The sequence below is a fragment of the Burkholderia sp. IO2 genome (genome assembly GCF_029522185.1).
Classification (GTDB): domain Bacteria; phylum Pseudomonadota; class Gammaproteobacteria; order Burkholderiales; family Burkholderiaceae; genus Burkholderia; species Burkholderia cenocepacia.
Genome location: NZ_JAKWFH010000050.1, coordinates 1 through 52170, shown reverse-complemented (window position 1 = coordinate 52170; position 52170 = coordinate 1). Strand labels below are relative to the sequence as shown.

Below are 52170 nucleotides of genomic sequence, written 5' to 3'. Positions count from 1 at the left end.
GGACGGGGTCGCGCGTGCCGCGTTCGTGCGGGCGCCATCGTCGTGCGGCGGCGCGGCCGTCGGCGTGGCGGGCGCCGGGCCCGCGCCGCGCGGCGTGCCGACCTGGCTCGGCGCGCGCAGCTCGATGCCGTCGGACAGCGTCAGGCTGCCGTCCCGGCCGGCCGTGATGCGGCCATCGGTACCATAGCGGTTGAAGCGCGTGCGCTCGAGGGTGCGCCACGAGCCGTCGACGCGTTCCGCGATCGTGATGCGGCCTTCGTGGTCGACGAACGCGGTGGTGCCGGTCTTGCCGCGTGCGCCGGTATTCACCGCATTCGCGCGGCTCAATACGCGGATCGGCACGCCTTCGTAGGTCAGCACGCGCTTGCCGACCATCAGCGTGCCGTCGCCGGCCACGGTCACGCTGCGGCCGTCGATGGTCGCGCGCGTACGGCCGAGCCGCAGCGTGTTCGTCGCCGTGTAGCGGCTCTGGCCGATGCGCACGGTCTGGTCGCCGATCTGCACGGCCTGGTTGTTCAGGTCGCGGCCGCCGAAGCCGCCGGTACGCCGCACGATGCCGGTCGTCACGGCCTTGAGCTTCTGGTGACCTTGCGCGAGGCCGAGATTCAGTATGAACGACGACGCATCGCCGGCGAGCCGGTCCGTATGACCCGTCACCGCATCGTGCACGAACTGCACGCCGGCTTCCGCCGCGCCGCCGAGACCGGTGACCGTCGTCGCGCGCCGCACGAAGGTCGCGAGCCCCTTCGAATCGTTCAGCAGCGTGGCGATCTTGCCGACGCCGCCGACGCCGGCCGGCACCAGGTTCAGGTAATCGGCGCGCGCTTCCGCATCGAGCGGGCTGATCGTGCGATCGTGCTGGATGCGATTGGCGAGGTCGTAGCCGGAGTTCGCGACGGCTGCCGCCGCCGACGTATAGATCAGCCCGGTGCCGGCCACGTTGAGCGCGACGCCGAGCGGCGCGCCGAATACCGTCGCGTCGAGCAGGCCGCCGCCGACTTCGAGCGCGATCCCGCCGAGCAGCATCCCGAGGTTCACGTCGCCGGAACCGAACGTGTGCATCACGCTTTCCCACCAGCTGTCGTCGTGCGCGGTGTTGTGCGGGTCGATCCGCGCGGTGCCGTTCGCGTCGTAGCCGGTCGCGATGTCGAGCGTGCCGTCCGACGACAGCGAGTTGTCGTCGATGAAGTTGTCGATGCTCGAGTATTTCGCGCCCTGATCGTCGACGTAGTGCGTGTCGCCGTTCTCGTTCGTGACCTTGAAGATCGCGCTCGTGACCAGGCCGGCGTCCTTCGACGCATAGACGATCGGCATCACGTTGACGCGCGTGCCTTTGCCGCCGCCCACCTTCAGCAGTTCGTCGCGAACCTTGTCGATCGATTCGAGCTTCTTGCCGTCGCTGAACTGCGCGGCGTGCGGGTCGCCGGTCGCGCGGTCCGGCGACAGGCCGATCGCGACGCCGACGAGGTTGCGCTGCTCCGTGGGGTCCAGCAGGCCGAAGTCGATCCGCGTGCCGCGCCGCGTCGCGTCGCCGGCCTTGTCGAGCAGCGACTGCGACAGCTCGCTGCGGTGCGCGCCGAAGAAGTCGGACAGCGCCTTCGCGTAGTCCTTCTGATCGGATTCGGTCTTCGGATTGCGCAGCCGCTCGTCGAGATGCGCGTCGAATTCGTTGAACAGCACCTGCTGATGGAACGTTTCGCTGCGCAGTTGCGCGTGCTGGACGTCCCGGTTCGCCTGATCGAGTTCCGCGAGCGCATCGGCAAGCGGCTTCGCGTATTGATTGACGACGAACGGCACCGGCGCCGTCAACGGGATGTTCTTCGGCGTCCCCTGCGGTGTCGCGACGGAAAACACGCTCGGCGTCGGCCCGATGCCGTGATCGCGGTTCCACTGGTCGTACTGGGCCTGCAGCCCGTCGACCTTGATCTTCAGGTCCTGCTGCTTCGCCTGTGCATCGGTGAGCGCCTGCTTCGTCGCGCGCTCGTTGACGGACGCGGTCATCCGCTCGTCTGCCTGATGCAACGCGGACGCGATCGTTTTCAGGCCCTTGATCTCGAGCGGCGTCGGATCGTTCGCGATGCACATCGTCCGGTGGTCGTACCGATTCTGCACGCCGGCGGCGATATCGTCGTAGTGGATCGCGAGCGCGTTGCCGTACGCGGCGACATAGCCGTCGTGCGCGAGGCTCGCGGCATCCTTCGCCTTCCACAGCTGCGTGGCCGCGTCTTCGACGCCGAGATCGGCGCGCGGGTCCATCAGCTTGACGCCGGGATGGTCGCGGCGCCATTGCGTCGCGCTCTTTTGCGTGGCGTCGTAGTTCTTCTGCTGTTCGTCGACCTGGCGATTCGCATACAGCATCTGCAGATACCCGCCGCTCACGCGCGCGCTGGCCTGCGCATGGTTCAGCAGGTCCTGCTGCGCGGCGACCGTCGTGCTCATCACGGTCGGCCCGTACTTGCCGGACACCGCGTTGTACGTGCCCTGGATGTCGGCGACCTTCGCCGCGTCGGTCGCCGCATTCAGGCATGCGTTCGCATAGTTCGCGTCGTCGGCGCTCTGCGTCAGTTGCGTCCGGGCCTCGTCGGGCTTCAGCGCCGGCGGCACGTCGATCACGCGATCGAGCGGCGCGAGCTGCTTGTTGATACGCGCGATGCCGGCATCCATCGCATCCGCGTAATCGCCGTTCGACCCATACGACTGCAACTGGGCGAACGCGAGGTTCGAATTCGCGATGTCGGCGTTGTGAAGCGCCTTCGCTTCGGACAGCTTCGCGTCCGCCTTCTGCCACGCGTCGTAGGCCTGCTTCTGCTGCGGCGTCCAGTCGTCCCGCGGCGACACCTTGGCCGGATCGTCGATGCCCGGGACGGCCGCCTTCAGCCGGTCGAGCGCCGCGTTCGCGTCGGCCTGCGCGGAGCCCGCCCGTTTCGGATCGAGCGCTTCGTTGTCATGATCGGCCTGCTGCGCGTACGCGATCATGTAGCCGGCGTCGGTCGTGACGTCCAGTTCCTTTTCCGCTTTCGCGGTGGCCTGGTGCGCGTTGTCGTAGGCGGTTTGCGCGCTGGCGAGCGCGTCCTTCGTCGTGGACGGATCGTTCTTCGCGTGGGTCAGCGCGGTCTGCTTGTCCTGCTCGTCCTGCAGCGCGTTGTCGTATTGCGTCTGCGCGCCCTGGATCGCGGTCTGCGCGGCTTGGGTCAGCGGATCGTCGACCGTGATGTCGGGCGGCTTGGGCCGGTACTGTTCGGCGAGGCTCCTGATCAGCGAGGTCGCGGACGCGATTTCGGCATTGGTCGGCTTCGACGGGTCCGTATCGGGCGTGACCTGCACCGTGATCGGCGGCGGCGGGGGCGTGGCGGTCTGCTGTTTCGACGGGTCGCCCGATTGCTGAGCGGCCTGGCTTGCCGCTTTCGCGCGTTCGGCTTCGAGCGTGCGCTCGAGGAACGCCATCCAGTTGGCGCCCATGCCGACGCCGTCGATATCCAGCATCAAACTCCTCCCGGTCGCGCCGCGCTCGACGGGGCGCGCATTACGATGCCATTACGGTCAAGCTTGGAGTGTAGAAAGGCATGCGCCGCGGTGACGCAGCGCGTTTCGTAGCGCGCCGCCGATGCGCGCGTGCCGCCGGGTCGTCGCTACGAACGGCGCCGACGCGAGGCGGCGGGAACGAGGGTACGGGCCTGCTTACTGATCGAGACACCGCACGCACAGCCGCTTCGCCTGGTTCGCCGGCAGCCCGCGGCACATCATCACCACCGGGCGCGCATGGCACGACGGCGCATCGGCGGACGCGGCGGGCGACGGCAGGCGGCGCGCGCGTTCGGGCGGCGTCGTGGCGGCCGCGGCCATGCGCCGCTGGCGTTCCGGCGGCGGCGTGTCGGTCACGACGGGGATCGGTTCGACGCCGCCTTCGCGCGCATTGCGCTGCGCGCTCGCGACGACGCGGCTCACGTAGCCGCTCGAGAAGCCGGTCGTGAAGTTGCCGCTGTAGTAGCACGACAGCGCCGCGCGCAACGCGGCCTGCGTCGCGCGGCCGGTGCCCGACGAGCGCGCGAAGCACTCGGTCAGGATCGCGCCGCCGGCCTGCAGGTTGCGGCACGGCTCGAACATCGTCGCTTCGTCGAGCCCGTATTTCGCGAAATTGCGTTCGTTGACCTGCGCGAGGCCGACGCTGTAGCTGAAGCCGCGCGACGACAGTTCGCGCGCGGTCGCGCGCGCCTCGTCGAGCGACGCGGGCTGGCGCGTCAGGTGCCCGCCGACCACGCCGATCGCATACGGATTGAAGCCCGACTCGGTACGCACGAGCGCGGCGAGCGTCGCGGGATCGACGTTCGGCGCGCAGGCGCGCGCCAGTTGCGCGAAACCGGCGCCGCCGGCTGCCTGCACGACGCGCGATGGCAGGCACGCGAGCGCGAGCAGGGCCAGCGCGCACAGGCACGCGGCGGCGGTGCGCAGGCGGCGCGCGTTCATCCCGCCCCCGCCACGCGGTACGACAGCACGAGCCCGTGCACGAGCAGCGACCAGCCGTCGAGCGCGACGAACAACAGCAGCTTGAACGGCACCGAGATCGTGGTCGGCGAGATCATCTGCATCCCGAGCGCCAGCAGGATGTTCGCGACCAGCAGGTCGACGACGATGAACACGATGTAGATCACGAAGCCGATCTGGAACGCCTTCGTCAGCTCGGCGAGCGTGAAGCTTGGCACCAGCACGAGCAGGTCGTCGTCCTTGATGCCGTCCGCGCGGTTCTTCGGCCAGACCGACGTCGCGGTGCGCACGAAGAATTCGCGGTCGCGCTGCCGCGTATGCGACACGAGGAAATCCTTGATCGGCGGCAGCGCGGCATCGGCGAGCGCGCCGATGTCCGAGGTCGACAACTGCCCCGACGCATCGAAGTGGCGCGCCTGCAGCGCATCGCGGATCGACATTCCGACGGGCGCCATGATGAACAGCGACAGGATCAGTGCGATGCCGTTCAGCACGAGGTTCGGCGGCACCTGCTGGATCCCGAGCGCGGAGCGCAGCAGGCCGAGCACGACCACCAGCTTCGTGTAGCTCGTCACCATCAGCGCCGCGAACGGCGCGATGCCGAGCGCGGCGATCACCGCGATCAGCGCGACCGGATTCGGCAGGTTGCCCATCGTTCAGCGCTCGCGCGGCGCGGGTTGCGTCAGCGTGACGACGCGCACGCCGAGCTTCTGGCCGACCGCGATCAGGTGGCCGGTGCCGATCAGCATCCCGTTCGCGACGAGATGGATCACGCTCTGGTTGATCCCTTGCTGCAGCTCGATCACGGCGCCCGGCTGCAGCGCGCTCAGTTCGCCCAGCGGCATCGACGTGGGCGGCAGCTCGAAGCGCAGGTCGACCGCGAGGCCGTCGAGCGAGCGTGGCGCGTCGCCGGGCGGCGCGTCGTGCGTCGTCGGCGGGGCGGAGTCGGTGCGGGTCGGTTCCAAAGGCATCTCCCTGATTCGTTCGACTGTGAGCCGGTTGCCCGACGGCCGTCCGGTGATCTCCCACGCCGGCGCGGCCGGCAGCCGCGCGACGCACAGCAGGTTCTGCTCGTGCGCCTGCCAGCGCTCGATCGCGATGATGTCGCCGCCGACGACGTCGGCCAGCTCGGCCGTCGTCAGCTCGGTGCGGCCGATTTCGAACACGAGCGGCACGGGCAGGCTCGCGTAGGCCGCGCGCGCGTCGGCGAGCGCGGCTGGCGCGGTCGCGAAGAACACGGCCAGCGCGTCCGGCGCGTCGAACAGCAGCGCGCCGTGGCAGCGCCACGCGGCGTCGGCGCGTCGCAGCTCGAACCGCAGCGCGGCCGGCGCTGCATCCCAGGCCGGTGCGCCGTCGGGCGGCAGCAACGCCACGCGCTGCCGGGTTGCTGCCTGCAGCACCGCAGCGAGCGGCGCGCACAGGTCGGCGAGCAGCGCCGCGCGGATCACGGCCGGGACCGCGGGGTCGGCCGCGTCGCCGAGCCATTCGGTTTCCGCGACCGGGTCGATCCACAGCGTGCCGGCGGCCGGGCCGACGACGAAGCGGTACGCGTGCGCATCGGCGGCCGGCTCGGCGTCGACCCGCCAGCGCACCTCGTACGCGTGCTCGCCGAGCGTGACCGGGACGGCGCCGGTCGCGCCGTACGCATGCGACAGCCCGCGCGCGGCGGCGGCGGACAGGCGCGGCAGGTAGGGCGACGCGTCGAGCGCGACCGCGGCCGGCACGGCGGCGGACGGCGGGGAAGCGGCGGGCATGGCCCGGTTCGCGGCGTCGCCGGCGTCGGCATTCGTCAGGAACAGCGCAGGCACGGCGGGATCGGGGCGGATTCGGCGTTGGTTCGACGGGTTGTTCTGATGCCGGCGGCGCCGGGGGCGCGCGGCTGCTGCGTCGATTGTAGGGACGGCGATGGCCGTGTGCCGCGCCGGAATCCGTAGTCGCGCACATCGTGCGGAGGCGGCGGGAGCGGGGCGCTACGAAGCGCGACGAAGTGCGGTGGAGCGCGCCCGAGTGCGCCGAAGTGGGCGACGCGACGGCTGGCCTCGAAAGCAACCGCCGCCCGGAGGCGGCGGTTGGGGCGCGACTGGCTGGCGGGCCGGGCGGCGTGCAGGCCGCATCCGGCTGGCAGGCCGCGAGGGGCTGCGAATCAGCGCAGCGCGGTGGGGCAAGCGTGACCGGCGTGCCGCGAACGGGCGGCGCGCGGGTGAAGCGTTACGCGTAGTCGGCGGCCATCGCGGGTTGCGGCGCGGTGCGCAGCATCGGCGCCGCGTCGTGGCGTTCGACGTGCGTCATCGCCGCACCGAACAGCACCAGCCGATAGCCGACCGCGTAGATCGGGATGATTCGCAGGTTCTTGTCGTGTTCGAGCTGCAGCTTCGAACGGATCCGCGAGATATGGGTATCGAGCGTGCGCGACGACACGCCGAGCTCGCGGCCCCATACGGCTTCCTGGATTGCCTGCCGCGGCACGATCTTGTTCATGTTGTCGAGCAGGAATTCGACGACGTCGAATTCGCGCGGCGTGACGTCAACGACCTTGTTGTCGATTTCGATCGTGCGGCGCACGAAGTTGATTTTTATGTTGTCGATGTACAGGTATTTGCAATCCATGGTGGCCCTCGCATGTCCATAAAGGAGTGTTTGCGGGGTCCTGTGCTGCAACTTCCGGGCCAGGGGGCGGTTGTCAGGGGGTAACGGCGGGCGGGAGCGGCGCGGACCGCGGAGCAGCCTTGAATTTAAAAAGAATTTTTAACGCGCAACGCCGGGCGCGTGATGACAGGGCTGGAGCAATGGTGAAGGATTGTTACGTAGCATCGGGCGGGGACGTTACGGGCGTTACGTCTGACGTAACGTGGGGGAGGGACGGATTTCGGGGGCGGCCGGATAAGGCTTCGGATGGGTAACGAACCCTACGTCGAACCCTGCCGGGCTTGCCGGGTTTTCTTTTTGAATCAAATGGTTGGCGAAGATTTTTGCCGACATCGAACCCTACATGGGCAGCCGAAAAAACGCCGGTCACAGGGCACCCCTCACCCCGCAGCCGGCGTCCCGTCACATCAAGCCTTCGCGCTATCCGCCGAATCGAACGGCAGCACGTAGTGCCGCTTGCCCGTCGCCGCGAAGATCGCGTTCGCCACGGCCGGCCCGACCGGCGCGACGCCCGGCTCGCCGACCCCGGTCGGCGCCTCGGCCGACGGCACGATATGTACCTCGACCTTCGGCATCTCGGCCATCCGCAGCACGTGGTAGCCGTCGAAGTTGCGCTGCTCGACCTGGCCGTCCTTCAGCGTGATCGCGCTGTGCATCGCCGCACCGAGGCCGAAACCGATGCCGCCCTCCATTTGCGCGGCGACGATGTCGGGATTGATCGCGATCCCGCAGTCGACCGCGCACACCACGCGCTCGACCTTCACCTTGCCGTCCGCGTCGACCGAGACCTCGGCCACCTGCGCGACATAGCTCTTGAACGCCTCGGCCACCGCGATCCCGCGCCCGCGGCCCTTCGGCAGCGGCTTGGCCGGATCCCAGCCGGCCTTCTGCGCGGCCAGCTCCAGCACCGCGCGCATGCGCGGCTCCTTCGCGAGCAGGTCGCGGCGGAACGCGTACGGGTCCTTGCCGGCCGCGTGCGCGGCTTCGTCGATGAACGCCTCGACCGCGTAGGCCGTATGCGAGCTGCCGACCACGCGCCACCACAGCACGGGCAGGCCGACCCGGGTGGTGGTGAGCTCGACCGACACGTTCGGCACCGCGTAAGGCAGGTTCGCCGCGCCCTCGACCGACGTCGCGTCGATGCCGTTCTTGACCATGAACGCCTCGAACGGCGTGCCGGCGAGGATCGACTGGCCGACGATCCGGTGGCGCCAGCCCACCAGTTTGCCGTCCGCGGTCAGGCCCGCGTCGAGCTTGTGGAAGTACATCGGCCGGTAGAAGCCGCCCTGGATGTCGTCCTCGCGGGTCCATTGCAGCTTGACGGGCTTGCCGTCCGCGCCGAGCGCCTTCGCGATCGACACGGCCTCGACGACGTAGTCCGACCACGCGTTCGCACGCCGGCCGAAGCTGCCGCCCGCATACAGCGTATGGATCTTCACCTGTTCCGGCTTCAGCCCGGCCGTTTTGGCCGCGTTGCCCTGGTCGACCGTCTGGAACTGGTCGCCGGCCCAGATCTCGCAGCTGGTCGGCGTCAGCTTGACGACCGCGTCGAGCGGCTCCATCGGCGCATGCGCGAGATACGGGAATTCATACGTCGCGCTGATCTTGCGCGCGGCGCCGGCGATCGCCGCATCGGCATCGCCGTCCTTGCGCGCGGATGCACCCGGCTTCTCGGCGAGTTGCCGGTATTCGCGCATGAGCTCGTCCGAGCCGCGCTTTTCCGCCTTCGTTTCGTCCCATTCGACCTTCAGCGCGTCGCGGCCCTGTTTCGCGGCCCAGAAGCCCGTCGCGACGACCGCGACGCCGCCCGGCACCTGCACGACCGAGACGACGCCCGGCACGGCCTTCGCGGCGGTCGCGTCGAACGATTTCACCGTCGCGCCGAAGCGCGGCGGCCGCTGCAGCAGCGCGACGCGCATGCCGGGGAACGTCGTGTCCAGCGTGAAATGCGCGGTACCGTTCGATTTCGACGACCCGTCGACACGCGGAATCCGGTGCCCGATCAGCTTGAAATCGGCCGGCTGCTTCAGCGTGACCTTGTCGGGCACGGGCAGCTTCGACGCATCGGCGACGAGCGTGCCGTACGCGGCCGTCTTGCCGCTCTTCGTGTGCGTGACGACGCCGTTGGCGGTGGTCAGTTCGCCGGCCGGCACCTTCCAGCGGGCCGCCGCGGCCGACACGAGCATCGCGCGCGCCTTGCCGCCGGCCTCGCGCAGTTGCTGCCACGAGTTCGCCATGGCCGAGCTGCCGCCCGTGCCCTGCATCGTGCCGAACGCGAGGTTCGCATAGCGCTTCGCATCGGCCGGCGCGCTTTCGACGCGCACGCTCGACCAGTCGGCGTCGAGCTCCTCGGCGACGATCGTCGCGATGCCCGTATAGGCGCCCTGGCCCATTTCCACGTGCTTCGCGATGACCGTGACGGCGCCGTCCGGCGTGATGCGCAGGAAGGCGTTCGGCGCGAAATCGCCGGCCGGCGCGGTGGCGGCGAGCGCGCGGCGGCCGAGGCCGGCCCAGTCGAAGCCGATGGTCAGGCTGACGGCGGCAGCGGCCCCCGCGGCCTTCAGGAACGTGCGGCGCGACGGACGCACCGAACCGGGGTTGTCGAGTTCGATCGTCATGGTCAGGCTCCCAGCGTCGCGGCCGCGTCGTGGATCGCGGCCCGGATGCGGGCGTAGGTCGCACAGCGGCAGAGGTTGCCGTTCATCGCGGCGTCGATGTCCGCGTCGGTCGGCTTCGGGTTCTGTTCGAGCAAGGCGGTGGCCGACATGATCTGGCCGGACTGGCAATAGCCGCATTGCGGCACCTGCAGCTTGACCCACGCGGCCTGCACGGCCTGCGCGGGCTTGCTCTGCAGGCCTTCGATCGTCGTGACGTGCTTGCCCGCGATGCCGGCGAGCGGCAGCACGCACGAGCGGACGGCCTGGCCTTCGAGATGCACCGTGCACGCGCCGCACTGCGCCATGCCGCAGCCGAATTTCGTGCCGGTCAGTCCCGCGTGTTCGCGAATCGCCCAGAGGACGGGCATCGACGGATCGGCGTCGAGCGTGACGTTCTTGCCGTTCAGGACAAACGAGGTAGGCATGTTGTTGTCTCCGTGGGGAAAACCCGGCATGCGCCGGGTTAGCCGGCAGTGTGCGCGAGGCTTCGTTTTTTGCGTCTACCCAATCCTGCAAATTTATTGAACAATCCTGCAAATTCCCCGCACGCCGCGAGCCGTTTCGCTATGCTCGCGCGACACGGGAAATCATTCGAGGAAGCGTCATGGACATGACCGATATCGTGGCGTCGCGCGAATCCGGGCGGCGCGAACTGGCGTCGCTGATCGGCCGTTTCGCGCCCGCGGACGGCTCGCACTCGACCGCCGTGCCGGGCCTGATGCTGCATCGGCACACGCGGCCGGTCGATCTCGGCTGCGGCGTATCGCGCGCCGCGCTGGTGATCGCCGCGCAGGGCGCGAAGCGCGTGATCGTGGCCGGCCAGGCTTACGAATACGACACCCACAATTGCCTGATTACGTCGATCGACTTGCCGATCCTGTCGCGCGTGACGCGTGCGTCGCCGGATGCGCCGTACCTGTGCCTGTCGCTGACGCTCGACCCGCAGCGCATCGTCGAGCTGGCGGCCGAGATGCGGCTGCCCGAGCCCGACGCGGGCCCGGAGGGCGAGGGGATCGCGCTCGCGGAACTGACGCCGCCGCTGCTCGATGCGGCGTTGCGGCTGCTGCGGCTGCTCGATACGCCGGCCGACATCGCGGTCGTCGCGCCGCTGATCGAAAAGGAAGTGCTGTACCGGCTGATGATCAGCGGGCAGGGCACGCGGCTGCGGCACATGGCGATCGCGGGCAGCCAGACGCACCGGATCGCGCGTGCGATCGAATGGATCCGCGATCACTTCGCGGAGCCGATGCGCGTCGAGTCGCTCGCGCAGGCGGTCAACATGAGCGTGTCGTCGCTGCACCATCATTTCAAGCACGTGACGACGCTGAGCCCGTTGCAGTACCAGAAGCAGCTGCGGCTGCACGAGGCGCGGCGGCTGTTGCTGCGGCAGGGCGGCGACGTCGGCTCGGTGGCGGCCGTGGTCGGCTACGAAAGCGCGTCGCAGTTCAGCCGCGAATACAGCCGGCTGTTCGGCGCGCCGCCGATGCGCGACGTCGTGCATCTGCGCAAGAAGGAACTGCTCGGCTAACGGCCGGCCGCTCGCCGATCGTCATTTCGCGACGACCGTCGTCTGCAGGTACGCCGGCGCGATCCGCCAGTCCGGCACATAGTGCGCGGGCCACGCGCCGGGCGTGTCGACCGCGTTGAAGTAGACCACCGCCTTCAACAACGGATAGCGCCACAGCGAGCGCTGGAATTCGTCGAGTTCCGCGCGCTTGCGCGCATTCGACCCGTCGACGCCGAGCTCCGCGACCATCACCGGCAAGCCGTAGTCGGCCACCCGTTCGTATTTGGTGCGCAGGATGCTCGCGGCCGAGAACCGGCCGCCGGGCGGCCAGATCGCGCAGCGCGGGCAGTCGAATACCGACAGGCCGACTTCGTCCACATAGCCGCGCCCCGGGAAATAGTCGCCGAGATTGCGGTTGCCGGCCGGCGACCACACGAAGCGGATCTGGTCGGTCATCGTGCGGCACGCGGTGACGACGCGCCGGTACGCATCGACGTAAGCCGAGGCATCGCCGACGGCCCACGGATAGCGTCCGGTGTCCGTCTCCATCTCGTGGCCCCATCGCACGAACACCGGCCCCTTCAACGCGGCGAGCGCCGAGCAGGTCGCGGCGATCCGCGCGTCGTAGCGGCCGCGCGCGATATCGGCGAGCAACGTGCCCGGTCGCGTGCCGTCCGCCGCCCACGGCTCGACGGTCAGCATCAGCGAGCGGTTGCGGGCTTGCGCGGCCCGGTATGCGTTGCCGATTTCCGCGTCGATATCGGGCGCGTTCCACGACACGAATACATGATCGAATGCGATGCCCGGCGCGGCCGCGAGCGCGTCGTCGGGGTCGTAGGCGCCGAGCGCGGGCTGCTTCACCGGCTCCCCCGCCGCGGGTTCGACCATCGCGACGACGGGCACGCCCGAGCGCCACATCATCGCCTGCCAGCCGTGCGGTGCGCGCAGCCCGATGGCCGTCAGCAGCATCGCCAGCGCGAAGATGAACAGCGCGTTGCGCACGGGCAGGCGGCTGACGAACATCTGTGTGAACGTCGACGCGTCGAGTCCTTGCTCCTTGCCGTGATGCACGGCGATGACGGCGGCGATCACGAAATACAGGATGCCCGTCAGCGTCGAGAACAGATAGAAGCCGGCCGCGTTGCGCGGATTCTCGATCGCGACCACCGGCAGGCTGCAGAACAGCGAGATCAGCAGGTAAGGCGCGACGACGCGCAGCGGCGCGTCCTGCTCGACCATGCCGCCCTTCGGCGTGACCTTGAACGGAAATTCCCTGCCGCGCACGCAGTCGAGCAGCGCCGACACGCAGCCGAGCACGACCCACGGCCAGCGCGCGAACACGAACGTGAGCCCCTCCCACGACAACAGCTTGGTATTCAGCGGCCGGCACGACTGCGTCGAATGCGTGGCCCACGTCACGACGCACAGGATCAGCACGGTGAGCGGCAGCGCGTAGGTGAGGTACGTGAGGTAGTCGACGTGCGCCCACACGCGGCCGGTCAGCAACGCGACGACCGGAATCACGACGCTGCCGGCCATCGCGAGCGCGCACAGCGGATACCACAGCTGGCAGAACAGGAACTGCGCCTTCAGCTTCAGCGGCAGGCCCATGAAATAGCGGCGCGTGTAGCGCAGCATGATGATCATCACGCTCTTGGACCACTGGAATTCCTGCGTCGCGAGATCGCCGAACGTGCGCGGTCCTTCGCCGTTCGCGATCGCGTTCAGCGCATGCATGCCGCGCCAGCCCTTCGCGTTGAAGATCATCGTGGTCGAGTGATCCTCGGCGAGTTCGGGCCCGAGCCCGCCGATCTCGCGCAGCGCGCGGCAGCGCACCGCGTAGTGCGAGCCGATGCACAGCGGCGCGAGGCCGCCCGCGTAGCCGGCCTGCATCGTGCCGTGCAGCGGCCCTTCGACGTTGACGCGGCCGCGCGCGCTCCAGCTGCCGGCCGCATTGCTGTCGCAGATGCTCGGGGCCGACACGTAGCCGACGTCCGGATCGACGAACGGCCGCAGCATTTCCTCGAGATAGGTGCGGGTCGGCACGTGGTCGGCGTCGAGCTGCGACACGAAATCGTAGTTGTCGTAGCCGACCCGGTCGTAGAAGTACGCGAGATTGCCTTCCTTGCAGCGGGTCCGGCGCGGCCAGCTCGCCCGGTGATACGCGGCGATGCCGCGCCGCGTCGACACGAACACGCCGTGCTCGCGGCACCAGTCGAGCGTGGCGGGCGACGGGTCTTCATCGGCGAGCCACGTGTCGTGCGGATAGGTCTGGTCGAGCATCGCGAGCAGCGTCGTGCGCACGATGTCGAACGGCTCGGACGGCGCCTTGGTGACGACCATCGCGACGCGCCAGTCGCGCGGCACGGGCAGCGCGGGGTTCGGCACGACCGCCGAGCGGATGATGAAGATGAAATAGCCGGGAATGAAGGTGGTCCAGAACAGCACGAAGCAGTTGACGCCGAAGCGGAACGCATCGACATAGTGCTCGTCGCGCAGCCACCAGCGCCAGAAGATGCCCAGCGCGACGAACCAGCCCAGCGCGAGGATCTGGAACACGATCCGGGTCCCGCTGTCCATCAGCGGGACCACGAACGGAACCGCCGCGTGCCGCGCATCGGCGCGACCTGCTTCGGTGTCCGGAGCGTCCGTGGTATCGGCGGTATCCGGCGCAAGCGCACCGGCAGGCGACGCAACCAGCTTCTTCATGGTGCTCTCCCGTCAAGGTCGGACCATCAGTGCTGAAGCAGGCCGCACTGCGGCCGGGTGTCCGCGTTCGCGTTCGCGGGTTCCGCGGCCGGGTCTGCCGGCGAGCGCTCGCCGCACGAGCGGCCCACGCGTTCGTAGCGGCGAAAGCCGCTGTCGGCGGCCCGCCGTTCGCTGAACAGGTTGCGCATGTCGAGCATCACGGGGTCGGCCATGTGATCCGCGAGGTCGGCGAGATCGAGCGTCTCGAACGCCTTCCATTCGGTCATCACGACGACGGCATCGGCGCTGCGTACCGCATCGACCGCGGAGCCTTCCATGAACACCTGCGGCAGCAGCCGCGACGCCTCGTGCGGACGCGCCGGGTCGTACGCGCGGATATGTGCGCCGGCGCCGACGAGCAACTGGATTACGTCGATGCTCGGGCTTTCGCGCACGTCGTCGGTCTGGCCTTTGAAGGTGAGGCCGAGCACCGCGATGCGCTTGCCCTTGATCGAGCCGCCGCACGCGTTCTCGATGCGCCGGAGGATCTGCTCCTTGCGCAGCGCGTTCGATTCGATCGCCGCGCTGACGATGCGCAGCGGCACCGCATGCAGGGAGGCCGTCGCCTTCAGCGCGCGCGTGTCCTTCGGGAAGCACGAGCCGCCCCAGCCGGGGCCGGCTTTCAGGAACGACGCGCCGATGCGCCGGTCGAGGCCCATCCCGTTCGCGACCAGCTCGACGTCGGCGCCGACCGCTTCGCACAGGTCGGAGATCTCGTTGATGTAGCTGATCTTCACCGCGAGAAACGCATTCGCCGCGTATTTGACGAGTTCGGCCGTCTCGATCTCGGTCGCGAGCACGAGATGGCCGGCCGCTTCCAGCGGCGCGTAGATCGCCTTCATGATCTCGATCGCACGCGGATGCTCGGCGCCGAACACGATGCGATCGGGATGCATGAAATCGTCGATCGCCGAGCCTTCGCGCAGGAATTCCGGATTCGACGCGATCGCCGCGTCGACGCCGTCCGGTGCGCAGCAGTCGACGATCTGCGCGACGATCCGGTTGGTGCCGACCGGCACCGTCGACTTGGTGACGATCACCGCGAAGCCGGTCAGGTTCGCCGCGATTTCCCGCGCGGCCGCCTCGACGTATTGCAAATCCGCGTGGTCGGTGCCGGGCAGCGTCGGCGTGCCGACCGCGATGAACACCGCATCGCGATCGCGCACGCTGGCGGCGAGGTCGCTGCTGAAGCGCAGCGTGCCGCGTTCGACGTTGCGGGCGACGACGGCGTCGAGGCCCGGTTCGTAGATCGGCATGCGGCCTTCGTTCAGCGCGTCGATCTTGCCGCGATTGTTGTCGATGCAGACGACGTCATGCCCGAGCTCGGCAAGGCATGCGCCGCTGACCAGGCCGACGTAGCCCGTACCGACGATGGCGATCCGCACATTCATGGTTGTTCCCCTGGGTGGCTTGTGACGACGCTTGCGTCGTTACCTGCTGGATTCGCGTTGCCGCTCCTTCTGAAACCACGCCGCAGCGTGTTCGACCATCGGCTCGATCGCGGTGAAGCGGGGCCGCCAGCCGAGCACCCGCGCGGCCATCGTCGCGTCGGCGTACAGCGTGGGCGGATCGCCCGGGCGGCGCGCGGCCAGCACCGTCGGCACGCGGCGGCCGGTCACGGCCTCGACCGCGCGCAACGCGGCGAGCACCGACGTCCCGTTTCCGGTGCCGAGGTTCAGCGCGACGCTCGGGCCGCCGCCGCACAGATAGGCGCTTGCCTTCAGGTGGGCGTCGGCAAGGTCGCTCACGTGCACGTAGTCGCGAATCGCCGAGCCGTCCGGCGTCGGGTAGTCGGTGCCCATTACCCGGAATGCGTCGCCGGTGCGCAGCGCCGCGCGGATCGCCAGCGGCAGCGCGTGCGTTTCCGGTGCGTGGCATTCGCCGATCGCGCCGTCGGGGTCCGCGCCCGCCGCGTTGAAGTAGCGCAGCGCGATCCATTTCAGCCCGTACGCGCGTTCGAAATCGGCGGCCATCCGCTCCATCGCGTACTTCGTGAAGCCGTACGGATTGATCGGCCGCTGCGGCGTGCGTTCCGAGATCGGCAGCGTCTCCGGAATGCCGTACGTCGCGCACGACGACGACATCACGATCCTGCCCACGCCGGCTGCGCGCATCGCGCTCAGCAGCGTGCAGGTGCCCGTCACGTTGACCGTGTAGTAGCGCTCGGGCGCGAGCACCGATTCGCCGACGTAGGCGAGCGCGGCGAAATGGATCACGACGTCGGGCCGGTGCGCGGCGAGCGCGTGCGACAGCGCATCGCCGTCGAGGATGTCGGCCGCGACGAGCGGCCCCCAGCGGACCGCGTCGCGATGACCGGTCGACAGGTTGTCGTACGCGACGGGCTCGTGTCCCGCTTCCGCGAGCGCCTTGCACGTATGGCTGCCGATATAGCCCGCTCCCCCTGTCACGAGCACTTTCATGCGACCGCTCCGGTCCCGCGCAGCACCGGCGCGAGCCACAGTTCGCGGCTGAAATAGTCGACCGTGCGGCGCAGGCCTTCGTCGAGATCGATCGCCGGCCGCCAGCCGAGCTCCGTCGCGGCGACCGAAATGTCGGGCTTGCGCTGGTGCGGATCGTCGATCGGCAGCGGCCGGAACACGATCTCCGAGGTCGAGCCCGTGATCGCGAGGACTTGCTCCGCAAGTTCGATCATCGTGAATTCGCCGGGATTGCCGATGTTGACCGGTGTGCCGACGTTGCGCGGGGCGTCCATCAGGCTGAAGAAGCCGTCGATCAGGTCGCTGACGAAGCAGAACGAGCGTGTCTGCCGGCCGTCGCCGTAGATCTCGAGCGCGGCGCCATTGAGCGCGGCGACGATGAAGTTCGACACGACGCGGCCGTCGCGCGGCGACATGCGCGGCCCGTAGGTATTGAAGATGCGCGCGACGCGCACGTCGACGCCGTGCGAACGGTAGTAGTCGTAGCACAGCGCCTCGGCCGCACGCTTGCCTTCGTCGTAGCACGCACGCGGGCCGATCGTGTTCACGTTGCCGCGATAGGTTTCCATCTGCGGATGGACGCCGGGGTCGCCGTAGATCTCGCTGGTCGACGCCTGGAACACGCGCGCGCCGGTCCGGCGCGCCAGCGCGAGACAGTGGTTCATGCCGAGCACGTTCGTCATCATCGTGTGGACCGGATCGATCTGGTAGGTGGGCGGGGAGGCCGCGCACGCGAGATTCCAGATTTCATCCACCTGCAGCTGCGGCAGGCCGAGCGACACGTCGCCCTTCACGAATTCGAACCGGCCGGACGCCTTCAGGTCGGCGACGTTGAGCTTGCGTCCCGTCAGCAGGCTGTCGACGCAGGTGACGAACGCGCCTTCCATGACGAGCCGTTCGCAGACGTAGCTGCCGAGAAAACCTGCGCCACCCGTCACCAGTACGCGCCGGCCGGCGCGCGTGTCGATCGCGACCCTGTCATTCATCGCTTTCTCCTTCGTCGAGCATCTCCAGGAACCACACGTCGATGTACTCGACGGCGTCGCGCACCCGTTCCATCCCGCTGCACGGGTATCGCTTCGGCGGGCGCCGGTCCGCATGTACCGATGTCGACGAAGCGCCGCGACAGGCGCTCCGGTTTCGCTGACAACCCCGTTGATGCTTGAACGACGCAAGCGTCGATCGATCGGTGGTGATCTTCATCGCCTTTTCCCCGACACGCTGATTGACGAGGGGCCGCCGCTTGTATGTCGTATGCCGTGGCGTGCCGCTCGGTGAGAGCCGGACATCAGGCAATCGGCATGCCATGAATGACGAAGTCCCGCTGGATGCGGGCGTGGCCGCGCAATGGCCGTTCGGCACGCGCGTTTGTGTTTCATGCGTGAATCGTGGGGACAGGGAAGCGCCCGTGGCGATCGCGGGATCGATACGGTTCGATACGACGAAACGCGCGTCGAATCAGGCTTTTAAGACATTGAAGGCGTGAAAGCGGTTTTTAATCGGCATGTTTCAGTGATGAGAATTAGGCGGATAACCGATCGAAAACGTCTCTTCAATGAATTGCTCATCGAGGCCAGGCGGTGAAAGGTGAATCTAACGGAAATGAAAAAATGATGCGTACGTTTTTGCCGGGATCGCGGGTTTACATTTGTTTTAATTATTACGCCTGCAACGTGCCGGAAGGCAAGCTTTTTTCACCGGATGATCGTGTGGGTATTTTCACGGATGAATCAAATTCGTTTCGTATTTCGGGGTGAACCCGTGTTCCGGTCGTATCGGCGGCCGTTCGGCGGGGATCATCGAGCGCCGGGATCCCCGCCCGCCGGGGGGGATGGACGGTTGCCGGCATGCCGCAACACGCGGTTTGTCAGTGGAAACGCGCGAACCGTGGGCCAGGTGTCGACGGCGGCTTCTCAAGTTTGAAACAACCGTTCGCAGGGGCGTCCGGGGCGCCTCGGCACGCCGGATTCGTCCGTCAAATCACGGCATTACGTCGCAGTGTTCAATGATCGCTGCCAAGTGCATCCCGTTATCGCGATACATTCCTGAAACAAAAAATGCCGTTCCGGGCGAAATCGTCAGGGCTGGCGGTCGCATGCGGCGCGCAATGCTCGGTGGAATATCGCGTGGCATGCGGTTTGCGACATGAGACGCACCGGCGAGCGGTCGACACGTTGCAACAATGATGTGGGGGCGGCCAGTTCGTCACGAGCCAGTCGGGGAAGCGGCGATGAACACTATAAGCAGTGGCTTGATCCGCGCGTTTCTGGCGGACCACAGGGGTAGTCGGCACGATCGGGGTGTGGCTTGCGGCGCAGTGCCAGCGTCGCCGGTTGCGCCTTGCAGATTTCCTGCCCTCCGCGCGCGCCGCGTGCTGGAGCGGTTGTCGCTGCGCGCGGCAACCCGGCGACAGCGGCGCTCGACTTCATTCAGCGTTCCCGGATGGGGCATGCCGTTCGTGCCGAACAGCGTGGCGCCGATTCCTCTTCAACCGTGCAGAGCCGTTTCGATCGCGCCGGGTCAGTGCCGGCGCCGGCCGGACTAGATCGAACGCGCGTCGGCCGGGTTATCCGGAAGGCCTTTCTTCGTCAGCTCAGGGAGCAGACATGTCGTCTGGCTGCAATGCAGGCCCGTCGTCGCCCGGATGAAGGGCGCACGTCGCGCGGGCGCTGAATTTTGCGGTTGCAAATATATTCGCTGATTTTCAATTCCGGAAACGGGTGCCAGTGCCGGCATCGGTTTTCGACGGGGTATTGAAAATCGCGAGCCGGAAAGGTGTGCTCGCCATTCCGGTTAATTCATCAATGGTGTTTTGAGTAAATTTTAATGTTCATAAAAATAATAGAAAACACCTACTCAGAAATTTTGGACAACTTAAAAACATAAAACTAGACTTCGTCTGGCCAAAAATAAAAACGCCATTTACGAGTAAGCAATAGCTTATTTATTAGATAGTGATCCTTATTTTTAAGGATTGCTCGAGGCAGGAAGATTGATGGCGTGCGATCTTCCATGCTCATTCTCTCCACGCCGTTATGGAGTCGACCATGAAGAAGCTTCTGATTGCAGCAGCAGTTCTGGCGGTTTCGGGTGCAGCGTTCGCCGGCAGCGGCACGGTGTCGAGCAGCAACTCGTCGAGCGGTGGCCAGACGATGGCAGGGGTCGCCGGGTTCGGCCACTTCTCCGCGACCGATTCGGGCTCGGCACTCGGCGCAGCCGGCGCAACGGCCGGCGGCGGCAGCAGCGGTTCGATCTCGTACACGAACCACACTCAAACGTCGACGGTCGGCGGCTTCGGCTTCGGCGGCGCACAAGCGGGCGGCAGCAGCGGTGCGAACGCCGGCTCGATCGGCTGGACGTATCACCACTAAGCCGCGACGCGTAGCGTTCGTCATTGGCTGGCGGTACGGATGCCGGGTTTCGTCCCGCGAGGGCGGGCCCGGCTCCGCCACCGTCGAACTTCCTCACAGCAAGGAATTGCTATGAAAGCCAAAGTCATTTTAGCGACAGCGCTCACCGTCATTTCGTCCGCTGCGTTGGCGGCCGGATCGTCCACGACCAACCAGACGCAATCCGTTGCGGCGGGTGTTTCCGGTTCGGTGCTGGTCGGCTCCGGCAGCTATACCAGCAATTCGACATCGACGGCCGGCGCGAATGCAGGAAGTACCGTGACGCCCAGCGGCTCCGCCGGCACGGCGTCCGCTTATCACAACTCGACTTCGACGGCCAGCGGTTCGGGCACGAACGGGGGCGCGTTCGCGGCAGGCGGCGGTATCGGTGCCGCAGGCTCGTTCGCTGGAAACGGCAGCACGAACGAGAACGCGAATGCGCTTTCGGGAGGGGTGACCGCCACGATCGTACTCGGCGCGAACCACTACACGGCCACGGGCGCGAACGACCACGGCAATGCCAACGCGGGAGCCGCGGGATGGACGGGCAGTGGCGGATCGGGCGCGATCGCGGGCTCGAATCACTATAACTCGTCGACCGTGTGGAGTACCGGTCCGGCCGGTTCGCCGTCCGCATCGGGCGGAAGCCAGGGCGACTCGAGCGCGACCGGGAGCAGTCATTAGTCAGGTGTGGGGGGGACCAGTTTCCCAGCGACGCTGGTCTCTTTTCCGCATTGTTGTCACGTAAGGAGTTGGCATGAAGCAGAACCTGATTGCCGCCGCTCTGATGCTCGCGTCTCTGACGGCGTATGGCGCTGACCGTGCTGCCGATGGTGGGCAATCGACTATGCAGACGTCAAACAACCCTGACCAGACAACCAAACCGTCAGAACAACAAACGCTTTCGTCGGGCAGTGCCATCGGCGGACCGGACACCCAGCAGTGGCAGGGCGTGTCGGCCGGCTCGTGGTCCCAGCTGGGCAGCGGCTGGAAGCAGTTCGGGGAAGCAGCGAAAACTGAAGGCATTCAGGGGAATTAGTACGGTTGCCTGGGTGGAGGACAAACCTCGTCCGGAGAGTGAAATGAACAGCAACAGGATCAAGGTGGCATGTGCGGCGATGTTCGCGATGACCACGATCGGTGCACAGGCACAAACCGCCGATTCGACGTCGAGCGCGCAGTCGTCGACATCGTCGACGGCCATCAGCCAGGGCGGTGGCTCGAGCATGAACACGAATACGACCAGCTCGCGCGGCGGCAATGCCACCAGCTCCAGCGGAGTGCGCGGCAGCGGCAATTCGAGCGTGAACGTCAACGTGACGCTGCCGTCCAGCACGGCCGGCGGCAACGTGACGCCGCAGAGCACGAACGCGCTCGCGGCCGGCGCACCCGGCACCAGCCCGTACAACACCCAGGCGACGGAAAACGTCAATTACTCGGGCACGCAGACGATCAAGACGAACCCGTCGATCCAGGCGCCCGGCCTCACGACCACGCTGTCCGATACCTGCATGGGCTCGGTGAGCGTCGGCGTGTCGTTCCCGGGGTTCGGCGCGACGGGCGGCACGACGCTGGTCGACCAGGCCTGCGTGCGGCGTCTCGATGCGCGTGAATTTCGCGCGATGGGGCTGACCGACGTGGCGCTCGCGCTGCTCTGCCAGAGCGATGCGAACCGGCGCGCGGTGGAAGCGACCGGGCACCTGTGCCCGGGCACGACCGCGCCGCTCGCGCGTTCGAACGTGGCGCCCAGCGTCGAAGCGACCGTCGCGGACGACGTGAAGTATCGCGATCCGATCGTGCGCGACCGGATGGGCCTGCCGCCGCTCGGCTCGGCCGCGCCGGCGCCCGCACCGACGCGCCCGATCGAGACGACGTCGATGCGCGCGGCGCCCGTTTCGGTGCCGGTACCGGTGATGGCGCCGGTCGCCGCGGCTCCGGCCGTCGCCGCGGCTGCTCCGGCCGTCGCAGTGCCGACGGTTGCCGCCGCAGTTCCGGCGGCCGCGGCACCGGCTGCTGCTGCCGCGCCTGCCGTCGCCGCGGCACCTGCCGCGTCGGTGGTACCGGCGGCCGCAATGGCCGCCGTGCCGGCGGCAGCCGTCATCACCGCGCCGGCAGCGGCAGACAAGGCATCGCCCGCGCCCGCCGCACCGGTCGCCGATACGAAGGCGCCGGAGCCCGCGCAGCCGGTCGCGGACAAGGCGCCCGAGCCCGCGCCGGCCGTGGCCGACCAGGCGCCGGAGCAGGTCCCGCCGGTCGCCGACAAGGCCCCGGAGCCGATGCCCGCCGCGACCGACGCCGCGCAAGCCGCGGGTGAGCCGGTGGCCGAACCGATGCCGGCGGCAGCCGTCGTCGCGGCGCCGGCCGCCGACGCGAAGGCTGCCGAGCCCGCGCCGCAGGCAGCCGCCGAAGCGCCAGCACCGGAGCCCGCGCAGCCTGCCGTTGCCGCGGCGCCCGCCGACCTGCCGGCCGCCGACGCGAAAGTGCCGGACGCGGTCGAAGCCGCTGGCACGGCGGCTGCACAAGCCGCCGCCGGCACGCCGGCGCTGACCGATCCGGCGCAAGCGTTGCCACCCGCCACGGTCGACCAGCAGGCCGCACCGGCAGCACCGGTCGCGCCGGCGCCGACCGTCATCTCGACGAGTACCTCGTCGTGAGCATGCGGGCCGGTTTGCCGTGCGACCGGAGCGCGGGTCGCACGGCAGGCGTTCGGCCCGATGCCCGACCGTCTTTTCCGGTTTGACGGGTGTTGTGCCCATCCCCGAGGTCAACACCTCTTTTTGCGTGACGAGGATGCAAGGAGGCCTCAATCATGAGGATCTTTTTGGTCGCTTTGTTGCTGGCCAGCGTGCAGGCCGCTGCGCAGTCGGTTTTCCAGAATCCCGCGGTCTTCGTCATCCTGAGCGAGCAGACCCTCGCGAACGCCGCGAGCGTCCAGCAGGCGCTGTCGACACTCGGCCGTCCCGACAACACGGCATGCGCGCCGATGATGATGATCGGCGACCCGCAGATGGTCTACATGGTGCCGGAAGCCGGTCACGCGCCGTCGTGGCAATCGCCGGTGTACGGCCGCGGCGCGCCGTTCGACGCGCAGACCGGGCCGAAGTCGACCGGCAAGACGGTCGGCGCGATGCAGCACACCGAGGACATGCAGACGCAGCCGTGGAGCGACGGCAGCGCGATCACGCAGAAGATCGCGGGCGAGTCGAGCGTCACCGCGGCGGACCGGGTGAACGAATGGCGGCATACCGGGCTCGACAAGATCGAGACGGCCCGCGCGTCGGACGTGACGGTAAACGGCAAGACCTACCGCGCCTATCGCGACGATCTCAACGGATCGGCGAAACCCGTCATCGAGCCGCAGATCTACACGCAGCGCGTCGTGTTCTGCCGCTGACGCATCGGATGACGCGACATCGATTCGAGGACGGAGCGGCGCCGCGCCGCGGGACCACGGGCCCCGCCGCGCGCGATCGGGCAACGGCCGCTCCGACACACAACCTTATGCGGCGAGGCAATCGTGAACCATTGCTGTCAGCTCAGCATGTCGGGCGCGGAGGATGTCGAACGGGAGGTGAGCACGCTGCCGTTCCTCGCGGTCCGGCGCAATCATGTCGCGCCGTCGCGGCCGCTCGTCTACCTGTCGCAGCAGCACGATGCCGCGCTCGTCGACGTGCTCGCGGCGCGCGGCTGGGAAGTGTGGCGCGCCAAAACCGTCGCGGACGCGCTGAATCTCGTCAAGGCGAACCGTCCGCATGCGGGCATCGTCGATTTCGGCAGCTTCGCGTCGCCTGACGTCGCGTCGTTCGAGACGCTGCTGCGTGACCCGCGCGTCGGCTGGGTCGCGCTCGCCGACGGCGAGCGGCTGCGCAACATCACGATCGCGCGGCTGATCCGCCATTGCTGCTTCGACTACGTGCGCAATGCGGCGGCCTACACGACGATCGGCTATCTCGTCGGCCATGCATACGGGATGCTCGAGCTCGCGGACGGCGACCCGGCCGCGGAGGCCGCGCCGCCCGACGGCGCGATGATCGGCGCGTGCGGCGCGATGCGCCGGCTGTTCGCGACGATCCGCAAGGTCGCGAACACCGACGCGAGCGTGTTCATCGCCGGCGAATCCGGCACCGGCAAGGAGCTGACGGCGGCGGCGATCCACCGGCAGTCGTCGCGTGCCGATGCACCGTTCGTCGCCGTGAACTGCGCGGCCATCCCGACGACGCTGCTGCAGGCCGAACTGTTCGGCCACGAGCGCGGCGCGTTTACCGGCGCGCACCAGCGCAAGATCGGCCGCATCGAGTCCGCGCACGGCGGCACGCTGTTTCTCGACGAAATCGGCGACATGCCGTTCGAGAGCCAGGCGAGCCTGCTGCGGTTCCTGCAGGAAGGCAAGATCGAGCGGCTGGGCGGCCATGCTTCGATTCCGGTCGACGTGCGGATCGTGTCGGCCACGCACGTCGATCTCGAAGCCGCGATGCAGGCCGGGCGATTTCGCGCCGACCTGTACTACCGCCTGTGCGTGCTGCGGATCGACGAGCCGCCGCTGCGCATGCGCGGCCGCGACATCATGCTGCTCGCCGACGACGTGTTGCGGCGCTATCGCGACGACGGCTCGTACCGGATTCGCGGCTTCACGCCGTGCGCGATCGAGGCGATCCACAACTATCGGTGGCCCGGCAACGTGCGGGAACTGATCAACCGGATCCGCTTCGCGGTCGTGATGACGAGCGGCCCGCTGATCTCGGCCGCCGATCTCGAGCTGCATCCGTACACGTCGCTGCGGCCGCCGACACTCGCGCAGGCGCGCCGGCAGGCCGAGCGGCACGCGATCGAGGAAACGCTGCTGCGTCACCGCCACCAGCATGCGGACGTCGCGGCGGAGCTCGGCATCTCGCGCGCGACGCTGTACCGTCTGATGATCGCGCACGGGCTGCACAGCTGACGCGCCATGGCGCGCGACCGCTCAAGACGTCGCGGCGGCGGCCGTTAAAACATGAAATGGCCCGGCCGGCACGCGCGCATCGAGGTGCGCGCGACCGGCACGCGGCGCATCACGTTCATCCGAGGTCATCGTGGCAGAGTGCAGTCACTGCGGCAGGACGTTCCTGCTCGGCGGGCAGTCGATCGACGGGCGCCGCTATTGCGGCCTGGCATGCGCGCACGCGCATCCGGTCGTCGTCGAGGCCGAACGGGTGCCCGACGCGAAGGTCCGGCAGTACGTCGACGACTGGCGCTACGGGCCATGCCCGATCTGCCTGCGAGAAGGGCGGCCGGTCGACGTTCACGCGTCGCATCGCGTCGTGTCGCTCCTGTTCGTCACGCGCTGGGCCACGCGGCGCCACGTGTGCTGCCGCCGCTGCGGGCGCAGGAAGCAGGCGCTCGCGCTGCTCGCATCGGCCACGCTCGGCTGGTGGGGGCTGCCGTGGGGCATCGTGCTGACGCCGATCCAGCTCGCGCGCAACCTGCTGGGCCTCGCCGCGCGCGACCCGGAGGTCGCGACGCAGCAGTTCGAGCAGCTCGTGCGGCGCAAGCTGGCCGCACGCCGGCTCGCGCGCGCGGAGCGCGGCGCCGGCGCCTAATCGCGCTTCGGCGCGCCGTGCGGGCTCAGGCAGGCCGATCGAAGCCCGAGGCGACCCAGCGTTCGGCGCTGGCCTTGTTGAGCTTGAACCCGGCCGACACCTTCGCGTCGGCCAGCAGCTCGCCATACGGATCGAATGCCTTGAGCTGTGCATACGGCTCGAACTCGTCCGGCACGATGTCGAGCGTCACCGACACATCCTGCCCGGCTTCGTCCTGCACCGTCACTTCCTTGTGCAGCAGCGCGCGCCGCTGCTGTTCGTGCCGCATCAGCACTTCGGTCGCGGTTTTCACGAGCGTGCGGAACGCGTTCGCGTCCATCGGCTTCGGGTTCTTCTTGTCGCGGCCCATGGTCCACGGCCCGACGAGCGCGGGCTCGGACTCGCCGTCCTTGACCATCTCGACGGCCCAGCCGTCGTCGTCTTCGTTCTTGATGATGCGGGCCGTCCAGCCGTTGTCGCGCCAGAGGCCGTCTTCGTGGATGGAGGTGTCGTCGGATTGCAGGTCGGAATCGGTCATGAGGAAAGCGGGCGGTACGGGCAAGCCGGCGAACGGGCGGGGCGCGCGGCCGGCAGCGGCGCGTCGCTCGCCGCCGGCGGGCCGGGGTGGCATGCAAACGCGCAATTTTACCTGCTGACCGGCCGCGCGGCGCGCGACCCTGGCCGTCGGGCCGATGCCGCTGCAATCGACCGCCGGCCGCCGGGCGTCGGACCGGTGCAAATATCAAACCCGTATTACGTCTGCGGCGGCCAATTCGTACGCCGTCCGATATCGCGTCCTTGCGTACGTTCATAGAATCGACGTTCAGGCTAAAAGTAGCCTGAACGTCCTTTCAACGCCCAACCGGCCGACGCCTTTCGCGTGGCGCGGCCGGTGAATTACCAGGAACTGCGCATGAGGAAATTCAATGTTCGCATCGTCGTCGCGTACGACTGGCCGTTGACGCTGGCCGGCATCGAGCAGATCGCAGGCAGCACCTGCGCGATCGAGCTCGTCGCGGTCTACCGGAGCGCGGCCGAACTGGTCGCGTCGCTCGGCGGCGTCGACTGCGACGTCGTGCTGGTCGACTATGCGATTCCCGGCGACGAGCAGATGGACGGCCTCGCGCTGTTCGACTGGCTGCGCCGCATGCGGCCGAACGTCGGGATCGTCGCGCTGGTCGCCAACGAGAATCCGCTGATCTTCCGCTCGATCCTGGGGATTGGCCACGTGAGCGTCGTCAGCAAGCTCGACGAGGTCGGCCACATCGTCACGGCGATCCATTCGAGTTACAGCGGCGGCGCCTATCTGTCGCCGTCCGTCCGGCGCGCGGTCGATGCGCTCGGCACGCGCGGCGACCCGCCCGTGAAGCTGTCGGCGCGCGAGATCGAGGTGATTCGACTGTACCTGTCGGGCGTGCCGATCAAGACGATCGCACAGCGCCTGAGCAAGGGCAAGCAGACGGTCAGCGCGCAGAAGATCAGCGCGATGAAGAAGCTCGGCGCGAACAACGACGTCGAGCTGATTCAGCGCGCGGCGGGGCTGGGGCTCGGGAGCGGGGAGGCCGCGCTGCGGGCGGGCAGCGCGGCGTGAGGGGCCCGGGCGGGGCGCCGTCAGGCCGGCAACGCGAACCGCGTCACCGCGTCGCGCAGCGCCTCGGCCTGATCGCGCAGCGAATGCGCGGCTGCCGCGGCCTGTTCGACGAGCGCCGCGTTCTGTTGCGTGACCTGGTCCATCTCGCCCACCGCGCGGTTGACCTGCTCGATCCCGGCGCTCTGTTCGCGGGATGCGTGGCTGATTTCGTCGAGGATCTCGTTCACGCGCCGCACCGACTGCACGATCTCGGCCATCGTCTCGCCTGCATGCGTGACGAGTGTCGCGCCGTGCTGGACCGTCTCGTTCGACGACACGATCAGCGACTTGATCTCCTTGGCCGCCGTCGCCGAGCGTTGCGCGAGCGATCGCACTTCGGCCGCGACCACCGCGAAGCCGCGGCCCTGTTCGCCCGCGCGGGCCGCTTCCACGGCCGCGTTCAGCGCGAGGATGTTGGTCTGGAACGCGATCCCGTCGATCACGCCGATGATGTCGCCGATCTTGTGCGAGCGGTCGGTGATCTCGTTCATCGTGCGCACGACGTCGTCGACCACTTCGCTGCCGCGCGTCGCGACCTGCGCGGCCTGGCCGGCGAGCGACGCGGCCTGCGCGGCGCTGTCCGCGTTCTGCTTCACGTTCGCGGTCATCTCGTCCATGCTCGACGCGGTTTGCACGAGCGCGGCCGCCTGTTCCTCGGTGCGCTGCGACAGGTCCGTGTTGCCGGAGGCGATCTCGCTCGCGCCCACGTTGATGTTCTCGGTGCCCATCCGGACACGCGACACCATGTCGATCAGCCCGCCTTGCATCGTGTGCAGCGCGTGCAGCAGGCTGCCGCGATCGTCGTGCTTCACGGTCACGCGCGCGGTCAGGTCGCCCTGCGCGATGCGCTGCGCGGCGTCGAGCGCCACTTCGAGCTCGCCGCCGAGGTTCGCGCGCACGCTTTTCAGCACCAGCACCATCACGGCGGTCGCGATTGCACCGAGCACGGCCGTCATCGCCAGCCAGCGGCCGACGCTCGCGAGCACCGCCGAGCGCACGTCGTTCATGTACATGCCGGTCACGAGATACCAGTCCCACGGCGCGAAGCGTTGCACGGCGCTGGTCTTGTCCTGCGGCTTGTCCGCGCCAGGCTTCGGCCACAGATATTCGACGAAACCCTTGCCGCCTTCCGCGTTGCCGGCCTTCACGATCTCGACGAACAGGTGCTGGCCGTTCGGATCGGTGAAATTCGACACGTCCTTGCCGTTGAGATCGGACTTGATCGGATGCATCACGATCACCGGCTTCGAATCGTTGATCGAGATATAGCCGTCTGCACCGTAGCGCATCGCGGCGATCGCCTCGAGCGCCTTCTGTTTCGCTTCGGCTTCCGGCAGCGCGTTCTGCTGCGACAGCTTGTAGTAGTGATCGGTCACGCTCGCGGCCTGCGCGACCAGCGACGCGAGCTGATCGCGGCGATCCGCGATCATCGAGGTACGGGTCTGCCATGCGCCCAGCCCGGCGATCACGAGCAGGCCGAGCCACAGGATGACGATCATCGAGGCGAGTTTCTGATTCAGGGAGAGAGTGCGCATGGTAGGAGGTCGGTCAGTCGTGGAAGCTCGCCGGGTCGGCGTGACGGGATAAGTCTCTTGACGGCGCGCCATGCGTGTCGCCGTAGACGGGAAATCCCTTAGAGGCGGCCATTTCCGCATGCCCAGGACGCAAGCGCGGGCATCTATGCATATGCATAACAGCGGCCGCTATACTGTCGGGCGATGGCGTGCGCGCCGCGCCCGCACGGGCGGCGGCGCGACGCCGAACCAAACCGAAAGGAGGCAACGATGCGGATTCTGGTGGTAGGGGCCGGCGCGGTCGGCGGATACTTCGGCGGCCGGCTGGCCGCGGCGGGGCGCGACGTGACGTTCCTGGTGCGCGACGGCCGCGCCGCGGCGCTCGCCCGCGATGGCTTGCTGATCCGCAGCCCGCGCGGCGACCTGACGCTTGCGAACGTGCAGACCGTGCGCGCGGGCGACGCGGGCGCGGGCGTCGCGCCGTTCGACCTCGTGCTGCTGAGCTGCAAGGCGTACAGCCTCGACGACGCGATTGCGTCGTTCGCGCCGTTCGTCGGGCCGCAGACGCTGATCCTGCCGATGCTCAACGGGATGCGCCACCTCGACGTGCTGCGCGAGCGCTTCGGCGCCGCGCAGGTGCTCGGCGGGTTGTGCGTGATCGCGGCGACGCTCGATCGCGAGCAGCGCATCGTGCACCTGAACGACACGCACGGCGTGTCGTTCGGCGAGCTGGCCGGCGGCGAATCGCCGCGCGTACGCGCGGTGGCCGACGTGCTCGGCGGCGCGGGCTTCGATGCCACGCTCAGCGACGACATCGCCGCGCGGATGTGGGAGAAGTGGGTGTTCCTCGCGACGCTCGCCGCGAGCACGTCGCTGTTTCGCGGGTCGATCGGCGACATTCTCGCCGCGCCGGACGGCCGCCGCCTGCTCGAAACGATGCTCGCGGAATGCAGCGCGATCGCGGAATACAACGGCCACCGGCCCGACGCGGCGGCCAGCGAGCGGATGCAGCGGATGGTGCTGACGCCGTCGCCGCTGACCGCGTCGATGCTGCGCGACGTCGAGAACCACGCGCGCGTCGAAGCCGATCACGTGATCGGCGACCTGCTCGCGCGGCGCGACCCGCAGTCGGCCGATACGCTGTCGCTGCTGCGGATCGCGTACAACCACCTGAAGACGTACGAGGTGCGCACGGCGCGCGAGCACGCGGCGGCGTAAGCCGGCGCGGGCGGCCGTCCGCGCCGTTCCGCGCTGCAACAAATTTGCCGTCTGGCACCGTTTATGGCCGGATTGCGCAAAAAAGTATCGGAAATCAGGCGTAAAGTTGGTGGAGCCGCGCGCTCGATCGACCTACATTGCTTCCCATGCGACCGGTCGCATCGCCGCGCGAGACACGCGGCGATGCGCGCACCGCCGAACAGGCCGGCCAGCGAACCATGGGAATGGAGACGCCAACATGATGCACCCCGATCTCGAAGTGGTCGAAGTGCGACGCGACGAGTCGTTCAAGGTCTGGTCGCATGGCTATCCGTATCGCACGATCCGCTGGCATTTCCATCCCGAATTCGAGCTGCACCTGATCGTCGCGACGCACGGCAAGTATTTCGTCGGCGATCACATCGGCTCGTTCGGCCCCGGCCATCTCGTGCTGCTCGGTCCGAACCTGCCGCACAACTGGGTCAGCGACATGGCCGAAGGCGAAACCGTCGAGCGCCGCAATCTCGTGATCCAGTTCGATCCGTCGTTCGTGCGCCGCTGCATGGACGCGTTCCCCGAATGCCGCGACGCGCAGGCGCTGCTCGACGATGCGCGGCGCGGGGTCGGCTTCGACGCGGCGACGAGCGCCGCGATCGCCCCGCTGTTCGATGCGTTGCTGACCGCGCGCGGGATGCGCCGCATCGCGCTGTTCATGACGATCCTCGAACGGCTGTGCGGCGCGGCCGAACGCACGCTGCTCGCGAGCCCCGCGTACGACCAGGCCGATGTCACGCCGACGCGGCTCAGTCATGCGCTGTCGTATATCGGCAAGAACCTCGCGTCCGAGCTGCGCGAATCCGATCTCGCGCAACTGACCGGGCAGAGCGTCAGCGCGTTCTCGCGCGCGTTCCATCGCCACACCGGCATGCCGTTCGTCCAGTACGTGAATCGTCTGCGGATCGAATCCGCGTGCCAGATGCTGCTCGCCGACGACGCGAGCATCACCGATATCTGCTTCCAGGCCGGCTTCAACAACGTGTCGAACTTCAACCGCCAGTTCCGCGCGGTGAAGGGGATGGCGCCGTCCGAATTCCGCGCGCTGCAGCGCCTGAACGCGCGCAGCCGCGAGCTGGCGCTGCATGCGGCGCCGACCGGCAATCCGCTGCCGCCGCGCGTGCTGACGCCCGGCGCCCCGGAGCTCGTGCCGCAGCCCGGATGATCGCCGGGCCGTTGCTCGCCTGAGTTTTCCTAACCGTTTCACCCCGCCGATCGCGCCGTTCACGTCGCGAGGGGCGCATTCACCCACGAAAAAGCTGCACACAATTCAGGAGACACCGTCATGACGCACGCATCGCCCGCTTCATCCCCCCGTCGCGCCGCCCGCCTGGCGGCCGTTGCCGCGCTCGCCGTCGCGGCCCTGTTGCCCGCCGCCGCGCATGCCGCGCCGCTGCGGATCGGCATGACGTTCCAGGAACTGAACAACCCGTATTTCGTGACGATGCAGAAGGCGCTGAACGACGCGGCCGCATCGATCGGCGCGCAGGTCGTCGTCACCGACGCGCATCACGACGTCAGCAAGCAGGTGAGCGACGTCGAGGACATGCTGCAGAAGAAGATCGACATCCTGCTCGTGAACCCGACCGATTCGACCGGCATCCAGTCGGCGATCACGCAGGCGAAGAAGGCCGGCGCGGTCGTCGTGGCGGTCGATGCGAACGCGAACGGCCCGGTCGATTCGTTCGTCGGCTCGAAGAATTACGACGCGGGCGTGATGTCGTGCGAATACCTCGCGAAGGCGATCGGCGGCAGCGGCGAGGTCGCGATCCTCGACGGCATTCCGGTCGTGCCGATTCTCGAGCGCGTGCGCGGCTGCAAGGCCGGGCTCGCGAAATTTCCGAACGTGAAGCTCGTCGACACGCAGAACGGCAAGCAGGAGCGCGCGACCGCGCTGTCGGTCACCGAGAACATGATCTCCGCGCATCCGAACCTGAAGGGCCTCTTCAGCGTGAACGACGGCGGCTCGATGGGCGCGCTCGCCGCGATCGAGGGTTCCGGCAAGGACATCAAGCTGACGAGCGTCGACGGCGCGCCCGAGGCGATCGCCGCGATCCAGAAGCCGAACTCGAAGTTCATCGAGACGACCGCGCAGTTTCCGGCCGACCAGGTGCGCATCGCGCTCGGCATCGCGATTGCGCGCAAGTGGGGCGCGACGGTGCCGAAGGCGATTCCCGTCGACGTGAAGGTCGTCGATCGCGGCAACGCGAAGGGTTTCAGCTGGTGAACGACGTGCGACGCGACGCGAAGGGCGGCGGCGCGGCCGACGCCCTTCGCACGGAGAAGCCGATGGACACGATACTCAGGCTCAGCCACATCACGAAAAGCTTTCCCGGCGTGAAGGCGCTGTCCGACATCGATCTGCAGATCGCGCGCGGCGAGATCCATGCGCTGCTCGGCGAGAACGGCGCGGGCAAGTCGACGCTGATGAAGATCCTGTGCGGCATCCACCAGCCGGATGCCGGCACGATCGAGATCGACGGCGCCGCGCGCCATTTCGCGGACTATCACGACGCGGTCGCGGCCGGCGTCGGCATCGTATTCCAGGAATTCAGCCTGATTCCGCACCTCGATGCCGTCGACAACCTGTTCCTCGGCCGCGAGCTGCGCAACCGCTGGGGCGCGCGCGACCGCAAGCGGATGCGCGCGGCGGCCGCGGCCATCTTCGCGCGCCTGGGCGTGGCGATCGATCTCGACGCGCCGATCCGCACGCTGTCGGTCGCGCAGCAGCAGTTCGTCGAGATCGGCAAGGCGCTGTCGCTCGACGCGCGCATCCTGATCCTCGACGAACCGACCGCCACGCTGACGCCGGCCGAGGCCGAACACCTGTTCGCGATCATGCGCGAGCTGAAGCGGCAGGGCGTCGCGATGATCTTCATCTCGCATCACCTCGACGAGATCTTCGCGGTGTGCGACCGCATCACGGTGCTGCGTGACGGCCAGTACGTCGCGACGACCGAGGTCGCGCGCACCGACGTCGAGCAACTGGTGCGGATGATGGTCGGCCGCCGGATCGAAAGCAGCTTTCCGCCGAAACCTGCGCTGCCGGCCGACGCGCCGGCCGTGCTCGAGGTCGACGCGCTGCAGATCGAGCGCGACGGCCCGGTGAACCGCTTCGCGCTGCGGGCCGGCGAGATCCTCGGCTTTGCCGGCCTGGTCGGCTCGGGCCGCACGGAAACCGCGCTCGCGGTGATCGGCGCGACGCGTGCGCATCGCAAGGAGTTGCGCGTACGCGGCGCGGCGGCGAAGCTCGCCGATCCGGCCGACGCGCTGCGCGCGGGCATCGGCATCCTGCCGGAAAGCCGCAAGACGGAAGGGCTCGTCACGTCGTTCTCGATTCGCGACAACATCTCGCTGAACAACCTCGGCAAGTACCGGTCGATGCGCTGGCTGATCGACCGGCGCGGCGAGGCGCGCACCACGCACGACGTGATGCGGCGCGTCGGCGTGAAGGCGCCGTCGATCCACACCGAGGTCGCGACGCTGTCCGGCGGCAACCAGCAGAAGGTCGTGATCGCGCGCTGGCTGAACCATCACACGTCGGTGCTGATCTTCGACGAGCCGACGCGCGGCATCGACGTCGGCGCGAAAGCCGAAATCTACGGGCTGATGCGCGAACTCACCGCGCGCGGCTACGCCATCATCATGATCTCGTCCGAGTTGCCGGAAATCGTCGGCATGTGCGATCGCGTCGCCGTGTTCCGGCAGGGCCGCATCGAGGCGACGCTCGCCGGCGACGAGATCGATCCCGACACGGTCATGACCTATGCCACGGCCGGCACGCGAGGAGCGACCCATGAACCTGCCTGATTCTTCTTCCACGCCTTCCACGACGCTCGCGGCCACGGCCGGCGACGCGCCGCCGCCGCGCGCGATGTGGGCGCAGTTGCGCCGCTCGACGCTGTTCTATCCGCTCGTCGGCCTGATCGTCGTGTGCATCGCGATGATGATCGCGAGCCCGAGCTTCCTGTCCGCCGCGAACCTCGAGAACGTGCTGCGCCAGGTGTCGATCAACGCGATCATCGCGGTCGGCATGACCTGCGTGATCCTGACCGGCGGGATCGACCTGTCGGTCGGCTCGGTGATGGCGCTGTCGGGCACGCTCGCGGCCGGGCTGATGGTCGCGGGCGTCAACGCGGTCGCCGCGCTGGCGATCGGCATCGCGGTCGGCCTCGGCTTCGGCTTCCTGAACGGCGTGTTCGTCGCGTTCGCGGGAATGCCGCCGATCATCGTCACGCTCGCGACGATGGGCATCGCGCGCGGCCTCGCGCTGATCTACACGGGCGGCTATCCGATCGACGGGCTGCCCGACTGGGTCGCGTTCTTCGGCAGCGGCAAGGTGCTCGGCATCCAGGCGCCGGTGCTGATCATGCTGGTGGTCTATGCGATCGCGTGGCTGCTGCTCGACCGGATGCCGTTCGGTCGCTACGTGTACGCGATCGGCGGTAACGAGCAGGCGACGCGGCTCACCGGCGTGCGGGTCGCGCGCGTGAAACTGATCGTCTACACGCTGGCCGGGCTCACGTCGGCGCTCGCCGCGATCGTGCTGACCGGGCGCCTTATGAGCGGGCAGCCGAATGCGGGGGTGGGTTTCGAGCTCGACGCGATCGCGGCGGTCGTGATGGGCGGCACGTCGATCTCCGGCGGGCGCGGCGCGATCCTCGGCACGCTGGTCGGCGCGCTGCTGCTCGGCGTGCTCAACAACGGGCTCAACATGATCGGCGTGAACCCGTATGTGCAGAACGTGATCAAGGGCGGAATCATCCTGCTCGCGATCTACATCAGCCGCGAACGATCGCGGTAATGAAAAAATCATCGGTTATCCGAATCACTCAGGAGAGAGACAACTCATGACGACACCCGAAGCCCAGCCGCGCATGACCGCGGTCGTCTGCCACGGCCCCGAGGACTATCGCGTCGAACAGGTCGCGAAGCCGAGCCCCGGCGTGAACGAGCTCGTGATCCGCATCGCCGCGTGCGGGATCTGCGCGAGCGACTGCAAGTGCTACACCGGCGCCAAGATGTTCTGGGGCGGCCCCAGCCCGTGGGTGAAGGCGCCGGTGATCCCGGGACATGAATTCTTCGGCTACGTCGAAGCGCTCGGCGACGGCGCGGCCGAGCATTTCGGCGTGGCGCTGGGCGATCGCGTGATCGCCGAGCAGATCGTGCCGTGCGGCAAGTGCCGCTACTGCAAGTCGGGCCAGTACTGGATGTGCGAAGTGCACAACATCTTCGGCTTTCAGCGCGAGGTGGCCGACGGCGGGATGGCCGAGTACATGCGCATTCCGCCGACCGCGATCGTCCACAGGATTCCGCTCGGCGTATCGCTCGAGGATGCGGCGATCATCGAGCCGCTGTCGTGCGCGATCCACACAGTGAACCGCGGCGACGTGCAGCTCGACGACGTCGTCGTGATCGCGGGCGCGGGCCCGCTCGGGCTGATGATGACGCAGGTCGCGCACCTGAAGACGCCGAAGAAGCTCGTCGTGATCGACCTGATCGACGAACGGCTCGAGCTCGCGCGGCAGTATGGCGCCGACGTGACGATCAACCCGAAGCGCGACGACGCGCGCGAGATCGTCCGCGCGCTCACCGACGGCTATGGCTGCGACGTGTACATCGAGACGACCGGCGCGCCGGTCGGCGTGAACCAGGGGCTCGACCTGATCCGCAAGCTCGGCCGCTTCGTCGAGTTCAGCGTGTTCGGCGAGGATGCGACCGTCGACTGGTCGATCATCGGCGACCGCAAGGAGCTCGACGTACGCGGCGCGCACCTCGGGCCATACTGCTATCCGGTCGCGATCGACCTGCTCGCGCGCGGGCTCGTCACGTCGAAAGGCATCGTCACGCACGGTTTCGCGCTCGAGGACTGGGACGACGCGATCCGCGTCGCGAAATCGCCCGAATCGATCAAGGTGCTGCTGAAGCCGGCCCGCTGACGGCCGGCGTGCGCCTCACCGGAGACATCATGGAATACGTCATAGGCGTCGATATCGGCACGCAGAGCACCAAGGCGCTGCTGGTCGACCGGCACGGCACGATCGTCGCGCGGCGCTCGGCCGGCTACCAGCCCGATACGCCGCGCCCGCTGTGGGCCGAGCAGTGGCCGCAGGTGTGGTTCGACGCGGTGCTCGACTGCATCGGCGGCTGCGTGAGCGACGCGCGCGCGCAGGGCGTGCCGGCCGACGCGATCCGGGCGGTGTGCGTGAGCAGCCTGTACGGCGGCTCGGGCATCCCGGTCGACAGCGACATGCGGCCGCTGCATCCGTGCCTGATCTGGATGGACCGGCGCGCGACCGCGCAAGTCGACTGGGTAGACGAACACGTGAACGTCGAGCGGCTGCGCGTGATCACCGGCAACGGCGTCGACAGCTACTACGGCTTCACCAAGATGCTGTGGCTGCGCGACCAGCGGCCGGACGTGTGGGCGAACGTGCGCTATTTCCTGCCGCCGAACGCGTATGTGATCTACCTGCTGACCGGTGAAGTCGCGGTCGATCACAGTTCGGCCGGCAATATCGGCGGCGTGTACGACGTCGCGCGCCGCGAGTGGTCCGACGACGCGCTCGACATGCTCGGCATTCCGGCGACGATGATGCCCGAGCGGCTGGTCGATTCGACGGACGTCGTCGGCGGCCTGCTGTCGCAATGGACCGCGCAACTCGGGCTGCCGGCCGGCACGCCGGTCGTCGCGGGCGGCGTCGATGCGGCGGTGGCGACCTTCGCCGCCGGCGCGACGCGCACCGGGCAGCACGTCGCGATGATCGGCACCAGCATGTGCTGGGGCTACGTGAACCGGCACGTCGATGCGCGGCACGGCCTCGTCAGCATGCCGCACGTGTTCAACGGGCAGCGCGACCTGTACGTGTTCGGCGGTGCGATCGCGGCCGGCGCATCCGTCGCGTGGTTTCGCGACCAGTTCTGCCACGCGGAAACCGACGCGGCGCGCCTGTTGCCGCACGGCGATCCGCACGTGCTGCTCGAGGAGGCGGCCGAGCGTGTGCCGGCCGGCGCCGACGGCGTGCTGTTCCTGCCGTATCTGATGGGCGAGCGCAGCCCGGTATGGGATGCGAAGGCGAGCGGCGCGTTCGTCGGGCTGAGTCTCGCGCACACGCGTGCGCATCTTTATCGAGCGGTGCTCGAAGGCGTCGCGTTCGCGTTGCGTCACAACATCGAGGCCGGCCGCCGGGGCGCGGCGGCGCTGGACGATCGGTTGATCGTCGTCGGCGGCGCCGCGCATTCGGCGCTGTGGATGCAGATCATCGCGGACGTGACGGGTTTTCCGGTGTGGACGATCGAGCAGGACGTCGAAGCCGCGATGGGCGCCGCGCTGCTTGCGGGCGTCGGCGCAGGGCTCGTGTCGGACGATGACGCGCAGGGCGGCTGGGTCACGCTCGTCGAGCGCGCACGGCCCGATGCCGAGCGTGCGAACACGTACGACGCGCGTTTTTCGCTCTATACGGCGTTGTATCCGGCACTCAAGCCGATCATGCACAGGCTGGGCACCTCATCATGAACACACGATTCGATTTCAGCGGGGCAACGGTGCTCGTCACGGGCGCGTCGAGCGGAATCGGCCGCGCCTGCGCGGTCGCGCTGGCGCAAGCGGGCGCGCGCGTCGTCGCGGCGGGGCGCGACATGGTCGCGCTCGACACGCTCGCCGGCGAGATTGCGTGCGATACGTTGCGCCTGGACGTCGGCGGTGACGAGCAATCGATCGATGCCGCACTCGCCGCGTACGAGGCGTTCGACGGCCTCGTCAATTGCGCGGGGATCGCGTCGCTCGAACCGGCGCTCGAGGTCGGCGCCGCGCAGTTCGATCGTGTGATGGCCGTCAATGCGCGCGGCGCGGCGCTCGTCGCGCGGGCCGTGGCGCGCAGGATGATCGAGCGCGACGGACGCGGCGCGGCGCACGCACGGGGCAGCATCGTCAACGTGTCGAGCCAGGCCGCGCTCGTCGGGCTGCCCGCGCATTTGAGCTATTGCGCGTCGAAGGCGGCGATGGACGCGATCACGCGCGTGCTGTGCATCGAACTCGGGCCGCACGGCATTCGTGTGAACAGCGTGAACCCCACCGTCACGCTCACGCCGATGGCGCAGTTCGCGTGGAGCGAACCGGAAAAGCGGGCGCCGATGCTGGCCGCGATTCCGCTCGGCCGGTTCGCGGAGCCGGAGGAGGTCGTCGAACCGATCCTGTTTTTGCTGAGCGATGCGGCGTCGATGATCAGCGGCGTGTCGTTGCCGATCGACGGCGGGTATACGGCGCGCTAGATCGCGTCACGGAAGTCGCGGACTGAAGTCGCGGCGCGGCCGGCGCGCGGCTAGACCGGGTCCTTGCTCGGCGGCCCGTCCGGTTGCTGCGGATTGTCGTGATGACCGGGCGGCGACGCGAACGGATCGTCTTCCGGATCGCGGTTCGGGTCGGCCGGTGGCTCGGGCGTCGGGGTCGTGTGATCGCTCATGGAGAACTCGCGCGGTGCGTGACGGCGGTGGCGCGGCGGATGCGCCTCGTCTCCGTTATAGCCAATCGGGCGCGTGTTTGCAGCGCGATTCTTGCGACCGGTGGACGATCGTCGGCGAAATTCGTCCATTGACGGTGTTCGTGCGGAATCGTGCAGAACCGCACCATCGAAGTCAGCGCAAATCCGCCGGCGTATCGACGTCGCGCAGGATGCCGGGATCGTCGACATCGAGCAGGGTCACCGGCACGCTGGCGAACAGCGCACGGGCGCCCGTGTCGCCGTCGAGGGCGGCGAGCGCATCGAAATGGTGCGCGGCGAAGCCGACCGGATGGCCGCGCACGCCGCGATGCGCGGGCGCGACGATCGACGCGTTGTCGGCTTCGAGCGCGCGGGTGACGGTTTCGTAGGTGGAAGCGGCGATCCACGGCATGTCGCCGAGCGCGACGAGCCAGCCGTTCGAATCGGGCGTGGTGCGGACGCCGGCAGCGAGGCTTGCGCCCATCCCGCGCAACGCATCGGGGGCATAGACGACCTGACAGCCGGCTTCATTCAGCAGAATCGCAAGCTTTTCGGCGCCGGGACGCACGACGGCGATCACGTCGGCGGTGGCGGCCGCGAGACGGCGCGCGGCGGCGACCGCCACCGGCGTGCCGTCGGGAAGCCGGGCGAGCAGCTTGCTGTGCAGGCCGCTCGGGTCGAAGCGTTGACCAAGGCCGCCGGCGAGCAGGACGCCGGTGGCGAGTGACGCATAGGACATCGGCGCGGGGGGAGGGAGACAGGTGCTGCGATTGTGCGGGAGCCCGCGGGGATCGGCAAGTGAGGATGTTACCGAGTCACGCGTGTCGGATCGGGAAAACCGTCATCGCGACGCTTCGTCGAGCATGCTTTCCTCGACGGGACCGTAAATTGCGTGCGATTCGTTCTGCATGACGGCCCAATAGCGATCGCCGAACGACCAATGCCACCATTCGGACGGGTAATTCGTGAAGCCGGCGCGGGTCAGCGCGTCGATCAGGAACTGGCGGTTTCGCGCGGCCGCGCGGCTGATGAATGGGTTATGTGTGTAGCAGGCGCCGGATGATTCGTGGTCGGTCGCATCGAGTATGCAGCCCATGTCGAGTTCGGCGGCCGCGGTCGTTTTGGTCAGACGAATCGCCAATATGCCAGAGTCTGGTGGAAGATGCGCCTCGGTTCGAGCGGCGGGGCAGGCGACGCTTACCAGAGCGTCATGATGTGCGCGTACGCGCGGATTTTTTCGTCGCGAGTGTCAACTGAGCGCCGAGTCGCGTACTGCCCACCACACCGATGCATGCGTATCCAGCACGATCACCGCGACGTCTCCCAATCCTCTTTCGCAATCGGATCGAGAGGATTGTCGTAGCGCATGACCGAACCGCGCAATATGTCCACCGAATGAGCTTCGCGCGAGCGATACGGCCGAATCTCGAACGTCGGTTTGCCATGGTCGGTGACGATCAATCCCTCGCCCGACACTTCGACGAGCCGGAAGTATTCGAGTGCGCGCGCCTTGAATTCGATTTCGATACGGGAGTGTGCGGCATCACGATATGAGCAGGGTCATTTGACGAGGTCGTTTTGGACCCGTCTTTCGACGGGGCGCGACCGACTCACGCTACGCATCCGCCCACTTCCTCAACAGGTTGTGATAAATCCCGGTGAGCGAAATGACCACCGGGTCCTTCGCCCCTTTTTCCGCGGAAAGCGCCTGAATCTGCGTATCGAGCTGAAACAGCAGTGTGCGATCACCGTCGTCGCGCACCATGCTCTGAATCCAGAAGAACGACGCCACGCGCTCACCGCGCGTCACCGGCGTCACGTGATGCAGGCTCGACGCCGGATACAGCACGAGATCGCCCGCCGGCAGCTTCGCGCGATGCACGCCGTACGTATCCTCGACGCACAGTTCGCCGCCGTCGTATGCGTCGGGTTCCTCGAGAAACAGCGTCGCCGACAGATCGCTGCGCACGCGGAAATCCGTGCCGCGCAGCAACCGGATCGCGTTGTCGACGTGCGTGCCGAACGTCTCGCCGCCTTCATAGCGATTGAACAGCGGCGGAAACACCTTGAGCGGCAGCGCCGCCGAAAAGAACAGCGGATGGCGGGCGAGTGCGTCCTGAATCGCATCGCCCACCGCACGCGCGGCCGGCGAGCCTTCCGGCAGTTGCCGATTGCGTTTCGCGAGCGCCGACTGTGCGCCGGACGTCGCGTTGCCGTCGACCCATTCGGCGGCATCGAGCATCTCGCGGCATTGCGCGACCTGCGCCTTGGTTAGTACACCGGGGATATGAAGCATCATGATGCGGATTCCATGGCGTGCGGCGCCAGTTGCATGGCCGCCGAACGAAAAGCGTCGAGCGGCGACGACACGAGATACGCGCGCATCTTCGCGATGAACGCGGGTGTCGCGGTGGCCGGCACCCGTGCGAGCCAAGCGAGCGCTTCGTCGACGCGTCCGCGCTCGGCGAGCAGCCGTGCATAGTTGAACTGGCCGCGGAAGTCGCCGGCTTCGGCCGCACGGCGATAGTGGTCGAACGCGGCTTCGATATCGACCGATACGACCCACCCATCCTCGTAGAACCCGCCGATCAGGTTGATCGATTTCGCATGGCCGAGCGCGGCCGCGCGGCGGAACCAGTCGAGCGCGTCGGCGCGGTGCTCGTCGACGCCGTTGCCGAGGGCAAGTGCGGTCGCGTAGTTGTACATGCCCCAGTCGAGGCCCGCCTGCGCGGCCAGCCGGTACCAGTACACGGCGACCGGCGCGCAGGCGGCCGTGCCCCAGCCGAACTCGTAGCAGCGTCCGAGCATGTTCATCGCCATCGGGTGGCCGGCTCGCGCCGCGTGCCGGAACCAGTTGAACGCGGCGGCCGGATCGCGTGCGACGCCGTGCCCGTCGAGCAGGTATTGCCCGTAGACGGCCTGCGCATCGACGATGCCGTGCTCGGCCGCCGCCGCGACCCACGCGGCGGCGCGCTCCGGCGGCCCGGCCAGGATGTCGGCGAATTCGCGCGGCGATACCGACGCGAGCGCCTTCAGCGATACGGCCTCCATCGATCAGTAGCGCGCGTTCAGCGTGACGAACGCCGAGCGGCCCGGCGCGATCGACGCATAGTGCGCCGGATACGCCTGATCGAAGTAGGTGCGGTTGAACAGGTTGTTCACGTTCAGTTGCAGGTCGAGCTTCTTGTTGATCCGGTACTGCGCCATCGCGTCGAAGCGCCAGTACGACGGTACGGCGCGCAGGTTCGCGGGATCGCCGAACACTTCCGACATGTAGAACGCGCCGCCGCCGACCGTGAATTTCGGCGTGACGTCGTAGTTCGACCACATCGTGAGGCTGTGCTTCGGCGTATTCGGGAAGCGGTTGCCGTTGTTCGCGGTGTCCTTGCCGTTGTCGCGCAGTTCGCTCTTCATGTACGTGTAGCCGCCGAACACCTGCCACTGCTTCGTGATCTGGCCGGCGAGGCCGAGCTCGAGACCCTGCACGCGTTTGTTGCCGACCATCGCGTACTGGTTGTTCGGCAGCGTCACGCGTGCGTTCGTCGTGTCGATCTGGAACAGCGCGGCCGTCAGCGACAGCTTGTCGTTCAGCACGTTCCACTTCGTGCCGAGTTCGATGCTGCGGTTCTTTTCCGGCGAAAGCTGATCGGCGTTCGGGCCGACGCCGCCGCGGCCCGGCGTGAGCGACTGCGTTTCGCTGCCTTCGCCGAGCAGCATGCCGGCGGGCGTCGACGACGTCGCATACGACGCGTAGATGCTGCCGTTCTGCGCGGGCTTGAACACGAGGCCTGCCTGCCAGTTGAAGAGCGTGTCGTCGCGCGTGTACGTCTTGCCGCCATTCGCCTTGGTATCGGTGAAGCGGGTCGAGTAGTCGTCGACGCGCACGCCGGCGTTGACCTGCCAGCGCGGCGTGATCTCGATCGTGTCGAAGCCGTAGATCGACTTCGTCGTGGTGCGCGCATGCGCATAGTCGTTGTTGCGCGTGATCGAGCCGGCCCACGGATCGTTCGGGTTCGGCGACCACAGGCTCGTGCAGTTGTAGCCCGACGGCGCGCCGATGCCTTTCTGGCAGATCGTGCCCTTGTCGGTCGCGACCGTGTACGAATCGCGCTTGCCCCATTCGCGCGACAGTTCGATGCCGGTCGTGAAGCTGTGCTTGAACGGGCCCGTGCGGAATTCGCCGAACAGCTCGGTCAGGTTCGCGAGGCTGTTGATCGAGCTGTTGCGGTTGTTGTTGCGGCGCCAGACTTTGCCGTTCACCACGTTGCCCTGGCTGTCGTCCGGCTGCGTCCAGATGTAGTCCTGCGTCGATTCCGTGTAGCGCGTGGTGTTGCGCACCGTGAGGTTGGGCGTGATGTCGTGCTCGATCTTGATCGTGCTGATGTCCGACGTGGTCTTGCGGAAGTCGCGGTCGATCAGGCCGTAGAAGTTGTGGCGATCGACGGGCGCCGGATAGATCGTGTCGACGTTCGCGGGTTTGTTCGACGTCGTGTAGAAGTACGGGATGCCGCCGTCGGGCATGTCGTCCGTTTGCAGGTGGTAGTAGCTCGCGGTCACGCGCGTCGACGTGCCGAGGCCGAACGCGATCGACGGCGCGACGCCCCAGCGCTCGTTGTTGACGGCGTCGCGGCCGGCGACGTCGTTGTTGTGGCTCATCAGGTTCAGGCGGAACGCGGCGTGATCGGCGAACTGCCAGTTGCCGTCGGCGGTGAAGCGGCGATAGCGGTCGGTGCCGAGGCCCGCGCTCGCGGCGGCCGTCGTGCCGAGATGCGGGGCCTTCGTGATCAGGTTGATGCTGCCGCCGGCGCCGCCGCGGCCGCCGTACGCGCCGTCGGAACCCTTGGTGATCTCGACGCGCTCGGTGTTGAAGATCTCGCGCGTGGTGGCGCCCGTGTCGCGCATGCCGTCGACGAACATGCTGCCCTGCGTGTCGTAGCCGCGGATGAACGGACGGTCGCCGAGCGGGTTGCCGCCTTCACCGGCGCCGAACGTGATGCCGGGCACGGTGCGCAGCGCTTCGGTCAGCGTCGCCGCGCCGCTGCTCTGGATCAGTTCCTGCGGGATCACGGTGACGGATTTCGGCGTGTCGACGAGCGGCGCGGTGAATTTCGCGGAAGCGGAAAAGTCGGCCTTGTAGCTGTGCTCGGTCTTGCCCTGGATCTCGATCGGCGCGAGATGGCCTTCGGTGCTGGCGGGCGCCGCGGGCGGCGTGCCGTCGGCGAACGCGGGGCTGGCGGCGAGCACGCTGCAGAGGGTGGTGAACTTGCCGAGCTTCAGCTCGTCGGGACGGGACTTCATGGTGCGCTTCGACCTCGCGGTGTGGCCCCGGGGCAGTGCGCTGCGGAAATGTGCACGCCGGCGGGAATTATTACGATTTGTTTTCAGGCGGCATTCTATGTAATTTCCTGTTAAATGAGAAGCGTTCTTGTTCGCGTTTGTGGGGGAATTGTTGACGAATGTGACGGGGTGGTCGCGAGGCGGCCCAGGAGGCGCAAACATGGCCGAATGGCCGGATATGACGGACCGGCACGTCGGATTGGATTGGCTGTGTCGCGACGCTCGCCATGACAGCAAAGTGATAGTAGGGGCGCGTCATGCCGGTGATCACCGTTCGAAATTTGCCCGATGAAGTGCACCGCGCGCTTCGGATCCGCGCGGCCCGACACGGGCGCAGTACGGAGGCCGAGGTGCGCGACATCCTGGAGCGGGCCGTTCTGCCGGGCGGGCGGCTCGAGCTCGGAACGCTGCTCGCGGAAATCGGGCGGGAAGCGGGCGATGTCGATATCGGCGTGCCGCGCGACGAGACGCCAGCCGGTCCGATGGGCTTTGAATGATCCTTGTCGATACGAACGTCATGTCCGAACCGCTGCGGCGTGAGCCGAACGCGGCGGTGATCGAGTGGCTCGATGCGCAGAACGTCGAGACGCTGTATCTCGCGGCGATCGGTCTCGCGGAATTGCGGTTCGGCGTGGCTGCATTGCGGGAAGGGCGCAGGCGGGATTGGCTGCAGCAGAGTATCGGGCAGCGTGTGCTGCCGCTGTTTCGCGGTCGGATCCTGCCGTTCGACGACGCGGCGAGCAGGGCGTGCGAGCCTTTGCGCGCGGACGCGTGCCGCGGGCAACGCGATCGCGGTCGCCGATGGCTACATCGCCGCGACGGCCGAGGCAAACGGCTCGATCGTGGCCACACGCGACGTCGCGCCGTTCCAGGCGTTCGGGCTGCGCATCATCGATCCATGGGCCGTCCGGTTCGCGATCGCCGGTTCTTTTGGCGTGCCGAAATGCAAAACGCGCCGTGCGTGGCGGCGCGTTTTGAATCGAACCATCAGGCTCGTTCCCTGACGCAACGGCGGCAGGGCGCGAGCGTTTCGCAGTGGCGTCAATCGATCCCGTGAAACACCGCGTCTTCCGGGCCGAGGTACGCCGGCGGACGCCACGTCGCGTCGCGCATCGAATGCTGGACGAGATTTTCGACACCGAGCAGCACCGCGAAGATCGCCATCCGCACCGGAATGCCGTTGTCGGTCTGCCGGAAGATCGCGAGACGCGGGTCGCGGTTCAGGTCGACCGACAGGTCGTTCGCGCCGGGCCGGCTGTCGCGCGGCAGCGGGTGCATGATCAGTGTGTCCGGCTTGCATACCGAGTCGACGAGCGCCTGATTGATCTGGAAATCCGGCGTGTAGCCTTCGAACGACTCGTCGGTGAAGCGCTCCTTCTGAATTCGCGTCGCGTAGACGACATCCGCGCCGCGCAGCCCGGCCGCGAGGTCGTTCGTCTGCTCGACCACGTGGCCGTTCGTCGCGATCTGCTCGACGATGTACGTCGGCATCTCGAGCGTCGGCGGCGATACGAGCGTGAACTTCAGCCCGCGGTACAGCGCGAGCAGCTTGACGAGCGAGTGCACGGTGCGGCCGTACTTCAGGTCGCCGACCAGCGCGATGTGCGCGCCGTCGACGATCTTGCCGAGCCGCGAGAACTCGCGCTGGATCGTATAGAGGTCGAGCAGCGCCTGGCTCGGGTGCTCGCCGGGGCCGTCGCCGCCGTTGATCACCGGCAGGTTGGTCGCGCGCGCGAATTCGGCCACCGAGCCTTTTTCGGGATGGCGGATCACGAGCGCGTCGACGTAGCCGGCCATCACGCGGCTCGTGTCGTAGATCGATTCGCCCTTGGCCATCGACGAGAACGTGAAGCCCGTCGTGTCGCACACCGAGCCGCCGAGCCGGCAGAAGGCCGCGCCGAACGACACGCGTGTACGCGTGCTGGCCTCGAAGAACAGGTTGCCGAGCACGGCGCCTTCGAGCACGCGCGAAATCTTGTGGCGTCGCGCGATCGGCTGCATGACGTCGGCCACGCGGAACAGCGCCTCGACCGAATCCCGCGAGAACTGGTCGACCGAGATCAATTGCGGCTTGCCTTCGAACAGGAACTGCTTCGCGAGTCCTTGTTTGTCTACGCTTTGCGTATAGTTCTCGCCATCCGGCGCCGAGCGCTCGACGATCTCTGACACGAAGCGCTCGACGATCTCGGGCATCCCGCGCGATTCCTGCGAATCGTCGGGAAGTAGCCAGGTATCCAGCGCGCGCCGGCTGACGCCGATGCGATTCGCGAACGCCTCGCGGGTCATGTTGAGGCGGCGCATCGCGTCGCGGAGGAAGGCTTGCTGGGGAACGGTCATCGGCGGCTCCTGGGCGGAAAATATACGCGGTGCGTATATTAGTTCCTGGCGCAATGAAGTCAAGAAAAATCTGCGTGCAAGCGGGGTGTGGCGCGCATGACACTCGGCGGGGCCGTACTGGCGCGCGGCGTGCGTCTCCGTATAATCAGGTCAGGCCCCGTGTCCGGCAGCGTGCCGGGCGCCAGCCGCACACGATTCGCCCGATCGGGCATGTTGATTCGAAGGAGAATGAGAATGACGCGTACGATTGCTGCAATGCTGCTGGTGGTGACGGCGGCGCTCGCCGGGTGCAATACGGTCGCCGGCGTGGGCCAGGACATTTCGAAGGGCGGCCAGGCGATCAGCGATTCGGCTGAAAAGGCCAAGTAAGCCGACCGGTTCCGGCATGCAGAAGGCGCCGGCCTTCCCGCGGTTGCGGGGAGGCGCGGCGCCTTTTTTTGCGCCCGACTCGAAGCCGGCGGCGTCAGGCGCGCTCGACGAATGCGTAGCGGCCGTCGACCTTGCGCGGCGTGAACCAGCCGTAGTCGGGGAACACCCGGTTGCGGACGAACCATACGTAGCCGACCAGCACGACCGTGATCGCAAGGCTCGGCAGCGCGGCCGACGGATCGCGCCCGAGATCGGCGACGGTCTTCGGTACCTGCAGCAGCGACAGCAGAATGAACGCGTGATACGCGCCGACACGATGGGTCGCAAAACCCCAGATGAACAGCAGCGACAGCGGCACGGTCAACGCGAGGAACACGGTGACCAGCACGCCGCCGGCGCCGGACGCGAAGAAGTAGTACGCGAGCATCAGGCTGATGACCAGCTGCGCGATGCCGAGCGCGATCAGGATCCGGATGTGCACCTTGTTCTTGCGGCAGCGTTCGGGGTCCGGGTGCGACGCGATCAGATGCGCGAGCACGCGATCCTTGAGCCCCTGTCCGGACAGCTCGGCCAGTGCGTCGGCCTTCCTCGTTCCCGCGGACAGCAGCACCGCGATTCTTGTTTTGGCTTCCTTCCTGTTCATTGCTTGGCCTAGCGGATTGTTGTTCGATGGTTGTCAAAGGGTCCGGCCACGCGAATATTGCATCTTGCGCAGTCGTGCGCAACGGTTTTGCGGGGCGCGGACACATTCCTACAGTCGTTGGCTGCATGGCCGGAAGGCGGCGTTCGAAGGCGGTGCGACGGGAAGGCGCCGCCATCGTTTTCGGCGGGACCAAGGAACGCGAATCAATCGGTGGCGGTCCGCGCGGCGAGCGTGGCGGGTGATTCGACGGGCGGCTCGCGCCGCCGCGTCGCGCCGACGAGCATGCCGGCGACGACGAGCGCGATGCCCGCGACACGCGTGCCGGTCAGCGTTTCGCCGAACAACGCGACCGCGAACAGCACGGCCGAAACCGGCGCGACCGCCGTGAACAGGGCGGCCTCGGTGCCGCTCGTGCGCGCCGAGCCCGCATACCAGCACAGGTAGCCGAGCACGGTCGGAATCAACGCGTAGTAGACGATCGCCGACACGGCGCCGACGGTCCAGCCGCTCGCCACCGCGCGCCATTCGAACGCGGCCGGCACGAGTGCGAGCACGAAGCCGAGGCCCGACATCGCGGTGGAAAGCGCCAGCGGCGGCAACGGCGCGGCAAGCCGCCGGTTGAGCAGGATGAAGACCGCTTCGCAGGCGACGGCCGCCAGCACCAGCGCATCGCCGGCAAGCGTCCGGAGCGACGGCATCGCGTGGCCCGGCGCGAACGTGACGAACAGCACGCCGGCCGTGGCGAGCGCGGCGGCCAGCCAGTCGCGCGGCGTCTGCCGCTCGCGCAGCACGACGGCCGCGATCAGCGTCGACATGGCCGGCAGCGTGCCGAGCATCACGCCGGCATCGAGCGGCGACGACAGTTTCGTGCCGCTGATCAGCAGCACCGTATAGCCGACGCCGCCCGCCGCGGCCTGGATGACGAGCAGCACGGCGTCGCGTGCGGCAATGCGCGGCCAGCGCATGCGCTGCGCACGCATCAGCGCGAACAGCAGCGGCGTCGCGATCAGGAAACGCAGCGCGGTGGCCGCGAACGGCGGCAGGCCGCCGGCCGCGAGACGGCTCGCGATGACGGTGCTGCCGACGCCCGCCATCGCGGCGGCGAGATAGAGATAGCCGATCAGTCGTGTCTTCATGCGCCGCATCGTCGCGTACGGCGGTGGGGGGCGTCTTGAACGAAATTGCAGCGGGGCGGGCGTCGAATGTGGTGCGCCGTCGACATGCACCGACGCAAGAGGTCACGGCTGACGTCTAGGCGGCAACCGCCGTCGAATGCAATGCGCGCGGCGGTCCGCGCACCGAGCACCGACAGCGCTATTGACCCGCCTGCGTGAACCGCCCCGGCGTGATCCCGAACTGGCGCGCGAACGCGCGCGTCAGGTGGCTCTGATCGGCGAAGCCAGCCTCGGCCGCGGCCTCGGCGATCGGCAGGCCGCCGGCCAGCAACGCGCGCGCCAGCCGCGTGCGCGACTGAACCAGATAGGCGTGCGGCGTGATGCCGAGCTCGCGCGCAAAGCCGCGCAGCAACTGGAAGCGGCTCACGCCGCTCAGGTCCGCCAGCTCGGCGAGCGATACGGGTACGGCCGGCGCTGCGTCGAGCCGCTCCCGGGCGACGCGGACCGCCGGCGCGACACCGGCCGCCGGCAGCGTGCGGTTGGCGTGCCGGGCGAGCAACCCTGCGACGAGCATCACGAGCGCTTCGTCGCGAGCGAGCGGCTGGGTTTCGCCTGCGACGATGCGTGCATGCAGCCGGCCGACGGCGGCCGCGAGCCGCGCGTCGCGCACGGCCGGGTGCGCAAGCTCGACGCCGCCGAGGCCTTCTTCCGCCGCGACGCCCGCGACCAGCGCCGGCGCGAGGTACAGCATCCGCCAGCGACGGCCGGTGCCGGCCTCGAGCGGCGAGCCGTCGTGCATTTCGCCCGGGTTGACCATGATCGCGTCGCCGGCCAGCGCGTCGACCTGCCCGCGGCCGCTCCACGACCGGTGCGCACCGCTGACGATCACGCCGACCCCGAATTCGTCGTGCGCGTGGCGCGGAAACGCGCGATCGGATTCGAGGCTGATCGCCTCGATGCCTTCGCCGGTGCGTCGGTAGTGGGTGACACGGTGCATGTGCGCTCCTCGCGCCGGTCGCGGCGCGGATCACGTGCACTTTAGCGCGTTCCGGCGCCGTGCGCCCTTCATCCTTTTGGCGGATACCGCGCGGCGCGCGCAGCCCGCACCATGTGCACATCGGCAGCGTACACGGCCCGCCGGGCCTGAAGCTGCGCGGGAGACGGCAGGTGGAACGACAGGATCCGGTATTCATTCAGGTGGGCGCGCTCGCGGACGGCTTCGCGCCGGAGGCGAACACCCTCGCGCCCGTCGACGCGCTCGTCGGGCGGACGCTGGCGCTCGAAGACGCATCGGGCGCATGGCGCGTCCATACGTTCGAGCCGGGCGCGCTGCAGTGGCGCGATGCGGCGACCGATACGGGCGGCCGCGCGCCGTGCCGCGTGACGCGGCTGCGCGACGGTCTGTACTTCGTCGACTACATCGATACCACTGCCCGCGCGACGTCGGTCAGCCTCGTGATCGATCTCGACAACGGCGTGTGGACGTCGGTCGTCGGTACGCTGCCGACGGAAGCCGACACGCGCATCGATGCGTTCACGCGCGTCGCGCGCGGGCTGCCGCTGACGGCCGTCGACGCGCAATTCCGGCACGGCACGCTCGGCGGCCACGCCCGGCCGGGCCCGCTGCATGCGCCCACGCGCGAGCTGATCGGCAAGCGGACGATGTACCGCTACAGCCCGACCGAATGCTACGAGCATATCTACCTGAACGAGAACTTCTACGCGTGGCAGTGCCTGCAGGGCGTGGAAGGCGGGCTGGCCGACGTCGACCGCTGTCATTACTTCAAGATGGCCGATGAGCTGTATCTGTTCGTGTGGCGCGAAAAGGTGGTGCCGACGCTCGGCGTCGTGCTGATCGACCTCGCGCAGCGCAAGACCGACGGCAAGATCTTCGGCTACCAGGGCGGCGATTTCGGCACGCTGTCGAATTTCCAGATCGGCGCTTATGCGCAGGTGCTGAACGAAACCGTGCATCCGCTCGGCGGCGAGGCGCAACGATGACTGCCGTGCTGGGCAGCGGCCGCCTGCGTGCGGATTTCGGCGGACGCGTCGTGCTCGTCACGGGTGCTGCGCAAGGGATCGGCGCGGCGATCGCGCGCCGTTTCGCGGAATCCGACGCATTCGTCGCGGTGGCCGACCTGAACCGCGAAGCAGCCGCCGCGCAGGCCGAGGCGCTGGTCAGCGCGGGCGGCGATGCACGCGCGTATCAGGTCGACGCCGCGAGCCGGGACGAACTGGATGCGCTCGTGGCGGCAGTCGAGCGCGACGGCGGCCGGCTCGATGTCGTCGTCCACAATGCCGCGTATTTTCCGCTGACGCCGTTCGAGCAGATCGACGCGCCGACGCTCGACCGGACGCTGTCGGTCAACCTGTCGGCGCTGTTCTGGCTCGCGCAGGCTGCGTTGCCGGCATTCGAGCGCGCGGGGGCCGGGCGGCTGCTCGTCACGTCGTCGGTGACCGGGCCGCGCGTCGTCTATCCGGGGCTCGCGCATTACGCGGCGTCGAAGGCCGGCGTGAACGGCTTCATTCGGGCAGCGGCGCTGGAACTGGCGCGCCGCCACGTGACGGTCAACGGCGTCGAGCCGGGGATGATCCGCACGCCGGCGGCCGGCAATCTCGGCGACGCATCGGTCGCGGCGCAGATCGCACGCGACATTCCGCTGGCACGAATGGGCGAGCCGGAGGACATCGCGAACGCGATGCTGTTTCTCGCGTCGGCCGACGCGGCGTACATCACCGGGCAGACGATCGTCGTCGACGGCGGAGCGACGTTGCCGGAAAGCGGGGCGGTGCTGGCGGACGGGTAGCGGTAAGCCCGCGAGGGGGGAAGCGTCGAGGCCGTGTCGGCATAGGCGTGCGACCCACGCCATGGAGGGCCGCGCTATACGCGCCCGCCGCGACTACAGCCAGCCGTTGCGGATGAACTCGACGATCGAATAGCGACGATGCTCGAGATCGTGCCGGCGGACGGCCTCGACGATGCGCGATACGCCATCCGCATAGGGCGTATCGCCGGATACGCGCGATTCGAACTGCAGGCTGCATGCGCCGTCGTCGATGCGTATCCGGTGAAGCGCATGGCGGCCGAGCTGATCGTCGCGGATGCCGAATTCGCCGCGCTGTACGGCCGGGTCGCGTACGGAGCGAATGTCTGCCGGCCGCACGCCGAGCGACTCGGCGATGCCGACGGCCGTGCCGGGGACGGACGTCTTGCCGGCCTGATGCGACTCGGTCACGCTGATGTCGCAGTCGCGGAACAGGTGGCCGCTGGTTTCCAGCATGCTCATGAACTTGAGCATCAGGATGTTCGTGTTCGGACACAGCACGACCGGAAAGCCGTATGTCCCGGTTTCGAGGTCGGAGCCGGTCGACAACTCGACGAGCGGCGATGCGGTGGCCTGGCAGAACGCGATCGCCGCGGCGAGTTCGCGGCCGGAACCGGCATGGACGACGATCGACCGGGCGTCGGTTCGCGTGGCGTCCGACCACGGCATCACGCGACAGGTGGCCGGGTCGAGCCGGTGCGAGCCGAGCAACTCGTTGGCGAGCTTGCCGGTTCCGATGACGAGTACTTGCATGGGATGGACGGGTTGAGGTTCGGGATGCGCGTCCGCAGTGGCGCAGGCCGTCGGCCGGGCCACGCTGGTCCGACTGTCGTGCCGCGCGCCACGCCTGGCGGGCATCGCGCATTATGCCCGGCCGTGCGACCGCGTGCTCGTCGAGCCGCGCCCGCGACGTCGCGGCGCCCCGCGCCGCATGGATCGCGATCCATCTCGCGATGCCGCCAACCGCGCTTGGCGCCCGATAACCACGGCGAAACGACAGCGGAACTGCGCTGCCCACCGTCATCCCGTTCGCACGAACGCGTGAACGGCGCTACGCTGTCGGCATTTCATCCCATCACCCTCGATCCAGGAGAACACATCGATGGAACACGACCTGAACGGCAAGGCAGTCGCGATCACCGGCGGCTTCGGTCATCTGGGCGTCGCGACGGCCGCGTGGCTCGGCGCGCGCGGCGCGCGCGTCGCGCTGATCGGCCGCGGCGCGGCCCCGGCGGCGCAGGCGCTGC

General features: G+C 68.1%; 47 protein-coding genes and 3 pseudogenes. 24 read left to right on the top strand and 26 right to left on the bottom strand.

Annotated features, from left to right (window positions below; genetic code table 11):
• From MMB92_RS27095 to MMB92_RS27065, 7 genes are all read right to left on the bottom strand, one after another.
• The coding region (locus MMB92_RS27095) for a DUF4781 domain-containing protein (RefSeq protein ID WP_277563050.1) at positions 1-3483 on the bottom strand (3483 nt) is incomplete at its 3' end.
• Between the two features lie 195 nt (positions 3484-3678).
• Positions 3679-4464: a lytic transglycosylase domain-containing protein gene (locus MMB92_RS27090; protein ID WP_006496150.1), complete on the bottom strand. Its 786-nt coding sequence runs from the start codon at positions 4462-4464 to the stop codon at positions 3679-3681.
• Positions 4461-5135 (bottom strand): type III secretion system export apparatus subunit SctR, encoded by a 675-nt coding sequence (gene sctR / locus MMB92_RS27085; protein WP_006480865.1) that lies wholly within the window; start codon positions 5133-5135, stop codon positions 4461-4463. Before sctR ends, MMB92_RS27090 begins: the two co-directional genes overlap by 4 nt.
• A gap of 3 nt (positions 5136-5138) precedes the next feature.
• The gene (gene sctQ / locus MMB92_RS27080; RefSeq protein WP_277563049.1) at positions 5139-6290 is read right to left on the bottom strand and encodes a type III secretion system cytoplasmic ring protein SctQ; all 1152 of its coding nucleotides are present in this window, start codon (positions 6288-6290) and stop codon (positions 5139-5141) included.
• A gap of 400 nt (positions 6291-6690) precedes the next feature.
• Complete coding sequence (locus tag MMB92_RS27075; RefSeq protein WP_006485803.1) at positions 6691-7089, bottom strand: winged helix-turn-helix domain-containing protein; 399 nt, start codon at positions 7087-7089, stop codon at positions 6691-6693.
• 446 nt (positions 7090-7535) lie between these two features.
• Positions 7536-9746 (bottom strand): xanthine dehydrogenase family protein molybdopterin-binding subunit, encoded by a 2211-nt coding sequence (locus MMB92_RS27070; RefSeq protein ID WP_124675255.1) that lies wholly within the window; start codon positions 9744-9746, stop codon positions 7536-7538.
• A gap of 2 nt (positions 9747-9748) precedes the next feature.
• A complete protein-coding gene (locus tag MMB92_RS27065; RefSeq protein ID WP_006480868.1) occupies positions 9749-10210 on the bottom strand; it encodes a (2Fe-2S)-binding protein in 462 nt (153 codons plus the stop codon).
• 179 nt (positions 10211-10389) lie between these two features.
• Between MMB92_RS27065 and MMB92_RS27060 the strand changes: the two genes are divergently transcribed.
• A complete protein-coding gene (locus tag MMB92_RS27060; protein ID WP_006485801.1) occupies positions 10390-11313 on the top strand; it encodes an AraC family transcriptional regulator in 924 nt (307 codons plus the stop codon).
• A gap of 21 nt (positions 11314-11334) precedes the next feature.
• Here MMB92_RS27060 and MMB92_RS27055 read toward each other — a convergent pair whose 3' ends face one another.
• From MMB92_RS27055 to MMB92_RS27035, 5 genes are read right to left on the bottom strand one after another with little or no spacing between them, the layout of a single operon-like run.
• Complete coding sequence (locus MMB92_RS27055; RefSeq protein ID WP_060266251.1) at positions 11335-14001, bottom strand: glycosyltransferase family 2 protein; 2667 nt, start codon at positions 13999-14001, stop codon at positions 11335-11337.
• A 26-nt stretch (positions 14002-14027) separates the two neighbouring features.
• Positions 14028-15431, bottom strand: a complete 1404-nt coding sequence (locus MMB92_RS27050) for a UDP-glucose/GDP-mannose dehydrogenase family protein (protein WP_277563048.1) — start codon at positions 15429-15431, stop codon at positions 14028-14030.
• A gap of 39 nt (positions 15432-15470) precedes the next feature.
• A complete protein-coding gene (gene galE, locus MMB92_RS27045; protein ID WP_277563047.1) occupies positions 15471-16460 on the bottom strand; it encodes a UDP-glucose 4-epimerase GalE in 990 nt (329 codons plus the stop codon).
• Positions 16457-17464, bottom strand: a complete 1008-nt coding sequence (locus tag MMB92_RS27040) for a UDP-glucuronic acid decarboxylase family protein (RefSeq protein WP_006491006.1) — start codon at positions 17462-17464, stop codon at positions 16457-16459. Before MMB92_RS27040 ends, galE begins: the two co-directional genes overlap by 4 nt.
• Positions 17457-17681: a hypothetical protein gene (locus MMB92_RS27035; protein ID WP_230204603.1), complete on the bottom strand. Its 225-nt coding sequence runs from the start codon at positions 17679-17681 to the stop codon at positions 17457-17459. The genes MMB92_RS27040 and MMB92_RS27035 overlap by 8 nt, the downstream gene beginning before the upstream one ends.
• Before the next feature lie 103 nt (positions 17682-17784).
• Here MMB92_RS27035 and MMB92_RS27030 point away from each other — a divergent pair, with 103 nt between their 5' ends.
• The 8 genes from MMB92_RS27030 (at position 17785) to MMB92_RS26995 (ending at position 25443) form a co-directional block, all read left to right on the top strand.
• Positions 17785-17964 (top strand): hypothetical protein, encoded by a 180-nt coding sequence (locus tag MMB92_RS27030; protein WP_006491001.1) that lies wholly within the window; start codon positions 17785-17787, stop codon positions 17962-17964.
• A gap of 1561 nt (positions 17965-19525) precedes the next feature.
• Entirely contained in the window at positions 19526-19849 is a 324-nt protein-coding gene (locus tag MMB92_RS27025; protein WP_006491010.1) for a hypothetical protein, read from the top strand.
• A gap of 111 nt (positions 19850-19960) precedes the next feature.
• A complete protein-coding gene (locus MMB92_RS27020) occupies positions 19961-20551 on the top strand; it encodes a hypothetical protein (RefSeq protein WP_006491002.1) in 591 nt (196 codons plus the stop codon).
• Positions 20552-20624: 73 nt separating this feature from the next.
• Positions 20625-20906: a hypothetical protein gene (locus MMB92_RS27015; RefSeq protein WP_006491003.1), complete on the top strand. Its 282-nt coding sequence runs from the start codon at positions 20625-20627 to the stop codon at positions 20904-20906.
• 43 nt (positions 20907-20949) lie between these two features.
• On the top strand, positions 20950-22521 hold the full coding sequence (locus MMB92_RS27010) for a chemotaxis protein CheA (RefSeq protein WP_277563046.1): 1572 nt from the start codon (positions 20950-20952) through the stop codon (positions 22519-22521).
• 155 nt (positions 22522-22676) lie between these two features.
• Entirely contained in the window at positions 22677-23261 is a 585-nt protein-coding gene (locus MMB92_RS27005) for a hypothetical protein (protein WP_006496160.1), read from the top strand.
• Between the two features lie 147 nt (positions 23262-23408).
• On the top strand, positions 23409-24806 hold the full coding sequence (locus tag MMB92_RS27000) for a sigma-54 dependent transcriptional regulator (RefSeq protein WP_006482021.1): 1398 nt from the start codon (positions 23409-23411) through the stop codon (positions 24804-24806).
• Positions 24807-24936: 130 nt separating this feature from the next.
• Complete coding sequence (locus MMB92_RS26995) at positions 24937-25443, top strand: hypothetical protein (RefSeq protein WP_062884851.1); 507 nt, start codon at positions 24937-24939, stop codon at positions 25441-25443.
• Positions 25444-25468: 25 nt separating this feature from the next.
• On the opposite strand, the gene MMB92_RS26990 is transcribed toward MMB92_RS26995, so the two are convergent.
• Entirely contained in the window at positions 25469-25960 is a 492-nt protein-coding gene (locus MMB92_RS26990) for a hypothetical protein (RefSeq protein WP_011547320.1), read from the bottom strand.
• Between the two features lie 375 nt (positions 25961-26335).
• On the opposite strand from MMB92_RS26990, the gene MMB92_RS26985 reads away from it, so the two are divergent.
• Positions 26336-27013, top strand: coding sequence for a response regulator transcription factor (locus MMB92_RS26985; protein ID WP_062885611.1), 678 nt, complete (start codon positions 26336-26338; stop codon positions 27011-27013).
• 20 nt (positions 27014-27033) lie between these two features.
• On the opposite strand, the gene MMB92_RS26980 is transcribed toward MMB92_RS26985, so the two are convergent.
• Positions 27034-28587 carry a methyl-accepting chemotaxis protein gene (locus MMB92_RS26980; RefSeq protein ID WP_062884850.1) on the bottom strand — a complete coding sequence of 518 codons (1554 nt, stop codon included), beginning with the start codon at positions 28585-28587 and terminating at the stop codon, positions 27034-27036.
• A 249-nt stretch (positions 28588-28836) separates the two neighbouring features.
• On the opposite strand from MMB92_RS26980, the gene panE reads away from it, so the two are divergent.
• The 8 genes from panE to MMB92_RS26940 all read left to right on the top strand — a co-directional run bounded on the left by panE (position 28837) and on the right by MMB92_RS26940 (position 38088).
• Positions 28837-29784, top strand: a complete 948-nt coding sequence (gene panE, locus MMB92_RS26975; RefSeq protein ID WP_062884849.1) for a 2-dehydropantoate 2-reductase — start codon at positions 28837-28839, stop codon at positions 29782-29784.
• A 238-nt stretch (positions 29785-30022) separates the two neighbouring features.
• A complete protein-coding gene (locus MMB92_RS26970) occupies positions 30023-30982 on the top strand; it encodes an AraC family transcriptional regulator (RefSeq protein WP_006485849.1) in 960 nt (319 codons plus the stop codon).
• A gap of 120 nt (positions 30983-31102) precedes the next feature.
• Entirely contained in the window at positions 31103-32044 is a 942-nt protein-coding gene (locus MMB92_RS26965; protein ID WP_006485848.1) for a substrate-binding domain-containing protein, read from the top strand.
• Between the two features lie 62 nt (positions 32045-32106).
• The gene (locus MMB92_RS26960; RefSeq protein WP_034203324.1) at positions 32107-33627 is read left to right on the top strand and encodes a sugar ABC transporter ATP-binding protein; all 1521 of its coding nucleotides are present in this window, start codon (positions 32107-32109) and stop codon (positions 33625-33627) included.
• Complete coding sequence (locus MMB92_RS26955) at positions 33614-34621, top strand: ABC transporter permease (RefSeq protein WP_062884847.1); 1008 nt, start codon at positions 33614-33616, stop codon at positions 34619-34621. The genes MMB92_RS26960 and MMB92_RS26955 overlap by 14 nt, the downstream gene beginning before the upstream one ends.
• A gap of 46 nt (positions 34622-34667) precedes the next feature.
• Positions 34668-35756 (top strand): alcohol dehydrogenase catalytic domain-containing protein, encoded by a 1089-nt coding sequence (locus tag MMB92_RS26950; RefSeq protein ID WP_062910371.1) that lies wholly within the window; start codon positions 34668-34670, stop codon positions 35754-35756.
• A 29-nt stretch (positions 35757-35785) separates the two neighbouring features.
• A complete protein-coding gene (locus MMB92_RS26945) occupies positions 35786-37333 on the top strand; it encodes an FGGY-family carbohydrate kinase (protein WP_212260855.1) in 1548 nt (515 codons plus the stop codon).
• Positions 37330-38088: an SDR family oxidoreductase gene (locus tag MMB92_RS26940; RefSeq protein ID WP_006496171.1), complete on the top strand. Its 759-nt coding sequence runs from the start codon at positions 37330-37332 to the stop codon at positions 38086-38088. Before MMB92_RS26945 ends, MMB92_RS26940 begins: the two co-directional genes overlap by 4 nt.
• Positions 38089-38138: 50 nt before the next feature.
• On the opposite strand, the gene MMB92_RS26935 is transcribed toward MMB92_RS26940, so the two are convergent.
• The 7 genes and pseudogenes from MMB92_RS26935 to MMB92_RS26905 form a co-directional block, all read right to left on the bottom strand.
• On the bottom strand, positions 38139-38279 hold the full coding sequence (locus tag MMB92_RS26935; protein WP_162838543.1) for a hypothetical protein: 141 nt from the start codon (positions 38277-38279) through the stop codon (positions 38139-38141).
• A gap of 172 nt (positions 38280-38451) precedes the next feature.
• Complete coding sequence (locus MMB92_RS26930) at positions 38452-39036, bottom strand: nucleotidyltransferase family protein (RefSeq protein ID WP_006485855.1); 585 nt, start codon at positions 39034-39036, stop codon at positions 38452-38454.
• Positions 39037-39138: 102 nt separating this feature from the next.
• The gene (locus MMB92_RS26925; RefSeq protein ID WP_256870143.1) at positions 39139-39438 is read right to left on the bottom strand and encodes a M15 family metallopeptidase; all 300 of its coding nucleotides are present in this window, start codon (positions 39436-39438) and stop codon (positions 39139-39141) included.
• Between the two features lie 167 nt (positions 39439-39605).
• Positions 39606-39844, bottom strand: a pseudogene (locus tag MMB92_RS35315) (type II toxin-antitoxin system Phd/YefM family antitoxin).
• 68 nt (positions 39845-39912) lie between these two features.
• Positions 39913-40596: a Fe2+-dependent dioxygenase gene (locus MMB92_RS26915; protein WP_112751276.1), complete on the bottom strand. Its 684-nt coding sequence runs from the start codon at positions 40594-40596 to the stop codon at positions 39913-39915.
• Entirely contained in the window at positions 40593-41348 is a 756-nt protein-coding gene (locus MMB92_RS26910) for a tetratricopeptide repeat protein (RefSeq protein ID WP_112751277.1), read from the bottom strand. The genes MMB92_RS26915 and MMB92_RS26910 overlap by 4 nt, the downstream gene beginning before the upstream one ends.
• Before the next feature lie 3 nt (positions 41349-41351).
• Positions 41352-43595 carry a TonB-dependent siderophore receptor gene (locus MMB92_RS26905; RefSeq protein WP_058903292.1) on the bottom strand — a complete coding sequence of 748 codons (2244 nt, stop codon included), beginning with the start codon at positions 43593-43595 and terminating at the stop codon, positions 41352-41354.
• Between the two features lie 296 nt (positions 43596-43891).
• Between MMB92_RS26905 and MMB92_RS26900 the strand changes: the two genes are divergently transcribed.
• Together MMB92_RS26900 and MMB92_RS26895 are read left to right on the top strand one after the other, a co-directional pair.
• Positions 43892-44131 carry a hypothetical protein gene (locus MMB92_RS26900; protein ID WP_060266215.1) on the top strand — a complete coding sequence of 80 codons (240 nt, stop codon included), beginning with the start codon at positions 43892-43894 and terminating at the stop codon, positions 44129-44131.
• Positions 44128-44539 (top strand): annotated as a pseudogene (locus MMB92_RS26895) (type II toxin-antitoxin system VapC family toxin); the annotation flags it as partial. The gene MMB92_RS26900 and the pseudogene MMB92_RS26895, both read left to right, overlap by 4 nt.
• A 136-nt stretch (positions 44540-44675) precedes the next feature.
• Here the strand turns inward: MMB92_RS26895 and MMB92_RS26890 are convergent.
• On the bottom strand, positions 44676-45971 hold the full coding sequence (locus tag MMB92_RS26890; protein WP_027805219.1) for an aspartate carbamoyltransferase: 1296 nt from the start codon (positions 45969-45971) through the stop codon (positions 44676-44678).
• Between the two features lie 234 nt (positions 45972-46205).
• Between MMB92_RS26890 and MMB92_RS26885 the strand changes: the two genes are divergently transcribed.
• Positions 46206-46340: an entericidin A/B family lipoprotein gene (locus MMB92_RS26885; protein ID WP_006485835.1), complete on the top strand. Its 135-nt coding sequence runs from the start codon at positions 46206-46208 to the stop codon at positions 46338-46340.
• A 94-nt stretch (positions 46341-46434) separates the two neighbouring features.
• Here MMB92_RS26885 and MMB92_RS26880 read toward each other — a convergent pair whose 3' ends face one another.
• The 3 genes from MMB92_RS26880 to MMB92_RS26870 form a co-directional block, all read right to left on the bottom strand.
• Entirely contained in the window at positions 46435-46983 is a 549-nt protein-coding gene (locus MMB92_RS26880; RefSeq protein WP_277563045.1) for a permease, read from the bottom strand.
• A 203-nt stretch (positions 46984-47186) separates the two neighbouring features.
• The gene (locus MMB92_RS26875; protein ID WP_080322496.1) at positions 47187-48119 is read right to left on the bottom strand and encodes a DMT family transporter; all 933 of its coding nucleotides are present in this window, start codon (positions 48117-48119) and stop codon (positions 47187-47189) included.
• Between the two features lie 178 nt (positions 48120-48297).
• Positions 48298-49095 (bottom strand): AraC family transcriptional regulator, encoded by a 798-nt coding sequence (locus MMB92_RS26870; RefSeq protein WP_062910375.1) that lies wholly within the window; start codon positions 49093-49095, stop codon positions 48298-48300.
• Positions 49096-49265: 170 nt separating this feature from the next.
• On the opposite strand from MMB92_RS26870, the gene MMB92_RS26865 reads away from it, so the two are divergent.
• On the top strand, positions 49266-50099 hold the full coding sequence (locus tag MMB92_RS26865) for a molybdenum cofactor biosynthesis F family protein (protein WP_006493836.1): 834 nt from the start codon (positions 49266-49268) through the stop codon (positions 50097-50099).
• Positions 50096-50905, top strand: coding sequence for an SDR family oxidoreductase (locus MMB92_RS26860; protein ID WP_062910376.1), 810 nt, complete (start codon positions 50096-50098; stop codon positions 50903-50905). The genes MMB92_RS26865 and MMB92_RS26860 overlap by 4 nt, the downstream gene beginning before the upstream one ends.
• Before the next feature lie 93 nt (positions 50906-50998).
• Here the strand turns inward: MMB92_RS26860 and MMB92_RS26855 are convergent, their stop codons facing one another.
• The gene (locus MMB92_RS26855; RefSeq protein ID WP_006496184.1) at positions 50999-51676 is read right to left on the bottom strand and encodes a dihydrodipicolinate reductase C-terminal domain-containing protein; all 678 of its coding nucleotides are present in this window, start codon (positions 51674-51676) and stop codon (positions 50999-51001) included.
• A gap of 349 nt (positions 51677-52025) precedes the next feature.
• Between MMB92_RS26855 and MMB92_RS26850 the strand changes: the two are divergent.
• Positions 52026-52170 (top strand): annotated as a pseudogene (locus MMB92_RS26850) (KR domain-containing protein); the annotation flags it as partial.

Bases quoted from the DNA above. Each gene is read 5' to 3' on its own strand.
- MMB92_RS26855 (WP_006496184.1), bottom strand. From the start codon at position 51,676: ATGCAAGTACTCGTCATCGGAACCGGCAAGCTCGCCAACGAGTTGCTC.
- MMB92_RS27050 (WP_277563048.1), bottom strand. From the start codon at position 15,431: ATGAATGTGCGGATCGCCATCGTCGGTACGGGCTACGTCGGCCTGGTC.
- MMB92_RS27030 (WP_006491001.1), top strand. From the start codon at position 17,785: ATGAATGACGAAGTCCCGCTGGATGCGGGCGTGGCCGCGCAATGGCCG.
- MMB92_RS26885 (WP_006485835.1), top strand. From the start codon at position 46,206: ATGACGCGTACGATTGCTGCAATGCTGCTGGTGGTGACGGCGGCGCTC.
- MMB92_RS26870 (WP_062910375.1), bottom strand. From the start codon at position 49,095: ATGCACCGTGTCACCCACTACCGACGCACCGGCGAAGGCATCGAGGCG.
- MMB92_RS26980 (WP_062884850.1), bottom strand. From the start codon at position 28,587: ATGCGCACTCTCTCCCTGAATCAGAAACTCGCCTCGATGATCGTCATC.
- MMB92_RS26945 (WP_212260855.1), top strand. From the start codon at position 35,786: ATGGAATACGTCATAGGCGTCGATATCGGCACGCAGAGCACCAAGGCG.
- MMB92_RS26860 (WP_062910376.1), top strand. From the start codon at position 50,096: ATGACTGCCGTGCTGGGCAGCGGCCGCCTGCGTGCGGATTTCGGCGGA.
- MMB92_RS27010 (WP_277563046.1), top strand. From the start codon at position 20,950: ATGAACAGCAACAGGATCAAGGTGGCATGTGCGGCGATGTTCGCGATG.
- MMB92_RS26950 (WP_062910371.1), top strand. From the start codon at position 34,668: ATGACGACACCCGAAGCCCAGCCGCGCATGACCGCGGTCGTCTGCCAC.
- MMB92_RS27035 (WP_230204603.1), bottom strand. From the start codon at position 17,681: ATGAAGATCACCACCGATCGATCGACGCTTGCGTCGTTCAAGCATCAA.
- MMB92_RS26875 (WP_080322496.1), bottom strand. From the start codon at position 48,119: ATGAAGACACGACTGATCGGCTATCTCTATCTCGCCGCCGCGATGGCG.
- MMB92_RS26915 (WP_112751276.1), bottom strand. From the start codon at position 40,596: ATGATGCTTCATATCCCCGGTGTACTAACCAAGGCGCAGGTCGCGCAA.
- MMB92_RS26965 (WP_006485848.1), top strand. From the start codon at position 31,103: ATGACGCACGCATCGCCCGCTTCATCCCCCCGTCGCGCCGCCCGCCTG.
- panE (WP_062884849.1), top strand. From the start codon at position 28,837: ATGCGGATTCTGGTGGTAGGGGCCGGCGCGGTCGGCGGATACTTCGGC.
- MMB92_RS27015 (WP_006491003.1), top strand. From the start codon at position 20,625: ATGAAGCAGAACCTGATTGCCGCCGCTCTGATGCTCGCGTCTCTGACG.
- MMB92_RS27090 (WP_006496150.1), bottom strand. From the start codon at position 4,464: ATGAACGCGCGCCGCCTGCGCACCGCCGCCGCGTGCCTGTGCGCGCTG.
- MMB92_RS26985 (WP_062885611.1), top strand. From the start codon at position 26,336: ATGAGGAAATTCAATGTTCGCATCGTCGTCGCGTACGACTGGCCGTTG.
- MMB92_RS26905 (WP_058903292.1), bottom strand. From the start codon at position 43,595: ATGAAGTCCCGTCCCGACGAGCTGAAGCTCGGCAAGTTCACCACCCTC.
- MMB92_RS26990 (WP_011547320.1), bottom strand. From the start codon at position 25,960: ATGACCGATTCCGACCTGCAATCCGACGACACCTCCATCCACGAAGAC.
- MMB92_RS26910 (WP_112751277.1), bottom strand. From the start codon at position 41,348: ATGGAGGCCGTATCGCTGAAGGCGCTCGCGTCGGTATCGCCGCGCGAA.
- MMB92_RS26890 (WP_027805219.1), bottom strand. From the start codon at position 45,971: ATGACCGTTCCCCAGCAAGCCTTCCTCCGCGACGCGATGCGCCGCCTC.
- MMB92_RS27025 (WP_006491010.1), top strand. From the start codon at position 19,526: ATGAAGAAGCTTCTGATTGCAGCAGCAGTTCTGGCGGTTTCGGGTGCA.
- MMB92_RS27075 (WP_006485803.1), bottom strand. From the start codon at position 7,089: ATGGATTGCAAATACCTGTACATCGACAACATAAAAATCAACTTCGTG.
- sctR (WP_006480865.1), bottom strand. From the start codon at position 5,135: ATGGGCAACCTGCCGAATCCGGTCGCGCTGATCGCGGTGATCGCCGCG.
- MMB92_RS26955 (WP_062884847.1), top strand. From the start codon at position 33,614: ATGAACCTGCCTGATTCTTCTTCCACGCCTTCCACGACGCTCGCGGCC.
- MMB92_RS27000 (WP_006482021.1), top strand. From the start codon at position 23,409: ATGTCGGGCGCGGAGGATGTCGAACGGGAGGTGAGCACGCTGCCGTTC.
- MMB92_RS26880 (WP_277563045.1), bottom strand. From the start codon at position 46,983: ATGAACAGGAAGGAAGCCAAAACAAGAATCGCGGTGCTGCTGTCCGCG.
- MMB92_RS26970 (WP_006485849.1), top strand. From the start codon at position 30,023: ATGATGCACCCCGATCTCGAAGTGGTCGAAGTGCGACGCGACGAGTCG.
- MMB92_RS27040 (WP_006491006.1), bottom strand. From the start codon at position 17,464: ATGAATGACAGGGTCGCGATCGACACGCGCGCCGGCCGGCGCGTACTG.
- MMB92_RS27065 (WP_006480868.1), bottom strand. From the start codon at position 10,210: ATGCCTACCTCGTTTGTCCTGAACGGCAAGAACGTCACGCTCGACGCC.
- MMB92_RS26900 (WP_060266215.1), top strand. From the start codon at position 43,892: ATGCCGGTGATCACCGTTCGAAATTTGCCCGATGAAGTGCACCGCGCG.
- MMB92_RS27020 (WP_006491002.1), top strand. From the start codon at position 19,961: ATGAAAGCCAAAGTCATTTTAGCGACAGCGCTCACCGTCATTTCGTCC.
- galE (WP_277563047.1), bottom strand. From the start codon at position 16,460: ATGAAAGTGCTCGTGACAGGGGGAGCGGGCTATATCGGCAGCCATACG.
- MMB92_RS26960 (WP_034203324.1), top strand. From the start codon at position 32,107: ATGGACACGATACTCAGGCTCAGCCACATCACGAAAAGCTTTCCCGGC.
- MMB92_RS27055 (WP_060266251.1), bottom strand. From the start codon at position 14,001: ATGAAGAAGCTGGTTGCGTCGCCTGCCGGTGCGCTTGCGCCGGATACC.
- MMB92_RS27005 (WP_006496160.1), top strand. From the start codon at position 22,677: ATGAGGATCTTTTTGGTCGCTTTGTTGCTGGCCAGCGTGCAGGCCGCT.
- MMB92_RS26930 (WP_006485855.1), bottom strand. From the start codon at position 39,036: ATGTCCTATGCGTCACTCGCCACCGGCGTCCTGCTCGCCGGCGGCCTT.
- MMB92_RS26935 (WP_162838543.1), bottom strand. From the start codon at position 38,279: ATGAGCGATCACACGACCCCGACGCCCGAGCCACCGGCCGACCCGAAC.
- MMB92_RS27060 (WP_006485801.1), top strand. From the start codon at position 10,390: ATGGACATGACCGATATCGTGGCGTCGCGCGAATCCGGGCGGCGCGAA.
- MMB92_RS27070 (WP_124675255.1), bottom strand. From the start codon at position 9,746: ATGACGATCGAACTCGACAACCCCGGTTCGGTGCGTCCGTCGCGCCGC.
- MMB92_RS26940 (WP_006496171.1), top strand. From the start codon at position 37,330: ATGAACACACGATTCGATTTCAGCGGGGCAACGGTGCTCGTCACGGGC.